The organism is Kocuria atrinae (genome assembly GCF_039531425.1).
In the GTDB taxonomy this organism is placed as follows: domain Bacteria; phylum Actinomycetota; class Actinomycetes; order Actinomycetales; family Micrococcaceae; genus Kocuria; species Kocuria atrinae.
In genome coordinates, this window is the sequence record NZ_BAAAQA010000033.1 from 1 (window position 1) to 56,840 (window position 56,840).

General features: G+C 62.2%; 52 protein-coding genes and 2 pseudogenes (1 of these 54 running past the window's edge). 21 read left to right on the top strand and 33 right to left on the bottom strand.

From position 1 onward, the window contains the following. Positions 1-397 precede the first annotated feature (397 nt). On the bottom strand, positions 398-526 hold the full coding sequence (locus ABD283_RS12575) for a hypothetical protein (protein ID WP_344225532.1): 129 nt from the start codon (positions 524-526) through the stop codon (positions 398-400). A 126-nt stretch (positions 527-652) separates the two neighbouring features. Between ABD283_RS12575 and ABD283_RS12580 the strand changes: the two genes are divergently transcribed. Next, the gene (locus ABD283_RS12580) at positions 653-2,875 is read left to right on the top strand and encodes a hypothetical protein (protein WP_344225335.1); all 2,223 of its coding nucleotides are present in this window, start codon (positions 653-655) and stop codon (positions 2,873-2,875) included. A gap of 79 nt (positions 2,876-2,954) precedes the next feature. Here ABD283_RS12580 and ABD283_RS12585 read toward each other — a convergent pair whose 3' ends face one another. From ABD283_RS12585 to ABD283_RS12600, 4 genes and pseudogenes are all read right to left on the bottom strand, one after another. Then, on the bottom strand, positions 2,955-3,311 hold the full coding sequence (locus ABD283_RS12585; protein WP_344225336.1) for a hypothetical protein: 357 nt from the start codon (positions 3,309-3,311) through the stop codon (positions 2,955-2,957). 25 nt (positions 3,312-3,336) lie between these two features. After that, positions 3,337-4,513 (bottom strand): annotated as a pseudogene (locus tag ABD283_RS12590) (ISL3 family transposase). Between the two features lie 154 nt (positions 4,514-4,667). Beyond that, on the bottom strand, positions 4,668-5,105 hold the full coding sequence (locus ABD283_RS12595) for a hypothetical protein (protein WP_344225337.1): 438 nt from the start codon (positions 5,103-5,105) through the stop codon (positions 4,668-4,670). 112 nt (positions 5,106-5,217) lie between these two features. Next, a pseudogene (locus tag ABD283_RS12600) lies at positions 5,218-5,577 on the bottom strand (ATPase, T2SS/T4P/T4SS family); the annotation flags it as partial. A 516-nt stretch (positions 5,578-6,093) separates the two neighbouring features. On the opposite strand from ABD283_RS12600, the gene ABD283_RS12605 reads away from it, so the two are divergent. The 4 genes from ABD283_RS12605 to ABD283_RS12620 are packed head-to-tail and all read left to right on the top strand — an operon-like array spanning position 6,094 to position 12,768. Beyond that, positions 6,094-6,738, top strand: coding sequence for an N-6 DNA methylase (locus tag ABD283_RS12605; protein WP_344225338.1), 645 nt, complete (start codon positions 6,094-6,096; stop codon positions 6,736-6,738). Further along, positions 6,735-8,396 (top strand): Eco57I restriction-modification methylase domain-containing protein, encoded by a 1,662-nt coding sequence (locus ABD283_RS12610; protein WP_344225339.1) that lies wholly within the window; start codon positions 6,735-6,737, stop codon positions 8,394-8,396. Before ABD283_RS12605 ends, ABD283_RS12610 begins: the two co-directional genes overlap by 4 nt. Further along, the gene (locus tag ABD283_RS12615; protein ID WP_344225340.1) at positions 8,389-10,959 is read left to right on the top strand and encodes a DEAD/DEAH box helicase family protein; all 2,571 of its coding nucleotides are present in this window, start codon (positions 8,389-8,391) and stop codon (positions 10,957-10,959) included. Before ABD283_RS12610 ends, ABD283_RS12615 begins: the two co-directional genes overlap by 8 nt. Positions 10,960-10,989: 30 nt before the next feature. Beyond that, complete coding sequence (locus ABD283_RS12620) at positions 10,990-12,768, top strand: DUF262 domain-containing protein (protein WP_344225341.1); 1,779 nt, start codon at positions 10,990-10,992, stop codon at positions 12,766-12,768. 224 nt (positions 12,769-12,992) lie between these two features. Here ABD283_RS12620 and ABD283_RS12625 read toward each other — a convergent pair whose 3' ends face one another. The 4 genes from ABD283_RS12625 to ABD283_RS12640 all read right to left on the bottom strand — a co-directional run bounded on the left by ABD283_RS12625 (position 12,993) and on the right by ABD283_RS12640 (position 16,663). Next, positions 12,993-13,748, bottom strand: a complete 756-nt coding sequence (locus ABD283_RS12625) for a hypothetical protein (protein ID WP_344225342.1) — start codon at positions 13,746-13,748, stop codon at positions 12,993-12,995. Between the two features lie 67 nt (positions 13,749-13,815). Beyond that, positions 13,816-15,216 carry an MFS transporter gene (locus ABD283_RS12630; RefSeq protein ID WP_344225343.1) on the bottom strand — a complete coding sequence of 467 codons (1,401 nt, stop codon included), beginning with the start codon at positions 15,214-15,216 and terminating at the stop codon, positions 13,816-13,818. A 102-nt stretch (positions 15,217-15,318) separates the two neighbouring features. Then, the gene (locus tag ABD283_RS12635; RefSeq protein WP_344225344.1) at positions 15,319-16,098 is read right to left on the bottom strand and encodes a spermidine synthase; all 780 of its coding nucleotides are present in this window, start codon (positions 16,096-16,098) and stop codon (positions 15,319-15,321) included. Positions 16,099-16,120: 22 nt separating this feature from the next. Next, positions 16,121-16,663: a hypervirulence associated TUDOR domain-containing protein gene (locus tag ABD283_RS12640; protein WP_344225345.1), complete on the bottom strand. Its 543-nt coding sequence runs from the start codon at positions 16,661-16,663 to the stop codon at positions 16,121-16,123. Positions 16,664-16,840: 177 nt separating this feature from the next. Between ABD283_RS12640 and ABD283_RS12645 the strand changes: the two genes are divergently transcribed. Beyond that, positions 16,841-18,037: an FAD-dependent monooxygenase gene (locus ABD283_RS12645; protein WP_344225346.1), complete on the top strand. Its 1,197-nt coding sequence runs from the start codon at positions 16,841-16,843 to the stop codon at positions 18,035-18,037. Between the two features lie 155 nt (positions 18,038-18,192). Here the strand turns inward: ABD283_RS12645 and ABD283_RS12650 are convergent, their stop codons facing one another. Both ABD283_RS12650 and ABD283_RS12655 read right to left on the bottom strand, forming a co-directional pair. Continuing rightward, positions 18,193-18,780 carry a hypothetical protein gene (locus ABD283_RS12650; RefSeq protein ID WP_344225347.1) on the bottom strand — a complete coding sequence of 196 codons (588 nt, stop codon included), beginning with the start codon at positions 18,778-18,780 and terminating at the stop codon, positions 18,193-18,195. Between the two features lie 145 nt (positions 18,781-18,925). Then, positions 18,926-20,182 carry an FAD-dependent oxidoreductase gene (locus ABD283_RS12655; RefSeq protein WP_344225348.1) on the bottom strand — a complete coding sequence of 419 codons (1,257 nt, stop codon included), beginning with the start codon at positions 20,180-20,182 and terminating at the stop codon, positions 18,926-18,928. 233 nt (positions 20,183-20,415) lie between these two features. On the opposite strand from ABD283_RS12655, the gene ABD283_RS12660 reads away from it, so the two are divergent. After that, a complete protein-coding gene (locus ABD283_RS12660; protein ID WP_344225349.1) occupies positions 20,416-20,775 on the top strand; it encodes a DMT family transporter in 360 nt (119 codons plus the stop codon). Further along, on the top strand, positions 20,775-21,095 hold the full coding sequence (locus ABD283_RS12665; protein WP_344225350.1) for a DMT family transporter: 321 nt from the start codon (positions 20,775-20,777) through the stop codon (positions 21,093-21,095). Before ABD283_RS12660 ends, ABD283_RS12665 begins: the two co-directional genes overlap by 1 nt. Here the strand turns inward: ABD283_RS12665 and ABD283_RS12670 are convergent. From ABD283_RS12670 to ABD283_RS12680, 3 genes are all read right to left on the bottom strand, one after another. Further along, positions 21,092-21,511, bottom strand: coding sequence for a hypothetical protein (locus ABD283_RS12670; protein ID WP_344225351.1), 420 nt, complete (start codon positions 21,509-21,511; stop codon positions 21,092-21,094). The two genes, ABD283_RS12665 and ABD283_RS12670, sit on opposite strands and share 4 nt — an antisense overlap. After that, positions 21,508-22,359 carry an NAD(P)H-binding protein gene (locus ABD283_RS12675; RefSeq protein ID WP_344225352.1) on the bottom strand — a complete coding sequence of 284 codons (852 nt, stop codon included), beginning with the start codon at positions 22,357-22,359 and terminating at the stop codon, positions 21,508-21,510. The genes ABD283_RS12670 and ABD283_RS12675 overlap by 4 nt, the downstream gene beginning before the upstream one ends. Positions 22,360-22,424: 65 nt before the next feature. After that, positions 22,425-22,871, bottom strand: coding sequence for a MarR family winged helix-turn-helix transcriptional regulator (locus ABD283_RS12680; RefSeq protein ID WP_344225353.1), 447 nt, complete (start codon positions 22,869-22,871; stop codon positions 22,425-22,427). Between the two features lie 82 nt (positions 22,872-22,953). Here ABD283_RS12680 and ABD283_RS12685 point away from each other — a divergent pair, with 82 nt between their 5' ends. Further along, on the top strand, positions 22,954-23,373 hold the full coding sequence (locus ABD283_RS12685; RefSeq protein ID WP_344225354.1) for an organic hydroperoxide resistance protein: 420 nt from the start codon (positions 22,954-22,956) through the stop codon (positions 23,371-23,373). Between the two features lie 125 nt (positions 23,374-23,498). Continuing rightward, the gene (locus ABD283_RS12690) at positions 23,499-23,942 is read left to right on the top strand and encodes a DoxX family protein (protein WP_344225355.1); all 444 of its coding nucleotides are present in this window, start codon (positions 23,499-23,501) and stop codon (positions 23,940-23,942) included. Between the two features lie 106 nt (positions 23,943-24,048). Here the strand turns inward: ABD283_RS12690 and ABD283_RS12695 are convergent, their stop codons facing one another. The 3 genes from ABD283_RS12695 to ABD283_RS12705 all read right to left on the bottom strand — a co-directional run bounded on the left by ABD283_RS12695 (position 24,049) and on the right by ABD283_RS12705 (position 26,184). Next, complete coding sequence (locus ABD283_RS12695; protein WP_344225356.1) at positions 24,049-24,618, bottom strand: hypothetical protein; 570 nt, start codon at positions 24,616-24,618, stop codon at positions 24,049-24,051. 129 nt (positions 24,619-24,747) lie between these two features. Beyond that, the gene (locus ABD283_RS12700; RefSeq protein WP_344225357.1) at positions 24,748-25,512 is read right to left on the bottom strand and encodes a hypothetical protein; all 765 of its coding nucleotides are present in this window, start codon (positions 25,510-25,512) and stop codon (positions 24,748-24,750) included. A 78-nt stretch (positions 25,513-25,590) separates the two neighbouring features. Continuing rightward, positions 25,591-26,184, bottom strand: a complete 594-nt coding sequence (locus tag ABD283_RS12705; RefSeq protein ID WP_344225358.1) for a DUF805 domain-containing protein — start codon at positions 26,182-26,184, stop codon at positions 25,591-25,593. A 262-nt stretch (positions 26,185-26,446) separates the two neighbouring features. Here ABD283_RS12705 and ABD283_RS12710 point away from each other — a divergent pair, with 262 nt between their 5' ends. Continuing rightward, positions 26,447-28,000, top strand: a complete 1,554-nt coding sequence (locus tag ABD283_RS12710) for an LTA synthase family protein (RefSeq protein ID WP_344225359.1) — start codon at positions 26,447-26,449, stop codon at positions 27,998-28,000. A 109-nt stretch (positions 28,001-28,109) separates the two neighbouring features. Here the strand turns inward: ABD283_RS12710 and recQ are convergent, their stop codons facing one another. Then, the gene (recQ, locus tag ABD283_RS12715; RefSeq protein WP_344225360.1) at positions 28,110-29,975 is read right to left on the bottom strand and encodes a DNA helicase RecQ; all 1,866 of its coding nucleotides are present in this window, start codon (positions 29,973-29,975) and stop codon (positions 28,110-28,112) included. A 129-nt stretch (positions 29,976-30,104) separates the two neighbouring features. Between recQ and ABD283_RS12720 the strand changes: the two genes are divergently transcribed. Further along, a complete protein-coding gene (locus ABD283_RS12720; RefSeq protein ID WP_016997366.1) occupies positions 30,105-30,368 on the top strand; it encodes a hypothetical protein in 264 nt (87 codons plus the stop codon). 7 nt (positions 30,369-30,375) lie between these two features. On the opposite strand, the gene ABD283_RS12725 is transcribed toward ABD283_RS12720, so the two are convergent. Beyond that, the gene (locus tag ABD283_RS12725; RefSeq protein WP_344225361.1) at positions 30,376-32,151 is read right to left on the bottom strand and encodes a purine-cytosine permease family protein; all 1,776 of its coding nucleotides are present in this window, start codon (positions 32,149-32,151) and stop codon (positions 30,376-30,378) included. 156 nt (positions 32,152-32,307) lie between these two features. On the opposite strand from ABD283_RS12725, the gene ABD283_RS12730 reads away from it, so the two are divergent. Next, entirely contained in the window at positions 32,308-32,811 is a 504-nt protein-coding gene (locus ABD283_RS12730) for an FBP domain-containing protein (RefSeq protein WP_344225362.1), read from the top strand. 24 nt (positions 32,812-32,835) lie between these two features. On the opposite strand, the gene ABD283_RS12735 is transcribed toward ABD283_RS12730, so the two are convergent. After that, on the bottom strand, positions 32,836-34,185 hold the full coding sequence (locus ABD283_RS12735; protein ID WP_344225363.1) for a threonine/serine exporter family protein: 1,350 nt from the start codon (positions 34,183-34,185) through the stop codon (positions 32,836-32,838). Positions 34,186-34,436: 251 nt separating this feature from the next. Beyond that, entirely contained in the window at positions 34,437-35,789 is a 1,353-nt protein-coding gene (gene dnaB / locus ABD283_RS12740; protein ID WP_425552841.1) for a replicative DNA helicase, read from the bottom strand. Between the two features lie 253 nt (positions 35,790-36,042). Between dnaB and ABD283_RS12745 the strand changes: the two genes are divergently transcribed. After that, positions 36,043-37,479, top strand: a complete 1,437-nt coding sequence (locus tag ABD283_RS12745) for a hemolysin family protein (protein ID WP_344225364.1) — start codon at positions 36,043-36,045, stop codon at positions 37,477-37,479. Further along, positions 37,476-38,522 (top strand): hemolysin family protein, encoded by a 1,047-nt coding sequence (locus ABD283_RS12750; RefSeq protein ID WP_344225365.1) that lies wholly within the window; start codon positions 37,476-37,478, stop codon positions 38,520-38,522. Before ABD283_RS12745 ends, ABD283_RS12750 begins: the two co-directional genes overlap by 4 nt. A gap of 97 nt (positions 38,523-38,619) precedes the next feature. On the opposite strand, the gene ABD283_RS12755 is transcribed toward ABD283_RS12750, so the two are convergent. From ABD283_RS12755 to ABD283_RS12795, 9 genes are all read right to left on the bottom strand, one after another. Further along, positions 38,620-38,931, bottom strand: a complete 312-nt coding sequence (locus ABD283_RS12755) for a hypothetical protein (protein ID WP_344225366.1) — start codon at positions 38,929-38,931, stop codon at positions 38,620-38,622. A gap of 173 nt (positions 38,932-39,104) precedes the next feature. Continuing rightward, positions 39,105-39,554 carry a 50S ribosomal protein L9 gene (gene rplI / locus ABD283_RS12760; RefSeq protein ID WP_344225367.1) on the bottom strand — a complete coding sequence of 150 codons (450 nt, stop codon included), beginning with the start codon at positions 39,552-39,554 and terminating at the stop codon, positions 39,105-39,107. Between the two features lie 20 nt (positions 39,555-39,574). Beyond that, the gene (gene rpsR, locus ABD283_RS12765) at positions 39,575-39,811 is read right to left on the bottom strand and encodes a 30S ribosomal protein S18 (RefSeq protein WP_016998183.1); all 237 of its coding nucleotides are present in this window, start codon (positions 39,809-39,811) and stop codon (positions 39,575-39,577) included. A gap of 65 nt (positions 39,812-39,876) precedes the next feature. Continuing rightward, positions 39,877-40,554: a single-stranded DNA-binding protein gene (locus ABD283_RS12770; RefSeq protein ID WP_344225368.1), complete on the bottom strand. Its 678-nt coding sequence runs from the start codon at positions 40,552-40,554 to the stop codon at positions 39,877-39,879. 124 nt (positions 40,555-40,678) lie between these two features. Then, on the bottom strand, positions 40,679-40,984 hold the full coding sequence (gene rpsF / locus ABD283_RS12775) for a 30S ribosomal protein S6 (protein ID WP_016998180.1): 306 nt from the start codon (positions 40,982-40,984) through the stop codon (positions 40,679-40,681). Positions 40,985-41,111: 127 nt separating this feature from the next. Beyond that, positions 41,112-41,540, bottom strand: coding sequence for a TM2 domain-containing protein (locus ABD283_RS12780; RefSeq protein WP_344225369.1), 429 nt, complete (start codon positions 41,538-41,540; stop codon positions 41,112-41,114). Positions 41,541-41,568: 28 nt separating this feature from the next. Further along, a complete protein-coding gene (locus ABD283_RS12785) occupies positions 41,569-42,705 on the bottom strand; it encodes a hypothetical protein (RefSeq protein ID WP_344225370.1) in 1,137 nt (378 codons plus the stop codon). A gap of 89 nt (positions 42,706-42,794) precedes the next feature. Then, positions 42,795-44,054, bottom strand: coding sequence for a glycosyltransferase 87 family protein (locus ABD283_RS12790; RefSeq protein WP_344225371.1), 1,260 nt, complete (start codon positions 44,052-44,054; stop codon positions 42,795-42,797). A gap of 90 nt (positions 44,055-44,144) precedes the next feature. Continuing rightward, entirely contained in the window at positions 44,145-45,572 is a 1,428-nt protein-coding gene (locus ABD283_RS12795; RefSeq protein WP_344225372.1) for a CCA tRNA nucleotidyltransferase, read from the bottom strand. Between the two features lie 93 nt (positions 45,573-45,665). Between ABD283_RS12795 and ABD283_RS12800 the strand changes: the two genes are divergently transcribed. The 6 genes from ABD283_RS12800 to ABD283_RS12825 all read left to right on the top strand — a co-directional run bounded on the left by ABD283_RS12800 (position 45,666) and on the right by ABD283_RS12825 (position 52,488). Beyond that, complete coding sequence (locus ABD283_RS12800) at positions 45,666-46,166, top strand: NUDIX hydrolase (protein WP_344225373.1); 501 nt, start codon at positions 45,666-45,668, stop codon at positions 46,164-46,166. A 65-nt stretch (positions 46,167-46,231) separates the two neighbouring features. Beyond that, a complete protein-coding gene (murJ, locus tag ABD283_RS12805; protein WP_344225374.1) occupies positions 46,232-47,884 on the top strand; it encodes a murein biosynthesis integral membrane protein MurJ in 1,653 nt (550 codons plus the stop codon). A 66-nt stretch (positions 47,885-47,950) separates the two neighbouring features. Then, positions 47,951-49,678, top strand: a complete 1,728-nt coding sequence (locus ABD283_RS12810) for a hypothetical protein (RefSeq protein WP_344225375.1) — start codon at positions 47,951-47,953, stop codon at positions 49,676-49,678. A gap of 87 nt (positions 49,679-49,765) precedes the next feature. After that, entirely contained in the window at positions 49,766-50,800 is a 1,035-nt protein-coding gene (gene trxB, locus ABD283_RS12815; protein ID WP_425552839.1) for a thioredoxin-disulfide reductase, read from the top strand. 90 nt (positions 50,801-50,890) lie between these two features. After that, complete coding sequence (gene trxA / locus ABD283_RS12820) at positions 50,891-51,226, top strand: thioredoxin (RefSeq protein ID WP_344225376.1); 336 nt, start codon at positions 50,891-50,893, stop codon at positions 51,224-51,226. A gap of 59 nt (positions 51,227-51,285) precedes the next feature. Continuing rightward, positions 51,286-52,488 (top strand): peptidoglycan-binding protein, encoded by a 1,203-nt coding sequence (locus ABD283_RS12825; RefSeq protein WP_344225377.1) that lies wholly within the window; start codon positions 51,286-51,288, stop codon positions 52,486-52,488. A gap of 102 nt (positions 52,489-52,590) precedes the next feature. Here the strand turns inward: ABD283_RS12825 and ABD283_RS12830 are convergent, their stop codons facing one another. The 3 genes from ABD283_RS12830 to rsmG form a co-directional block, all read right to left on the bottom strand. Next, the gene (locus ABD283_RS12830; protein WP_425552842.1) at positions 52,591-53,949 is read right to left on the bottom strand and encodes a ParB/RepB/Spo0J family partition protein; all 1,359 of its coding nucleotides are present in this window, start codon (positions 53,947-53,949) and stop codon (positions 52,591-52,593) included. Between the two features lie 1,234 nt (positions 53,950-55,183). Beyond that, positions 55,184-56,038, bottom strand: a complete 855-nt coding sequence (locus ABD283_RS12835) for a ParA family protein (RefSeq protein WP_344225378.1) — start codon at positions 56,036-56,038, stop codon at positions 55,184-55,186. A gap of 269 nt (positions 56,039-56,307) precedes the next feature. After that, positions 56,308-56,840, bottom strand: the 3' portion of a protein-coding gene (gene rsmG / locus ABD283_RS12840) for a 16S rRNA (guanine(527)-N(7))-methyltransferase RsmG (protein WP_344225523.1). Its footprint extends 76 nt past the window's final position; the window shows 533 of its 609 coding nt (coding positions 77-609); its start codon lies off the right edge, out of view; the stop codon is at positions 56,308-56,310.

The following is a 56,840-nucleotide window of genomic DNA, read 5'->3' on the forward strand; positions in this document are numbered from 1 at the left end:
CTGTGACGAGGAGCCCGTTCCTCATCTCATCGACGCACCCGCGCCAAGAACCTCATGACCCACAACAGCTAGCTCCACAGCATGCGACCGGGGTCAAATGTTCCGCCTGCGTAGGGGAGGATGAGCGGCGATCCTTCAATGCTGCGACAGCGGTACCTCGGTCGGACGGGAGTACCAGTAGATGTGGGAGCTCCTGTCGGTGGATGCCCGAGAAACCGGCCTTATGTAAAGTTATGAGGACGAACTGTCTATTACCCAGTGTCCATGGCCAACCAGAGACTCTACAGCGGCACCTTCGGACAGCACCTGTAACCACCCATAAGCGAGTCAGATCAGCTATCACCTGATCAGGGCCTGGCCGAGAAGGCCGGGCTGCACGATCTTCTCGCCGACCGCCTCACGGTGCCGAGTCCGGCCGGGCGAACGCGGCCGTAAAGGTCTCGGCACTGGTGGCGGGAATGGTGGTCGGGGCCAACAGCATCGCCGGCATAAGATTGCTGCGCCACGGGGGCATGGGTCGGCTCATCACCGCAGGCTAATCACGGTAGTAGTGATGAAGCAGCATAGGGCACGGCCGCCAACGTGATGGCGCCAGAGGTTCACCAGCGGCCCGGCCTGCTAATCTAAGCCAATCGTTCATGAAAGAAGGCGCGTGGTGGATGAATCGAGTCGACCGACAGCAGATGTTCTCAAACGCCTGAGCCAGGTCGCAGCGATCACATCGAGTAACCGGTTGGAAGACACTCTCGACTGGATTATTCCCATGCTGACCTACTTTTCAGAGGGTCCATGGAGAAGTGCCGATGACTGGCAGGATGAAATCGAAGCTTCATATGGTATCGATATACCCCTTCACGACATCGGTGAATCACTTAGTCGACTACAGCAGAACAAGGTGCTTGTTTGGGAGGGCAGCAAGCAGCAATTTACTCTAAAAAGGGATGCCGCTCCTGCCATAGAGGACAAGATCGAGAAAGCGTCTGATCTGGAAGATCGGGTCCTGGCGCGCTGGATAGACCTTGCAGGCGCCAAGCTTCCGCCAGGCCGAAGTGCCAAAGAATGGTGGCAGCTTCTTATGGATTATTGCGCGCCAGTATTTCGTGAACACGGGATCGACGCGATCGGAATTCTCACTGAAGATGCACCTACGTCTTCCAATGAAACGCACGATAAAATTCTGGGCCGCGTGATGGCCGAGCATGAAGTCTCCGAGCATGATGTGGCAGATCTGAAGCTCGCGATATACCAATTTTTTCACTCGGACGATCCTGAAATTGACAAGTACATATCCCAACTAGCGGACAGCACATACAACCTCCTTGCGCTCTGCATCGACGAGAAGAGTCGGGCATCCTTGCAAAAAAGTGTGCCAGAACTCAAAATATTTGTCGATACCAATATAATACTCTCCCTGCTCGGAACCCATGACACCCCTCTGGCGATGGCCAGCATCGATTTATTCAGAGTTATATCCAAGGCTAAACTTCCATTTACACTCTACTATCACGCTAAAACACTTTCCGAGCTGACCCACACACTGGAAGATGCTTGCCACAGGTTACAAAAACGGACGTGGCCGCAGCACGCAAGTCGTGCTGTTGTTAATCTGCCCTGGCAAGCCACTCGCATGAGCGGTATCGAAATGCGATTCCACGAACTAAATGCGAAAACTCCAACCGACCCCAGAGCTTTCTGTGCAAGGTTTCGGTCACCAGCGGCGCTCCTCTCTAACCACGGCCTCCGGATTTACCGTGAGTCCGATATAGCTAATGGAGGAGAATATCTCGAACTTAAAGCGACCATTCTGGCTGACTACGGGAAGTACCTCGCCAAGTACCCCCGGCGCAAAAATACGCCGTATGTAAAGTTGGACCACGACTGCTCTGTGTGGATGACAACCAGTGACCACCAAGTTCCGAATCATAAGGGACTGATCTTCTCCGGAGCATTTTTCCTTTCTAGCGACTTCCTGCTTTGGCGTTTCGATAGGGACGTCATGAAAAAAAATTACAAATCTCGTCCAGTGGTCGTTCTTCCTGATGCGCTTCTTCAGGCATTGCGTCCTTTTGTAGGCGGCGCACAATTCAATGATCGCGCCTTTGTTCAAGCTTTTAGTGCATCAGAGTTCAGAGCTGGTGGAAATGAAGCCGAACTTTCGGAAACAGTGCGTAGCGTCTTAAGTTATCTTGCAGCTTTTGAAGACCTACCGGAAGAAACAGCCATACGCATATTGTCCGACAACATTCTAATAGAAGGCCTACAGCGGTACGAAGATTCCGCTCCTGAGTTTGCAGAAGCCATTGAAAAAGCAATATTTGCCCACAATGAGGTTCTGGTCCGTGAACGAGACGAGCTTTTGGTGGAGCGCGAAACGCAACTGGGACTAGCTCAACAAGCATTAAAAGAGGCCTCGCCGCAAAATGAGGAACTTTTGTCCACTCTCAAATCGCTCGTTGAATCCTTCGGTAACGCCCCAAGCACGCCTCCGGTAATACAATTTTATGAGGGAGAATTTAAAATGGAGCACAATAATATTTTCCACAATAACCAAAGCCAAGTTAGCGCGCAGGGCTCGAATCCTTTATCAACCGAAAACACATTCACACAACAAGCTGCGCAAGCCACGACAGATCCGATTCTCCTGCATGAACTAATCAAAGTAAAAGAACAGCTGCTTAGCGTCGCAACGAGTGCCGGTGACTTTGAGGTGATTTCAGGAGTCCAGGGCGCTATCGAAGCAGTAGAGGAGCAAGATGAATCCAAGGCGGCCAGTTTCCTGCAACGCACTGGTCAGAAGGCCTTGGATGTCGCTATGGCGATCGGAGCCAATGTAGCCGCAGCTTTTATAGCGTCCCAGTTGGGAACAGATTCATAACGCCCGCTGGTAAACACATCGGCTGATGTTTAGCCGGCCGGCGAGAGACGGCTGTCAATGCCTGAGTTAGCGCAAATGCTTAGTGTCCCGCTTCCCCCGTGATTCGGGCGATGATCTGGGCTGCTTGCTCGGGGATATTGGCCGGGATCTTCTGGGTCTGCCCGTTGGCGCGGATCAGTGTTGCTTGGACCGGACGCATCCTGGTGATGATCTTCTCCAAGGACACCCCGGTATGCTGCTGCAGGTACCGGGCTGCGGCCAAGGCCGCGAACACCATTGCGAGGTGGGTCTCGATCGCCTCGCGCCGGTGGTGGAAGATCGGCCGCGCCCTCAGGCCCGTCTTGGACCTCCGGAAGGATTGCTCCACCCGCCACAGATCGTGGTAGGAGCCGATCACCTCATCGGCGGCCATGACGATGGCGGGAAAATTGCTCACGAAACCCTTAGGCGGCTCATTGCATTCAAGGGTGTAGTTGGGGTTTGAATCCTCCGGCTTCCAGCGGGCTCCTGGTTATGTAGCTGGTGAGGTTGCGGAAGCCCAGGGCGGTACAGCGCAGGTGTTTAAGTCGGCCATTGATCGCCTCGGTGGGGCCGTTGCTGGTTCCGGGGCGGTCGAAGAAGGCCAGGACATCGGCTGCGCGCTGCTTCAGGGTCCACCCCAGCCGCCGGATCTCGGTGAGTGCTTCGGGGACCCAGTTGGTGATGGCCTCGATGACCGCGCGCATCATTGTCTTGCCCTGGGTCTTGTCGGGGTGAGGGTAAGGGGCGATGATCCGCTGGAAGATACCCAGGTCACCTCGACCTCCACGTGCTCCTCGAGGGCGAACACGGCTTCCACTCGGGCCCGCTGATTGTCGGTGAGCAGATTGGTTCCGGTATGCAGGGTGCGTCGGGCCTTGTAGAGCGGATCGCCGGCACGGCCGCGGTGGCCGGTGGTGGCCTGTTGAACGCGTTGTCGGCACCGGTCCAGCCCGCCACCGGCCAGGGCCACGACGTGGAAGGGATCGATCGCCGGTACCGCGTCCGGGAGCTCTTCGGCCGCGGCGGTATTGAAGCCGGTGAAACCGTCCATGGCCACAACCTGGATTTCGTCCCGCCACGATTTCGCCCGATCGGCCAGCCACCTGCTTGAAGCGTCCTTGAACCATATCCAGCAACCGAGCTGGCCCGGTGCGGTCCCGGACCGGGGTGAGGTCGATGTTCGACGGTGACGTACTTGTCACCGCAGCGGGTAAGGCACCACACGTGCTCATCGACGCCGATGGCGGTGACCCCCTCGCACCGGGCCGGGTCATCAAACAGTACCCGTCTGCCTTCGGCCAGCACCGCGCTGTTGGTGGTGTGCCAGGACACTTCCAGCCCGGCGGCGATGCGGGAGACCGGCAGGTGATCGATGACGATGCCTTCCAGTCCCCACCGCAACCCGCCACGGGAGATCTTCGCCCGGTCCACCGCAGCCTTGCTGGTACCTTGGCGCGACACCTTCCCGCACCCGCGGCACCAGTCATCCGGCTCCAGGACACGACACTCCAACACCGCCCGATCCGGTTTCAGTTTCTGCCCAATTGCTTCCAGACCAGGCTCATCGAGGCGACAGAACGTGGTCAGGCCCGGGATGGTGAAGGTAGCATGGTGCACGTCGAGGTTTTCCGGATGGGTTGTATGAGAACTTCCATCATCGGAAGGCCTCGACACTCATCCGGGCATCGACGCGCCCACCCCGGCTACACCCCCAACCGCGGGGAGCCAGTTAAAAAGTTCCTAGAGAGGTTCCATCTCCTCTCACTCAACCTTAGCTAGCAGGCAGGTACACGGAGGCCACGCTAGCGGAACAGCTAATCAGAATCCCCAGAACAAGCAGCGCACCCTGCGTCCAGTAGCCGTCGAGTTGAGCGGTAGTCATGCGGACATCCCCAGCTGTGGGAGTGGCTTCGTGCCATGAGACTAGCGCGTCGGCGTTCTTAAGCTCTTCAGAATAAGCATCCTCAACTTCCTGGCGTTCCCCAGAAGCCCACCACTCATACATCTTTGGGGTGCCTTTGTATGTCACCTCGTAGTCCTTTTTCGCCTGTCCAAGCCGGGCCTCATAGGTGCGTTCCGCCTGGCATCGCGCTGCATCGCGTTCTTCGTTCCTTTGAAGCGTACGACGTAGTTGAAAGTAGACCCAGACCAAGGCAAGCGCCTGAAGGATGGCCCCGGCGATGTACCCAATGCTGATCAGTGTTCGCATGAGCACCAGTCTCCCCCGCCGGTACAGACATAACCTTCGCATGGATAGGTTGATCATCGCGCGCACTATCAACTTTGAGACCAGCCGTCACACAGCGTCTTTCAACATAATCAGGGCGACCGGCGTTTAGCTCAATCAACATGTCGAGACTCTCGGCCTCAGGACCTCCCCCAACGATCAAACGGTCCGGGCGCATTCGCAGCGCCTCTTTCACGAGTCGCCGCAGGGGGATCTCGCCGGCACCTTCCAGATTGGCTTGCCTGCATTGCATGCCGACGACGTCGCGCAACGCCACTTTAAGTTCGAAGATCTCTTCCACCGTGACCACCCGCTCCCGTGGACCGATCGAGGCGCACAGACAATTGAGCAGGGTGGTCTTGCCCGCCTGAGTCGCCCCGGACACCAAAATGTTGAGCCCACTGGCGACCGATGCCTCCAGGAACTTGGCGGCGGGCGTGCTCAGAGAACCCAGCGCCGCGTCAGATCCACCATTAATCTGACAGACCTGATACCTTCCGAATCGGCTCCAAAATTAGGTGCGCTGCATCCCTTGGGCCACAAGCGGGGACGTGGCCGGGTGCATCGGTTGCTTGGACGGTGGGTAGCCGTTGAAGGCTTGCTTGTTGGTGAACGCACTCAACTCCCACCTTCATATTGGCTCGGTGGGCCAGGTCCGTGCGGCCGGAAATAACGCAGCAATGTAGTCTTTTATTCGCGCTGCTGCAGAAAAACATCTTGAACCGGCGGCGGTGGCGCACCCGCGAATAACTGCGGATCGCGGTCATCACCTGGATCGAACGGATCTACCACCGATGACGACACCGGGCCAACCTGGGTCGGTTAGCCCCATCGAGTGCGAGACAATTATTCACACTGCCGTGGACCTCGCGGCCTGGCACCACGACTGTCAACTATCTGTGCAGCATTCCACTACTGCAGGAAACTACTTCTATGCTGCTGATAACTACATCCACAAGAAGGGGCGAAGTTGACGCTAAGCGAGGCCCAGCGTTTGGTGAAATCAAAACAGCGAGTTGCGGATCACGGCGAGGTATTTACACCAGCCTGGATGGTCGATGACATGCTCGATCTCGTCAAGCACGAATCTGAGCGGATCGACTCCCGCGTGCTCGAACCAGCTTGTGGCTCCGGAAACTTCCTTGTCCCCGTTCTAGCTCGTAAGCTCGCCACGGTTCATCTTCGCCACGGCAAGAGCGAGTTCGAAAAGCGCCACTACGCCCTGTTCGCGCTCATGTGCACGTACGGCATCGAGCTGCTCGCAGACAATGCCGAAGAGTGCCGTGACAATCTCGCCGAGGTATTCAATACGTTTCTCGGCATCGACAACGATGACGAATGGGCACGAGCGGCCGGGGTAGTCTTGGCAGTCAACATCGTCCAAGGCGACGCGTTGACCATGACCGTGCCGAGCGGGAAGCCGATCACCTTTCCCGAATGGGGTTACCTCGGGAAAGGAAAGTTCCAGCGGCGGGACTTTCGCTACGACGACCTCACTCAACGCGCGTCGTACGCAGGAACGCTATTCGGTGAGCTCGACGACGACGATCTCTTCGTTCCTGCGCGGACTTACCCGGTAACGACTGTTCGCCAGATCGCCGAGGCAGCCCTGTGACGCTTGCACCCTTCACCTTGCGCGGGCACAACCCAGATGTCCTGACCTGCATCGCGAACCTGTCGAACGATGAGGTCTTCACCCCGCCAGAGTTCGCGAACCAGATGCTCGACACGTTGGCCGCCGCATGGGCGGACGCGAACTACGGCGAGGATATCTGGACCAACCCGGACGTGACGTTTCTTGACCCCTTCACCAAGTCCGGAGTCTTCCTTCGGGAGATCGTCCGGCGGCTTACCAATGGCCTGATCCTGGCCATCCCGGATTTGACGGAGCGCGTCGATCACATCCTCACTCGCCAAGTGTTCGGCATCGGGATCACCCAGCTCACCGCACTGTTGGCGCGCCGAAGCGTGTACTGCTCAAAGTTCGCCGACGGACCGCACTCGATCGCAAGGTCCTTCGACACCGAAGACGGCAATATCTGGTTCGAGCGCACCGAACATACCTGGGGCGGCGGGAAGCGTGAGTTCCGAACCGACCCGCTGACCAGCGAAGAGATCGCGGTTTACTCGAACCGTAAATGCATCTACTGCGGCGCAGGCGAAGATGACTACGCACGTGGCGACGACCTAGAAACACACGCATACGCCTTCATCCACACCGACGACATCAACGCTCGCATCGCCGAGCTGTTCGGAGACAACATGCAGTTCGACGTCATCATCGGCAACCCGCCCTATCAACTCAGCGACGGCGGCTACGGCACCTCCGCTGCACCCATCTACCAGATGTTTGTCGAGAAGGCGCTCGGACTCGACCCGCGCTTCGCGGTCTTCGTTACCCCGTCTCGCTGGTTCGCCGGAGGAAAGGGCCTTGACGACTACCGCAAGAAGATGCTTGCCGACCACCGCATGTACGAGATCGTCGACTACCCGAAGCTCTACGAAGCCTTTCCTGGCGTGAAGATCAGAGGCGGCGTCTCGTACTTTCTTTGGGACCGCGACTACAACGGGCCCTGCACGATCCAGACCATCTGGGACGGACAGCCCGTAGGAGATAAAGCCACCCGTTACCTCGATGCGTACGACGTACTCGTCCGGCGCAACGAAGCCGTCCCGATCCTCGAAAAGGTGCGAGCAAAGCAGGAGCCAACCCTTGATATGCGGGTATCCAGCCAGAAACCCTTCGGCCTTCGGACTTTCGTACATGGCAGAGAAACCACCCGGGGTCTTACTGATCCAGTGAAACTGTACGGCTCGCGGAGGGTTACGTGGATCGACCGGTCAGAGATACCGGTAAATGATGCATGGATCGACGACTGGAAAGTGCTCACCACCCGCGTTCAGGGCACGAGCGCCGCGATTGAGACTAAGTTCCTCTCGAAACCAATCATTGCTGGTCCGGGGACTGCCTGCACAGAGAGTTACCTCGTCACGGGTCGGTTTGACTCGGAGGAAGAGGCGAACCGCTACGCGCTCTTTCTCCGAACCCGATTCGCGCGATTCTTGATCTCACTAAGGAAGTCGACGCAAGATGCCCCCAGACATGTCTTCGCCTTCGTTCCAGACGTTCCTCTCGATCAAGACTGGACGGACGCCCTCCTCTACGAACGCTACGACCTAACGGCGGATGAGATCGCCTTCATCGAATCCCAGGTCGCACCTCACGACGACACTCTGTTCGACGACGGAGGGGTCAACGAGGCCGATGAGTAAGGACATCGACTCGCTCCTGCCCGAGAAGCCAGAGGCGCGGCTGCGGATCTATTCGTGGTCGCCGAACGATCCGCCGGCGGGGTACGCGGGGCTGCTCAAGGTGGGGCAGACGACTAAGATGGACGTTAATGCACGCATCCGCGAGTCCCAGGGTCAGATGCAGCAGGCATACACGCTGCATGTCGATGAGCTTGCCGAACGCGACGACGGGTCATTGTTTCGTGACTCCGATGTGCGCCAGCGGCTGATCGACAAAGGCTTCGAAAACCCGACCTTCGGCTCCGCGCGGGAGTGGATGCGTTGTGCGCCAGACGATGTGCGCACCGCGATCACCGAGCTGCGTACAGGCGTAAAGCTTAGTGGAACCCACCACGAGACCTTTGCAATGCGTCCGGAGCAGGCCAGCGCCGTCGAGAAGACGCAGGGCTACTTCGAGTCGATCTGGGCCGAGGACTCCCAAGCGGTGCCCCGGATCCTGTGGAACGCCAAGATGCGGTTCGGTAAGACCTTCGCTTCCTACCAGCTCGCCAAGCGGCTTGGTACGAAACGGGTTCTCGTGGTGACCTTCAAACCCGCGGTCGAAGACGCCTGGCAGACCGACCTGGAGTCTCACACCGACTTCGATGGGTGGCAATACCTCTCCTCAGCGACGGGCGGCAGCCCGGACGATGTTGACAAGACGCGACCGCTGGTGTACTTCGGATCGTTTCAGGACCTCCTTGGACGCGACCGAAAGACCGGGCTCATCAAGGCGAAGAACAAGTGGGTGCACACCACCAATTGGGACCTCGTGATCTTCGACGAGTACCACTTCGGCGCCTGGCGTGAGTCCGCCAAGGAACTGTTCGAAGGCGAGGACGAAAAGGTCAAGCAGAAGGAACTCGCCGCCGAGTACCACGACGGTCTTGCCGTCTTTGATGAGGAACTAGACGAGCTTGGCAATGACGAGGACGACTTCCTCCCGATTACCACCCACGCCTACCTGTACCTGTCGGGAACACCGTTCAAGGCGCTCGCGACCGGTGAGTTCATCGAAGAGCAAATCTTCAATTGGACCTACACCGATGAGCAGCGTGCCAAGGCCGCCTACTCGGCAGCCCCCCCGGATGCCTGGAACCCGTACGGGGCGTTGCCGGAGATGCGCCTGTTCACCTACCAAATGCCCGACGAGCTGATCGCCGTCGCGAACCAGGGTGAGTTCGACGAGTTCGACCTCAACGCCTTCTTCGAGGCCACCGGCACCGGCAAGGACGCGGAGTTCGTCCACAAGACCGATGTGCAGAAGTGGCTTGACATCATCCGCGGCGCTCATATGCCCACCCAGGTTGACGCGATGCGGATGGGCACACGCCCGCCATTCCCATACTCCGACGTGCGGCTCCTCCCATACCTGCAACACTCGTTCTGGTTCCTACCCAATGTCACCGCCTGTAATGCGATGGCGAATCTTCTGGCAGAGAAGCAGAACGCCTTCTGGCACGACTATCAGGTTCTCGTCGTCGCCGGCCCCAGCGCCGGCATCGGCCTCGACGCGCTCCCGCCGGTGAGACACGCGATCGCAGAGGGCCACGACACCAAGACGATCACCCTATCCTGCGGCAAACTCACAACGGGCGTCACGGTCAAGCAGTGGTCCTCAATCCTGATGCTGCGCAACCTGAACTCACCGGAGACGTACTTTCAAGCCGCGTTCCGCGTGCAGTCGCCATGGTCTATCAAGAACCCTGACGGCAACGATCCGAACGCCGAGGCAGTCCTCAAGCCCGTGTGCTTCGTGTTCGACTTCGCCCCGACCCGTGCCCTGCGCCAGATCGCTGACTATGGTGCTGGGCTCTCCCCAGAGACACCTAACCCTGAGCAAGCGGTCGAAGAGCTTGTGAAGTTCCTGCCCGTCCTAGCGTATGACGGGTCCAACATGACCCAGGTGGATGCTGGCGGCATCCTCGACATCGCCATGTCGGGCACCTCCGCGACATTGCTGGCACGCAAGTGGGAGTCCGCGATGCTCGTCAACGTCGACAACGGCACCCTCCGCCGCATCATGAACAACCCCGATGCCCTCAGCGCCGTCATGAACATTGAGGGCTTCCGTGCGCTCGGCAACGATATCTTCGAAACCGTCGTCAACAAGAGCGACGCGGTGAAGAAGGCCAAAAAGGAGAGGGGCGAAGACGCTACCCCGGCGGAGAAGAAAGAACTCACGGCCGAGGAGAAAGAGTACAAGTCCAAGCGAAAACAAATTCAAGACAAGCTGGTCAAGTTTGCCACCCGCATCCCGGCATTCATGTATCTGACGGACTTCCGAGAGAACACGCTCCAGGACGTCATCACCAAGCTCGAACCTGGGCTCTTCCGGACCGTCACTGGACTGACCGTCGAGGACTTCCACCTCCTCGTCAACCTCGGCGTCTTTAATGCAACCCACATGAACCAGGCCGTCTTCGCGTTCCGCCGTTACGAAGACTCATCTCTGTCCTACACCGGCATCGAGTCCCACAAGGGTCTGCGCCTCTACGGCCTCTACGACACCGTGGTCGCAATCGATGACGAGACCACAGCCTGACCCTCCGCCAGTCCGAACGAGAGAACCCGCATGTCCTTCCAAACCCCTCGCAGCATCGAGGAGATGCTCACTGCCATCCACAAGCGTGAGTACCTTATGCCCGCGATCCAGCGTGAGTTCGTCTGGGGTGCCGACCAGATCACCAAGCTCGTCGACAGCCTCATGCGTGGATACCCGGTTGGCTCGTTCCTGCTCTGGGATGTCAAGCCCGAGACCGCGCAGTCCTACACGTTCTACGAGTTCCTGACGAACTACCACGAGCGCGACAACCCCTACGCAGACAAGGCAACAGTCCCGTCCGGGAACGGAACCACCGCCGTCCTCGATGGGCAGCAGCGACTCACCTCGTTGAACATCGCCCTGTACGGCAGCTACGCGGAGAAGAAGAAGTACGCGTGGTGGAACAGCGCTGATGCGTTCCCCGTCAAGCGGCTCTACCTCAACCTCATCGACGAGCCCGACGACGAAGAGCTGGGGACGAAGTACGATCTGCGGTTTCTCACGGACCGGGAGGCGGCCCCTGCCGACGGCGAGGCCGACAAGTGGTTCCGCGTCGGAGCGGTGCTCGAACTCGCCAACGCTGGCCCAGCGATCATGCGAGAACTGGAGCAGCATGGGATCGCCGGGTCTGCCGACGCCTTCCAACGGCTCTACGACCTGTACGAGGCAGTACGTGTCTTGAAACCGATGAACTACTTCCTGGTCACGGACCAGGATGCCGACAAGGTGTTGGAAATCTTCGTCCGGGTCAACAGCGGGGGCACCACCTTGTCGTACTCCGACCTGCTGCTATCGATGGCTACGAACCAGTGGCAAGAGCTGGATGCCCGCGAAGAGGTCCGTTCGTTGGTATCCGAGATCAACAGCAATGCGGGCCGTCAGTTCTCGTTCTCCAAGGATGTGGTGCTGAAGACGGCGCTGACGATCGCTGATGTTGATGTGCGGTTCAAGGTCACCAACTTCACCCAAGGGAACATGGCGAAGGTGGAGGCTGCCTGGCCGCAGATCAAAGGTGCCTTGCTGCGGGCCGCCACCCTGTTGCAGCAGTTCGGCTATAACGAGCACAACCTCACTGCCAACAGTGTGATTGTGCCGGTCGCGCACTACTTGCACCTGCGAGGTGCGGGCGACTCCTACCTCGACTCCACCGCGGACGCGGCCGACAGGCTCGCCCTCCAACGATGGGTGACCCGCTCGCTCGTCAAGCGTGGAATCTGGGGGTCGGGGCTTGACACCCTCCTGACCCGCATCCGCGATGTCCTCCGCACGGACTCGGAGGACGGCTTCCCGGTAGTCGCGGTCGAGGAGGCCATGGCAGCCGTCGGCAAGAGCCTGGCGTTCGACAACGCTGAGATCGACGAACTGCTGAACCTTAAGTACGCCGGCCAGCGAACGTTCTCCGTTCTCTCGGTGCTCTACCCGGGCCTGGACCTGAGTAAGAAATTCCACGAAGACCACATTTTCCCCAAGTCCCGATTTACTAGGAAGAAGCTCCACGTCGCCGGTGTCCCGCTCGACAAGATCGACGACTATCTGGCTGCCGTCAACCTCCTGCCGAACCTTCAGCTGCTCGCTGGGACCGTCAACATCGAGAAGCAAGACAGCCTACCGGCCGAGTGGATCGAGGTCGCATTCCCCAGCGACGAAAAGCGAGCCACTTACATGGCCGAGAACGACCTCGACGGGCTCCAGCTAGACCTCGATAACTTCACCGCGTTCTTTGAGCAGCGCAAGCAGCGAATCCGGGCTCGCCTCCTCGCTGCTCTGGAAACGCCACTGGGCGCATCGGAGGATGCGGCTTTCTCCTAACCCACGTTCAGACGGTGAGCAGTGAGAGTGCACATGCAGCCTGGGGAGAAAAACCCCTCGCCGAGGGCGGTGATCTTATGGTTCTACGTCAGCGCGTCGGCATCGGTGGCCCGCCGAGGATCTGCTCTCCCAAGAAGCGGCCGGCGGCGCCGGAATCGGATGGCCCGCCCAGTGCTTGACGGTATGTAGTAACCCGTCAGTGGTGAAGGCGTCACTACATACCGTCAAGGCCCTACCTCCAACCGCTTATCAACCGCATGGATCTCGTTGGTCAGACTGGTGCCACCCGATCCGTCCAGCGGGGTGATGTCCACGACGATGCCCGTCGGCACGTCCAGATGGACGCGGTAGGTCGTGGGGAGTTCCCTGTCGCTCAAGGTCGGGTCCTCGGGACCGTACTCCACAAACCGGCTGACCGCGCTGTCCAACAGCGGACAGCAACTGCACCGCGGGTTGTAGCCGCCCTCCCACTCCTCGCCCTTTCCCGTCAGCGGTCGGCAGGTGGCGGCCCAGGTAGGACGACCACGGACCGTGGTGGCCTCCACATCGTCGATTTCCACTCCGTAACTGAGTTCGAGGGGATCGAGCATTGCCGTCCACAAGTAGTCCTGCCACATGGGGTCACCGTGCTCGACGTGCCATCCCTCAGGACGCCGAGCGACCAGACCGTCCGGACGCAGCACCAGCTCCGCTGGCGGCTCAGGCGTATAAGGAGGCGCGGTCCCGCTCTCGCCCATGAGGACCGAACTGGTGCTGTAGGGCACGCCGTCGTTCACCTCGAGGCCCCGGGAAGTCCGCACGCTCACCCGTCCGACGCTGCGGTCGAGCCAGGCCTCGACCGGCTTCCCGTCCGGGGCGCTGCCGCCGACCCGCTGGCGCCTGTGGGTGAAGTGCAGCGTGGTGAAACGCCACGGCGAGCTGCGGGCCAGCGCCCGGAAGTCCTCGGCGCCGGGGGCGATGGGCAGGGGATCGACGTTCATGAGACCGAGTAGAACACACTGCTTCCCGTCCGAACAGCCCTCACCGCCCGACATCAACGCGGCAAGTTCAGGGGCTCGTCCCCGGCACCTCACCCCGCTCCCCCGTGGCCCGATCCTCGGCGGCCGCGCGGGCATACTCGGCGGAAACACGGCGGTACACAGGAGTAAGAAAGGCAAGGGCCGCAGCCAGGATCATCAACGCGCCGGCGCACAGGAAGATGAGCGCGATTCCCCGTGCGGTGCCTTCTCCCAGCAGCGGTTCCAGTGCCGCGGCCCCGGCGTCGCTGCGGGCGTAGGGGATGATCCAGAACTCGGCCAGCGGCGCCACCACAAAGGCGGTGACGGGCGCGGCCGAGGACTCGAAAGCCATGGCGAACCCGAATACCCGGCCCTGCCGAGCCAGGGGCACCACGCGCTGGATGACGGTCTGCTCGGCCGCCTCCACGGCGGGGAACAGCGCCATGTACAGCCAGATTCCGGCAATGTACAGCCAGCCCCATTCCCGGATCGTGAACAGGGCACCCAGCAGACCCATGACCATCACCACCAGCAGCATGGTGCGCAGGGGGTTGCTGCCCAGCCCCACCTTGCCGATCACCGCGCCGCCCACGATGAACCCGGTGGACGCCAGGGCGAAGAGGCCACCCCACATCTCCACGGAGAACAACTCCAGCCCGTAGGGATCCATCAGGGCAATGTAGGCGCCTCCAATGAAGTTGTTGAAGGTGCTGAAGATGATCAGGGCGAACAGCCCGGCCACCGCCATGACCGCGCGCCAGGAGCCAGCCAGATCGAACCCGCCGTGGGCGTCCGACGGCGCGGGCTCGGCTTCCTCCGGCATCCTCACCGTGAGCAGGTGCCCAAAGGCCAGAGCGGTGAGTGCCACGGCAATGACCACCGTGACGCCCATGCCCAGCAATCCGATGGACAGCCCCGAGAGCACCGAGGTGACCATGAAGGCGATCCCCTGGACCATCCCCACCAGTCCGTTGGCGTTGGCGCGCCGGTCCGGATCCACGAGGATGGTCACCGTGGTGGACAGGGCAATGTTGCGCATGTTCTCCACCACGGCCCCGATGAGGGTCACGGCGGCAAACCCCCAGAACCACGGGCCGTCCAGCCGAGCCACTTGGCCGTCCGGGGCGAGGACGAAGATCGCGCCGGCGAGCAGGAACATCACCAGGGTGAACAGCCCGGCAAACCGCATCACCGCCAGCTTGCGGTACCGGTCCACCAGCGTGCCGAAGCTGATGGAACTCAGCGCGAGCAGCAGCATGTAGATCCCACCGACCACCCCGGTGGCGATCACGTTGCGGGTCTCCAGGTAGATCCAGAACGTCAGGGCGAACCACAGGTAACTCGTGGTCAGGTTGGCCACGGCCGTGTTCACCAGGATGTTCACAAATGTGCGACGCCGCGACGGCTCGGATCGTGCCTCAGAAACCGGTGACGTTCGGTTCTCGGTCACACCTTGAGCGTAGTGGAACTCGGAACCGCCGGACAGAGCCTCGCGCCGCAACAACACACGTGGACACGTTGCGCAGGCCCGGCGGGGCCGTGCGGCGACTCGTCACCGCGTCGCGATCAACTCCCCCAAGCCCTCCCCATCCAGCACACCCGCCGGATGCGGGCCTGCGGCCTCGAACGACGCCGCCCACTCCCGCGGCAACGGGCGCCGTCCTCCGAGCAGGACAAGGTTCCCCGCGTGTAGGCCGGTGAGCAGCTGCCGGTCCGCCAAACACCACACGTCCGCGAAGACCGAGCGCATCACACGGGCTTGGTCCGCGAAGAAGGTGAGGCCTGCGTCGTCGCCCACGTTGACCACCATGACCCCGCCCGGGGACAGCAGCTGCGCGGCTTCCCCGTAGAACGAGGCCTCCGTGAGGTGGGCGGGCGCAGCAACGCCGGTGAAGACGTCGAGCACCACCACGTCCACGGTGCCCGGTGCGGCCACGTGCGGAAGGGCCGCGCGAGCGTCGTCGGCGACGATCCGCACGTCCGAGCCTGCCGGCAACGGCAGCGCCTCGAGCACGAAACCAGGCAGCTCCGGCGCCACCTCCACAGCTACCTGCGCGGACCCGGGCCGCGTGGCCGCAATGTAGCGAGCCAGGGTCAGGGCGCCCGCGCCCAGGTGCACCGCGGTGATCGGGGAGCCCGCCGGGGCCACCACCTCCACCACATTGCCGATTCGCCGCAGGTACTCGTAGAAGATCTCCTCCGGGTGCGCGAAGTTCACGTGCGACTGCTCCGCGCCGTCCAGGGACAGCACCCACCCGCCGGCCGTGAACTTGTCCGGAGCGATCTCCGCGTGCACTCCGGCCGCCTTGAGGTACCTACGCATACCGTTCATGGAGCCGGAGAAGCCGCCCCGCTCACTCCCCGTCGGTCTTCTGGGACTCGGCCCAGTCCCGGCCGGGATCCCCGCCCCACGCATCCCACGCCACACGCCCCGGGGAGGGGTAACCGTCCTCCCCGCCGTGAAAGCCCTCTGCCGAGCGGTCCACGTCATGACGCTTGAAGTATGCGCGCATCTTCTTGATGACCTCGTCATCCACGGCCTCACCCTCGGCCAATTGGTGCGCGCGGTGCTCCCCGGTTTCCGTGAAACCCTTGCCGGCCTTGCCCTCGTCGATCCATTTCACGGCGCGCTGGGCCGCGGCTTGCACCTTCTGGGGCGGGCGGTGACCTGAATCGTCGTCCTTGTCGCCATCTGTGGCGTCCGACAGCGCGGATTCGTGATGGGCGGCCTGGGAACCGGTCTTCTCGGATTCGACCACGTACACGGGATCGTCCTTGTCGGCCCGGAACGTCTGATTCTTGAATTCCAAATCATCCGTGTGAACGGACTGCACGGTCCCGTACGTGGTGCCCTGCGCGGTGTTCCACCCGACCCGGTCACCCTTGCTGAAAGCCATGTGGACGCCTTTCTCGTCATTGACCGCAGAAACCGTCGAGCCGGGGTTGCGTTCCGGCCGGCCCCGTCCGCGGGCCTTCAGTAGACCACACCGGACAACACCGCGTCACCGGTACCTACCTGTCCGATCCCCTCCTACCGATAGGTTCGTGGGTAGACACCTCTGAAGGAGCCCCACATGTCCAAGAGCATTGCCATCATCGGCGCGGGAATCGGCGGCCTGACCCTTGCCATTGATTTACAGCGCAAGGGGATGGACGTCCAGATCTACGAGCAGACCACCGTTCTCAAGGAGGTCGGTGCCGCCGTCGCCCTCTCCGCCAACGCGACCCGCTTCTACGAGCAACGCTTCGGCCTGGCCGAACAGCTCGGCGAGAAATGGGCCGAGGTCGATGGCCTCATCTTCCGCGACGGCGTCACCGGCGAACAGATCGCCCGCCTCTCCTCGCGCAAGGAATACCGCGAACGGTACGGCGCCCCGTACACCGGCATCCACCGCGCCGACCTGCAGGCCATCCTATTCAGCGCGCTCGATCCGGACAGCCTGCACCTGAGCAAGCGTGTGATCGACATCGACGACACCGGTCACAAAGCCCAGCTGACCTTCGCGGACGGCGGTCATGCAGAGGCCGATCTGGTCATTGGCGCCGACGGCGCTCGCTCCCTCACCCGCCGCCTCCTGCTCGGTTACGACGACGCTCGCTACTCCGGCTGCAGCGCCGCCCGCGGCATCGTGGCACCGGAGCTGCTCCCGTCACTCCCCGATTCCCAGGCGATCCAGTTCTGGATGGGCCCCGGCGGACACCTGCTGCACTACCCGATTGGCAACGGCGACCAGAACTTCTTCCTGGTCAAACGCGAGTCCCTGCCCTGGTCCGAGAAGGGCTGGGTCGTAGCCGCCGAGGACAAGTCCCACATCGAACCCTTCGCCCATTGGGACCCCGCCGTGATCGAGATGATCTCGGCCGTGCCCGTCCACGAGAAGTGGGCCCTGTTCTACCGACCGCCGCTCACCCACTGGACGCAGGGCCGGGTCACGCTCATTGGCGACGCCGCCCACGCCACGGTTCCGCACCACGGCCAAGGTGCGAACCAGTCCATCGAGGACGCGATAGTACTGTCCGACATGCTTTCCCAGTCCGACGACTGGGATTACGCGCGGGCCGAGTACGAGCGGCGTCGTCGTTTCCGCACCCGCAAGGTCGTTGACGCCTCCGTCACCGTGGGCGAAATGTTCCACCTTCCCAACGGCGCCCGCGCCCAGGAACGCAACGCCCGCCTGGCAGCACCGAACGCCTTCGACCGCCACCTGGACTGGATCCACTCGTTCAGGGCTGATGAGGAGATTCCGGAGGCTCCGGTGGTGGGTTCATAACCTCACCGAATCCGAATGCGTTGAGAATATTGGCGCCACCTGATCATCGACATCGGGGTAGATACTGACTAACATCAAAGAAGCTCCCCTCCTGAGGGTGGGTGAGAAGTAAAGGCCAGGATCCCCGCGCTGACGGGACCTGGCCTTCGCGTTTTCTAGAGTCCAATATCAATGCGGTCCACAGCACCGTCGTACTCAGCGATCCACTGGCCGTCATCGCTCGCCGCATCCCCCATAGCTCCGAGTACTTGGTCAGGGACCCACAACATTGGCTCTGTGGACGGCTTCGCGATCTCCACGCGCAGGGAAGATGGAATCGACCTCTTACCACGTAAGCGCAAAACCAGGTCCATGTCCCGGTCGTTGAGTGAAGGAGTGCGTTGCTCAAGAAACACTCGAGAAACTCCTAGCTGCCCAAGTTCCCACAGCAGCCGTTCCATGCACGCAGCACGAGCCCGCTCCTGTTTGCGATGATCCAGCGGGCCCCCCACCACAACTAGGTGCGCTGCGTCGAGAGAGGTCACTACGTCAGTGGCACGGGTCTTCTCGCGAGGCTTCATTGCATGCCAATGCAGCTTCGGCGCTCCCTTAGGCAGAATCTTCCGAAGCTTTTCCCGGGCAGGGTCGCACCGTCGCGGGTCTGCAACCACTGCACCCAATAGGTACATGGGGGCTGCAACACCTTTGCTTCGCATGCTCTCGTCCACCCACGCATGCAGCTGGAATTCTTCGGGAATTGGCATGCCTACAGTCTTCCAGCTGCCTATGACACCCATGCCCCTTAGCCGACAGGTATGCAGTATTGAACCAGACTTTCAAGACGCTCATAGAGATTCCTGTACGCCCGAAATCAGCCTATTGATAACAACTGGCATCCCTCGTAAACACTCACATTCGTCGTGCCCAACTCGGCGCCCGCTCCGGCCGAGGCCCCACACCCACCGCGAGCGCCGGAATTACGCTCAGCCCGGGTACTCGTCGGACGAGCTTCACCAACCACATGGGCGGCCGCAGTTCCCGTCCGTTGATCGCCGGCATGATGAGTCGCGCGTGCAGGATCCGCTGCAGGCCCTGAACAAAGACGGTCGGCACCATGCGTCGTCGTTGGATCCGCGCCAGCACCCGTCGCTCCGCCTGCCCGGTCCGGTCGTCACCCAACAAGAACGGTGCCAACAACCGCGCCGCCGCCACCGCATCCTGCACCGCCAAGTTGATGCCCACGCCACCCACCGGTGACATTGCGTGCGCCGCATCGCCAATGCACAGCACACCCGGGGCGTACCAGCGTCGCAGTCGGTCCACGCGCACGTCCAGGTGCTTCACGTCGGCCATGGACTCGATCCCGGACACCCCGTCCGCCGCCTCGGGGAATAACGCCGCGGCGTCGGCCCGGAAGGCGTCGAGACCGCGGGCGCGCACGGCGTCGTCGGCGTCCTTGGGCCCGAGCTGCGCGACCTGAATGTAGCCGTCGCGAGGAATGCCGATGGCTACCCGCCCGCGATCACTGCGCGGCAGCAGCGACTCGCCCATGTGAGTGTCGGTGGGCAGGCGGTACCACCAGACGTCGAAGTGGACGGGCGTATCCCGCGCGGGCAGCCCCACGGCTTGGCGGACCACGGACCAGCGGCCGTCGCACGCGATCGTGAGGTCGGCCAGCACGCGGCCGGGACCTTCCGGGGATTCGACGACGACGCCGCTCACCCGCCCATTCTCCCGCACCACCCCGGTGACCTCGTGCTCGGTGAGCAGGGTGAAGGTGGGTTCGGTGGCGGCGGCCTCGGCGAGGAGGTTGAGCAGATCCCACTGCGGGACCATCGCGATGTAGGGATGGCGCACGGGCAGGCTTGCGAAGTCGATCATGCGCACGGATTCACCGCAGGGGATGGGCAGGTCCACGTGGGTGACCTTGGAGTGCGGGGTGGCGTCGAAGCGCTCGAAGAGACCGAGGTCCTCGAGCAGGGCCAGGGTGGTGGGGTGCACGGTGTCGCCGCGGAAGTCGCGAAGGAAGTCCTTGTGTTTCTCCAAGACCGTGACCTGCACGCCTGCGCGGGCGAGCAGGAGGCCGAGCACCAGGCCGGCCGGGCCGCCGCCGACGATGGCGCAGGTGGTGCGGTGCGAACGCGGGCCCTCGGTGGTGTCACTCATGAGTGGACTCCTTTCGGGAGCAAGCGCGGCGACAGTTTCAGTGTGACCTGCCCCGGCCGAGAGAGGGAACTTTCTATGGCAACTACGTTGTTGATGTCACACGCTCAAGCCTCACATCCCCACCGCCCCGTGGGATAAGCTCACCCGGCTATGCGAATTTCCACTGTCATGACGCTGCGGCACGCGGCCGCCTTGAAGACCGCACGCGAGGCCTTTATCGAAGGCCCGAGTTCATGAAGAAACCCGCCACTTCCCCGTGGATTTACCTGCTGGCGGCGATCCTGCTCGAGGTCACCGCAACGCTTTGCATTAAGGCCGCCATGGAACAGCCCGCGCTCTATGCCGTGGTGCTGCTCGGCTACATCGGATCCTTCGCGTGCCTGACGCTTGTGCTGCGCAATGGAATGGGTTTGGGCGTGGCCTACGGAATCTGGGGAGCGTCCGGCGTGGCCCTGACGGCGATCCTGTCCATGCTCATTTTCGGGGAGCCCATCACGGTTCTCATGAGCATGGGCATCCTGTTGATCATCGGCGGGGTGTTGTGCGTAGAACTCGGCGCGCAAGCCGTCCATAAGAAGCGGGAGGCCGCCTGATGGCTTGGCTGTTTCTAACCGGTGCAATCATCTCCGAAGTCTGTGCCACGCTCTGCCTCAAAGTGGCAGCGACGGGCACTAAACGGTGGTTCATCGGTGTGGCCGTGGGGTACGTCATCGCGTTCTCGATGCTGGTCAATGCACTGGCCCACGGCATGGCTTTGGGAGTTGCCTACGGCATCTGGGCCGCAGCCGGCGTTGCTCTCACGGCGATCCTGAGCCGCATCCTGTTCAAGGAACCCCTCACGTGGGTCATGGGCCTGGGCATTATCTTGATCGCCGGCGGCGTGCTGCTGATTGAGCTGGGAGCGGCGCACTAGGGCCGGGTAGAGCTGTCCCGGTCATACGCTCGCGACAGCACTTCCGCCGTCCTCTCATTCGCCCGGCACGTGGACATCGGCACCTGCCCGAACTCGGCACGCGGGACCGGATCACTGCACAGCCGCGCCGTCCGATTCATATCCCAACCCACGTATACATACCAGCCATCGGCCTCTTCAGCCACGGCACGAACCAGGCCGACGGCGCATACCTCCTGCCGCTTGGACAGGTACGCCCAGATCAAATCGCCAGCCTGCATGCTCCGGTAACCACTCCGCAGGCACCATCGAGCGATCTGCTGCGAGCGCCCAATGGCTTCCCACACGGCAGTGGCATCGGAACGGGTCAACCAGTCCGACGGCTGGAACTCCAGGTGCGCCGCCGGATTGATCGGCAGCAGCCAGTGAACAGTCACGCAGAGTCCTCAGAGGACAGCAACGCGTCGTAGCCCTCGCGATACGTCGGATACTGCAACTCCCCCACAAACCCGTGCATCAGCGAAGCATCCAGCACCTTGCCTCGAGGCCCGCCCTCGGAGGATGCAGAGCTGTCCGGAGGAACCGGCACTCCCAACAACCCGGCAATGTGAGTCGCGACATCCCCCAGCACCGCGGGCTCAGTATCCACGGCATGCAACAGCGCGGGAGGCTCAGGTAACTCCAACACGGTTTGCAGGACTGTGACCAGGTCGTCCCGATGGATCCGATTAGTCATCCGGTCATGAGCCAAAGCATCTCCGCGGCGCACACGGTCGATCAACGACGTCCGGCCCGGCCCATAGATCCCTGCGGGTCGCACGATCACCAACCCGGGGAACAGCTCCGCCGCCAACTCTTCCGCGGCCAACAACACACGAGCAGTGTCCCGCTCAGGAGAAGATGGCGTCTCTTCCGTAACGACCTCGCCGTCACCGCCGCCCAGCACCCCGGTCGAGGACACCAGCACTACGCGCTTCGGAAGACTCTCACCAGAATTCGACCCAGCACGCAGCGCCCGATGCAGTCCCCGCAAGGCGCCCAAGTAGGTGCGCTCATAGGCTTCAGCGTCACGACCGTCGGCGGTCAGGGTGATCACCACGGCATCAACCGATGGCAGCGCAACAGTTCCCGGATCCGTCAGATCCAGTGCGAAAGGTGAGATCTCCGCCGGAAGGTGATCGGGGCGGCGTCGTACCCCCGTCGCGTGCCAACCGCGCTCCACAAGACGCTGACCCAGTGCCGTGCCGAGATCGCCGCAACCTGCCAGAAGTACGTGTTGAGTCATGCCCCGAGCCTTTCATTTGCGGCTAGTAAGAGTCCGTCAACCATCACGGGCTTCACCTCGACCAGTCAGCGCTCGGCGTCGAAGGCCTGAGCGATCTCCCCGAGCTGCGCCATCAACAAGTGGTAGTCCTTCCCCTGCATGGGGAACCGAGCGGCGATCCTCTCGGGGACCTTTTCCGCGAGCGCCCGGAGGTCGTGACCGGCGTCGGTGAGGCCGATCAGGCGACGTCGTTCGTCGTGTTCGTCGCGGCGCCGCACCACGAGCCCGCGCTGCTCGAGTCGGCGCAGCACCGGGGTGAGGGTGCCGCTGTCCAGGCCGAGGAGGTCGCCGAGCTGTCCCACGCCCTGGGGCTCGTCGGTCTGCCACAGCGCGAGCATGACCAAGTATTGCGGGTAGGTCAGGCCCAGCTGATCGAGCTCGGTCTTGTAGGCGCGCACCACGGAATGGCTCGCGCGATACAGGGCGAAACACAGCTGGTTGTCGAGATCCAGCGGGGAGGTTGATGCGGTCACACCAGGATTTTAGCAAGAACCCTGGACACATTTATATTGTGCACAATATAGTTGTGTCATCGTCACTATCGAAGGAGACACCATGGAAACCATTTACACCGCAGAAGCCCTGAGCACCGGGGACGGCCGTTCCGGCCACGTCCGCACCAGCGACGACACCGTTTCGATCGACCTGGCCCCTCCCAAGGAAATGGGCGGCAGCGGCAACGGCAGCAATCCCGAGCAGCTGTTCGCCGCCGGGTACGCCGCGTGCTTCCACTCGGCCCTGCAGATGGTTGCGAAGTCCGCCAAGAAGGACCTGGGCGATTCCGCCGTGGGCGCCCGCGTCTCCATCGGCAAGGAGGGCGAGGGCTTCGGCCTGTCCGTGGTCCTCGAGGCCGTGATCCCCAACCTGCCCGAAGACGAAGCTCGCGAGCTAGTTGAGCAGGCCCACCAGGTCTGCCCGTACTCCAACGCCACCCGCGGCAACATCGAGGTGGAGCTGCTCGTCACCGACGAGTAGGCCTCATTTTCTATTCGTCGGGCGCGCTCTCACACGGGAGCGCGCCCGCCGACGCCACCCCGCCAGGTCGATTCAGCAACGCCACCGTGCGCCCACTCCCCCATCATTCGAAGTAGGTTCGTCGTATGACATCCCTCCGCCGCCGCTCCGCCCGCGAGCGCTCCCAGACGATCACCCGCGTGGTTCTCGGCTCCTTCATGACGTTCGCCGGGATCTCCCACCTGACGTTTGCGCGGGACGAGTTCCAGGCGCAGGTTCCGGACTGGATGCCGGTGGACCACGACCTGGTGGTGCTCGGTTCCGGCGTGGTGGAGATTTCGTTCGGTGCGGCGCTATTGGCTCTACCTAAGCACCGTCGAGTGGTGGGTATCGCCCTGGCGGCGTTCTACGTGCTGATCTTCCCGGGCAATATCGCCCAGTACGTGGAAGGCACGGACGCCTTCGGGCTGGACACGGACGGCAAGCGCCTGGCGCGACTGTTCGGGCAGCCCCTGTTGATCGCGGCGGCGCTGTGGGCCGGTGGCATTCCCCGGAGGTCGACAAAGAAGGATGAGCACATAACAAGGTGACCCGCGCGGCGAAGTCACCCAGAGCGACGTCGTCCCCAACCACCCCGTTAAACAGAACTGGCCCCGAGCGATTGAATCGCTCGGGGCCAGAACTCAAGTGGAGGAACTATGCGCGTTCCGTCAGCTCGATCGAGGTCACGTTGAAATTGGAGTTCGCCGTTCCCTCCACGGTGTAGTCGCAGGAACCGAAGTTGCCCGAGACCGTCACGGGGTAGGAAATGGACGTCACGTGATCGCGGTTGGTCGCGCCGTTGGCGGAGTCGCGGTTCGAGTCGTCCAGGCGGAAGCTCGGTGCGAAGGCCGCGCCGCCAGCCGGGAAGACGCCCGAGACGGTGCCGCCGGCAACCACCGGTGCGTTGTAGGTCTCGCCGTTGAGCAAGGTGACCTCGGCCGGGCCGGACGCCGTCAGCGTGGCCTGGGTGCCGGACTGCACGTTACCGCCGGTCCAGTACGAGCCGAAGGTGATCTGCTTGTCCAGCAGGTTACCGGCCGCCTCGGTGTGGGACGGCGCGGTCAACGAAAAGTCGCTGGCCGAGGGGCAGGACTCCGCTGCGGTTGCTGCGGGGGCCTGGGGTGCCTCCGGAGTGGGCGCTGCAGAAGCGGCCGGTGCCACAGTGAACGAGAGGGCTGCCACGGTTGCGGCGGTCGTCAAAATGCGGTTGGTCTTCTTCATCATGCTGATTCCTCCTTTGGATCAGCAAGCAAACTTACTAGCACGTAACCTCAGCTCGTCAAGGCCGACGACGTCGCTCGCCTCTTTTTACCCCCTTCTCACCTGGGGTTTCGTGACGCTTTTTCATACTCGTTAGTCACTTTGAGACTGAAGGACAGCGATCTTCTGCCAGACCTTACGAGCCATATCGGAAGTGAGGGTTTCAATGCCTTCCACGGCATCCAGGATGTCACCGTCTGTGGTGTCCTCCGCGAAGAGTGCCGCCGTCTTGCCCACGAGCGAGAGCATCTCCGTGCAGTAGTCGAAGTAGTGGGTGAGCTGTTCGCGTGTGAGGTCCAGCCCGCCCTCCTCACGAGATCCCCGCTGGAGCCGCTCGGGAACTTTGGTGAGCTGGTGCATGTCGATCACGTGGGCCAGTGAACGCAAGCGGTGAACGAGGCGCAGCACGCGAGCGCGCTCCAACCGCTCAGGAATCGCGACCAAGAAAAAGATAGCGATGCCCGCGAAGACCAGGTTGTTGACCACGGTTTCGAGCAGCGGGAGCCAATCGACCGGGCCCAGCGAATCGGGGGTCTCCCAAATACTGACGGCGGCAAGCACGATCGCCCCACCGAAGATCGCCAGCACCGCGATGATCCCCAGGCGTGAGAGAAGGCGCGCCAACCTGATGCGCTGGCGACTGATACCGCCCTCATGAGTCACCTCATCCACAAGGGCCAGCAGCTCCCCACAGACCTCCCATAGTCCGCGATCCGGGAAGCGGGAGTAGATGCGCTTTTGCAGCGCGGCCGTGGATTCACGGACCGCGGTGCTTTCCAGGTGTTGGTAGCGGGAACCGGCGGGCGGGGCGTCGTCGTGATCGTCGGGCCGGGCGGGGAGTTCAGCGGGATAAGGCACCCATAGAGGGTACGGGACGAGCGAGAGTAAGGGCCGCCGATCCCGGGGGATCAACGGCCCCTCTCTCCTCACTGCGAGTCACACTCGCCGGTCGAACCGCGCTCCCGCAGGATTGGGCGGCAATACGAAGAAGACCAGCAGAATGAGTGATCCGAGGAACGGAATCAGGATCAGCAGGTACAAGAACCCGGACATGTTCACGTCGTGCAGTCGTCGCACGGCGAGCGCGATGCTCGGAACCACGTGGGCCAACATGAATACCAGGAGCAGTAAGGACAAGACGGCCCCCAACCCGTTGGGCTCGCTGCTCACCGAGTACGAAAAGGTTGTCGCGGTCGACACCGAGTTGCTGCTCACTACTTCGCTGCCCACCGTGTTGATGAGCACCATGAACAGGCCGTACACCAGGAACATGAAGAGTGCGACCCACCAGTACTCGGATCGGCTGGCCCGCCCGGAGAACTGGGCGTATTTCTTGTAGAACCGCTTGATCGCCTGGCCGGGGCCAACGGGGACGCCCGGCTGGGAGCCTTGTTGCTGGTACCCGCCCCGGTCGTAACCAGGGGCGCCGCCGGGCTGATACTGGCCGGCGCCCGGAGCGGCGTCGTAACGAGGGGTGTTGCCGGGCTGCTGGTCTCCCGGCTGGGAGCCATAAGAATGGGGGGTGCTCATGTCATGCCCTTCACAATTGCGAACGTTATGAGTAGAGACACTATCCCCTGAGGAACAGGGGTAGCACCACCTCGTGTCAGAACGTTATGAATTCGATGCCCGGCGCTGCGGCCGCGTCTCGCCGGTAACTCCAAGCTGCAGACCCCTCCCTTAACTCCAGGGAACGGGTAGGTTAACGGTATTCGTTTTCTATGAGCCCCTTCAGCGGGCAGATCCCACAGATGTTCGACAACCGCGCGGGCATCGCACGCGAGGAGTTGTCATGGCCAGCCGGATTCTCCCTGTGATCCGACAGGTTGGTGTGGTCCTGGGGTACCTCCTGGTCTACGTCCTGATCTGGGCGGGCCTTGCCATGCTCATTGCGGCCATCGGCATTCGGTACTACTTCGGCAAGATCTCGTTCGGCCAGATGCGCCTCAACATCGTCACGGTCGAGACGGACGGCGGCGGTGGCCCCCTGGTATGGATGGGGATCCTGGGCATCGGAGTATTGCCCCTGGTCATCACTATTGGCATTGCCGTGTGGCATTTCTTCCGGCGCCGCAAGCGCCGTCGTCTGGGCTGTGACACTCGACCCCAGGGCAAGAAGTGGGCCATGCGGGGCATTTCGACCGCTTTGGTTACCGCGGTCGCGGCCGGCGGGACCACGGCGTTCGCCTCCACCGTGGGCATCGGCGACTACATCAGGTCGGCCAATTCGCCGTACAACATCGGCGATTACTACGAGGAGCCGACCGTCACGAGCGCTGAGAACAAGCGCAACCTGGTCACGATCTATCTAGAATCCGGCGAGCAGACGCTGGCAAACGATGAACACTTCGAGAAGGACGCCTTCGCTCCCCTGAAGGACGTCACGCGCGCCGAAGACGGCTGGCAGAGCATCGAGGATTTCAATCAGTACGAGGGCGGCGGCTGGACCATGTCCGGCCTGGTTTCCACGCAGTGCGGTGTGCCGCTCAAGGGTGTGGGTGCCTCCGGAGACAGCGGTTCGCCCGATCAGCTGGTCGGCAACACCAAGAGCTACTTGGGCGGCCTCACTTGCCTGGGCGACATCCTGGCGGACGAGGGTTACACCAACGTATTCCTGGGCGGCGCCAACCCATCCTTCGCTGCGAAGGGCACGTTCCTGGCCAACCACGGCTACACCAAGGACTTGGGTCTCGATGACTGGCGCGCAGCCGGCGAGCCGGAATCGAGCTTCCGCAGCGACTGGGGCCTGAGCGACGAGCGGCTGATGGCCAACGCCAAGAACGAGATCGACCAGCTCCACGCCACCTCGCAGCAAACCGGGCAGCCGTTCAATCTGTCCATGCTCACCCTGGACACCCACGAGCCGGTCCACATCTACGATTACTGCACCGTGGACACCGAGAGCGAAGTAACCTCAGCGTTCTTCTGCTCCATGACTCAGGTCGCGGACTTCGTGGAGTATATGAATCAAATGGGATATCTCGAGGACACATCCGTGGTGATCATGGGTGACCACCTCAAACACATGAGCGCCGGCGACGCTTTCCACGAGCAGCTGGGCGGGCACACCAACCGCACGATCTTCAATCGGATCCGGGTTCCGGGCGAGACCGGCACCACGGAGCTGCGCTCCGGCGCCGACCAGCTCAATATGTTTCCCACGCTTCTGGAAGCCGCTGGGTTCACGCTCGAAAAGCGCGAGGCCGGGCTGGGCGTCTCCGCCTTCACGTCGAAGATTCCCGGTGACTCTGCACAGAGCTTCGAGCCGGGCGCGTACAAGGATCTGCTGGAATCCCGCTCGGAAGATCTCTACTCAGATGCGTGGTCCAGTCCCACCGGTCAATAGCGCGGTTCGTTCCGGACCCGCCGACGGCACCGCTCGCGTCCGGCGCCGTCAAGGTGCCGCTGACGCCGGACACCGTCCCACCCGTCGGTCATGCCGCCCACACCCTTGGTCACGCGTCCGCGCCGAGCGCCTCCAAGACGGACTCCCCGTACTCCGCGAGCTTCTTCGCGCCGACGCCGCTCACGGACCCCAGCGCACGCACGCTCTCCGGCTTCGCTTCCACGATCCCCACGAGGGTCGCATCCGAGAACACCATGTAGGGCGGGATCTGCTTCTCCTTGGCCACCGAAGTGCGCCAGGTTCGCAAGGACTCGAAGACTTCGCGGTCCGCGGGTTCCAGGCCCTCCGCGGCCGATGCGCGACCGCTCCCGGCGGCACGAGCGCGCCCGCGAGTGGACGACGTCGGCGTCCTGTCGACCGCCAAGTCCAAGGTGATTTCGCCGCGCAGGACGGGACCGGCATTTGGACCGGGCACCAGCACGCCGTAGTCGCCCACGGCCTCCACGATCCCGCGGGCAAGGAGCTGCCGCAGAACGGAACGCCACTCGCGTTCGGTGAGCTCCGTGCCGATCCCCCACACGCTCAGTTCATGGTGGCGTGATTCAACGGAGCGTTCGTTCTCGCGGCCGAGCAGCACGTCGAAGATCTTCCCCGAACCGAACTGCTGACTGCGTTCGCGATGCAGCCGAATGAGCGTGGACAGCAGCTTCTGCGCCGGCACGGTGGCGTCCCACATCTTGGGCGGCTTGAGGCATGTATCGCAGTTGCCGCACGGCTCGGACTCCTGGCCGAAATATCGCAGCAACTGCACGCGGCGGCACGAGACGGTCTCGCACAGGGCGAGCATCGCGTCCAGGTGCGAGCGCGCGTTGCGCATGTGCAGTTCGGTGCCCTCGCCGCGGTCGATGAGGCGGCGCTGATTGACGACGTCGCCCAGGCCGTACGCCATCCACGCGGTCGACGGAAGTCCGTCGCGTCCCGCGCGGCCCGTCTCCTGGTAGTAGCCCTCGATGCTCTTGGGGAGGTCCAGGTGGGCAACGAAGCGCACGTCCGGTTTGTCGATGCCCATGCCGAATGCGATGGTCGCGACGATCACGATGCCCTCTTCGCGCAGGAAGCGCTCCTGGTGGTCGTGCCGGACGGCGGCGTCGAGCCCCGCGTGGTACGGCAGGGCTGTGACCCCGTGCTTCTCGAGGAATTCCGCGGTGGTTTCCACGCTCTTGCGGGAGAGGCAGTAGACGATGCCGGCGTCGCCGTCGTGCTCGGTGGTGATGAATTTCAGGAGCTGGTCGCGGCCGCGATCCTTGGGCTCGATCCGGTATTGGATGTTGGGGCGGTCGAAGTTGGAGACGAAGTGCGCGGCGTTCTCCATGCGCAGGCGCTCGGTGATTTCGCGGTGCGTGCTGCGGGTAGCGGTGGCGGTCAGCGCGATCCGCGGAACGTTGGGGAATGCATCCGCGAGCACGGACAGCCCCAGGTAGTCGGGGCGGAAGTCGTGGCCCCACTGGGCAACGCAGTGGGCCTCGTCGATCGCGAAGAGGGCGATCTGTGCCCGGCGCAGCAGGTCCAGGGTGCGCGGCAGGATCAGGCGTTCGGGGGCCATGTAGAGGAGGTCGATCTCGCCGGCGAGCAACTGTTGTTCGACCGCTTGCGCTTCCTGGAAATCCAGCGAGGAGTTGAGGAACGCCGCGCGGATTCCGACTGCTTCAAGCGCTGCCACCTGATCGGACATCAGCGCAATCAGGGGCGAGACCACAATCCCGGTACCTTCTCGGAGGATCGAGGGGATCTGATAACACAGCGACTTTCCGCCGCCGGTGGGCATGAGAACCACCGCTTCTCCCCCGCTCATCACCTGGTCGATGATGGCGGCCTGCTCACCGCGGAACTCGTCGTAGCCGAAGACGTCGGAGAGGACGCTCAGGGGTGTGGGTGCGGCGTCGACGGTCTGCGTAGCGGTGTGGTGGTCCTGCATGGTGTCCACACTATGTCTGGATCTGAGGTGCCGGTGGCCGAGGGTGGTTCAGAACACTGGCCATTCGGCCACTGTGCTCGGTGTGCAGTGTCGACACCGTGGGGAAAGAAGGGAATGAGGTGGTATCACATGAAGAAGATCATCGACTTTTTCGGTCTGAGAAGTGACTCCCCCGAGGACGGGCCCTGGTACGGCATTGACCGCAAACTCAAGACCAAGCTCATTGCCATGTCAGTGGTCTTGGCCCTGGCCGTATTGGCGGTGGCTCACTTCTTGTTCCGCGGGATCGATGTGCTTCCCCAGAGCTTGCCGTGGTGGCTGGCGCTACTTGCGTACATCTGGTCGCTGAATGTGGCGAAGAAGCGGCACGCAAGTCCCAACGGCGCGAGCTGACAATCCGTCAGGCCGCGTGGGAGCCGTGGGTGGTTGCCGCGGTTTCAACAGCTACCCGCCCTGCGAAGGCCTTACGTCGCCGGAGCTCCCAGTAAGCAAGCACGAAGTACAGGACAGTACCCACCGCCGCGAACACGAAGAACCGATCGCGTTGAGACGTGTACGTTGCCATGTCCGGGCTTGCGATCAGGACGAACAGGCCGTTCACGAAGACCACGGCGAGGACGATGATCCACGCCACTCTCAACGTCCTGGTCAATCCCCTGCGGTCCTTCAATTCGGTCTCAGCGGACATGATCGCAGCCTCTTGGGCATGGAAGTTATCCACCCGCTCCTGGAAGAAAGCGTCCGCCGCTACCTGTTCAGGGTATTTCTCGGCCGCCCCCGATACCCGGGCGAGCAAGACGTAAACCACAAGCGCGATGACCCAGCCGAAAACGAACAAGAAGTACACGGGGATGAGATCAAACACGATCATCACAGCAGAGAAAACGAGTGCAGCGCCCCAGGCGACTAGGGCGGGAACGTTCTGGACCCCCTTGTAGCGGGCCCAAGATGTAGTGAGCCCGAGTCGCGGCAGGATGTAATGCTCAGCGAAAAGGATTCCGCCGATCGGTACGAGGAGAACGCCCACGTAGGTCACCAGGGACAGGTAACTGCGGTAGACGAATGGGAAAACGCTGGCCACCAGGACAACGATTCCCACGATCAGGGTGACGCGCTGGCGTGAGAGCCGCGGGAAGACACCTTGCCCGGCCAGACCTGCCCGATAAAGGTTGGCGTTGGCAGTCGTCCAGCCACCAACAATTACGGTGACGAATCCGGCATACCCCAGTGCTTGGAACGCCACGTCCCCGGGCTCGAGAACGGTGATGCTGGTTGTCGTGATTGCCGCAGTGGCCGCGCCCATGAAACCGGCCGCCAACCAGGCCACGTAGTGCCCAAGGAACATGCCGGTACCCGAGAGGTATCCGTACCAGCTCTTTTTGGCGTACCTGAACAGAGACATGTCGATCAGGCCAGCGTGAGCGAAGCTGTTCGCCGCCCATGAGTAACCGATGATGCCCAGAAGACCGATACCTTCTGCGCCCTCGGGGGTCCGGCCCGTAAACACGCCTTCCCCTCCGACATGAATGAATTCTTGCCAGCTGCTCACGACCGGGGAGCCAGTCACGGACTCGGCGACCACTGGGATCATGGTCATCCCGCCGGTGAAGAACATGACCATCAACCACGGGCCACAGATACTGGCGAACTCTGCGAGCGCGTTGAACCCGAAAGCTGCCACGAGAACCGCTACGGAACCGAAAGCCATCGCAATAACAATGAAGCCCCAATTGGTGGGGTAAGCCTCCGTCTGCGCCGGGAACCCGAAGACCAGTCGCAGGGCGGTGGCCGAGACGGTGATCATGGCCGCCGCGATGATGGCGAAGACGATCGCGTTCGCAGCGTTGTACAACCACGTCATCAGGCGCCCCGTGGTGCGGTTGAGGTAGGTGTAGACACTCATCCGGGTTCTGATAGCCATTGGGGCAGTCACAAACCGGTACGTCAGCACCGCGAGCGCGTTACCGATGGCCAGTCCAATAATGACATCGACGATTTCGGCACCGAGGATGACGAAGGTTGCCCCGAAGACAAACTCTGTTCCGGCAACGTTTTCGGAGGCGTAGAGACCGGCGAAGTGCCGTGCTCCATGCAACCTGCGTGTGTTGGCGGGTAGTTGCTCAGCGTCCATACCGGCGATTTTCCGGTCGATCTCGGCCGCACGTTTCTTAGTCATCATCACCCTGCCCATCGTTCTGCGACTTTGAGGGTAACTCGATCATTTACGGCTTGCACGATCTGACTTCGGGGCGAGCTCAGCCCGTGGATCTTCTCGTGAGTTAGCCCCCCTCTTGCGCAATTGACACCGGGTATAAACCGATAGTTTTCAACTATGCACTCATGCACCGAATCCGAGATCCGCAAGAGCTTCATCAACTGTTCCAAGGGCGCTTCACAGCGCATCAACATTCCGCAGGAACTGTTTAGCGTCGACTGGGAATCACAGGTTTTCCTCGGTTGGATCGACCCTAAGTCCCCACGCACCGGCTACGTAGTGGCCGAGACCGAGAATGGTCTGCGCGGGCTCGTCCTGGAGAAGAACCCCCACAAGGGCAAAAGCGGCGCCCGCATGTGTCAGATCTGTCTGACCTTGCACCCGGGCAGCGGGGTGTCCTTGGTGTCGATTCAGCGATCGAAGTCCACCAAGGACCGTTACAACACGGTGGGAACGTACCTCTGTTCCGATCTCGCGTGCAGCGACTACACCCGGGGCAAGAGGAAGCCGGAGGGTATCCGACAAATGGAGGAGACCATGACGCTCGAGGATCGAGTGGACCGGACTCTTACCAATATCCAGGGGCTGATCCAGCGCGTGGCCAGCGGCATGGAGAAGTAGTCCCCGCCGCCGGGCCTACCGGTGCTACTGGGTGAACGGTTTGGAGAAGATCGGGACCATGATGTCGCTGAAGTTCTCCTCGTCGGCCATCTCCTTGCGGAAGGCGCGATCCGGGTGATTGTGGGTGAACTGCTTGCGGCGGCTGGCCCACAGGGCCTCAGAAGCAAGGTACTGACCCAGGATGCCGCCCATGGACAGGCAGAACGCGGTGATGGTGGCTTCCAATAATGAATCATTAGCGCCGTCCATACCGAAGATCGTGCCCAGTACGCCCTGGTAGACCAACATTCCGGGGAACAGCGGCAAGAGGACGACCATCAGTGATGCGTTGGACGCCATATTGAGCGAGCGGGTGAGCACAACACACACGGCACCGGCAGCGGTTGATGCGACCAAGATCGCTGCGTAGGAACTGATACCCGCAGTAGCCAGGGAAAGCATCAGGAGCATCACCACTCCCCCGAACAAGCCCAGTGCCGCGAGTTTCCACCCGCGGCCGCCGGATGCGAGGGCGAAGCCAGCCGACACCATCACGGCGCCGAGCACGGACAGGCCCCAGCGGGTTTCATCCATCTCGAGGGTCTCGATGAAGTTCATGTCCTCACCAAAGATCGGCTGCATCAGGTGGATCCCCAGTGTCACGCCAGCCACCAATCCGGCCGTACTCGTGACCACGTCCAAGATGCGGCCCGAGGCCGAGAGATACCAACCGGTGATGACATCGTGCACGGCACCATAAGCGGCGATACCCGCCAACCAGGCAGCAAGGGAGGCAACGATGCAGATCGCGGGCTGCGACGTCGAAAAGAAAAGACCGGAAATGCACGCACCGATGACTGCGGTGAAACCGCCCGCGGCGAGACTGAAGATCGTTGGGGCCTGGGTGCGGGCGACCAGCGCGTAGATCGTATATACGGCAGCGGCAATGAAGGCAGCGCTGATGGTCGAGACGAGCCCGCCTCCCAGAATCAGGGAGAAGCCCACACCGAACATCGCGAAGCCCGTGGCAGTCAATCGATGGCCGATGACACGAGACTTGGCCGTGACTTCTTCCATCTCACGGATGGCTTCTTCGATGGTGAGCCGGCCCAAGATGAATGACTCGAGAACCTCACCGGTCTCGGTGCGCAGACCGATGTCCAGCGTGCCCGGTTCGGATTCGAGTATCCGGGTACTGGGAGCATCGTCGGGCTCTTCCTGGTGACTGATGGTGACCTGGCCCAAGCTGACACTGACCGTCACGTTGGGCATCTCGGTCTTCTGGAAGATCGACAAGAGGGACTTGGTGGTACTGGCAGATCCCGAGCCGCTTCGGATCAAAGCGTCCGCGATCAAAAAGGCGAGTTTATAAGCCGCCTGTTCAGTTGAAAGCATTCGGCCACCCTAGCCTTGCTACTCGAGCGTACGCCAGCGGTGCTAGTCACGACAGATGAGTGTAATCCGCGTCATGGCGGGGATTTTGGGGGCTTGGGTGAGGTTGTTCACGGGAACGGCCGACCCGATACTTCCAGGTGGAGTATGAAGGGAGGCAACTGCAAAATCCTGGCTCGGATTTCGCGTTTGCCTCCCATGAAACTTCAGCTGGTATTTACCTCACGTGTGACTGCGCAAGATACCCATCAGATCTAGAACCCCTCCAACGCCATATTCGCAAACCGCGAGTAGTGGCCCTGGAACGCGACCACGATCGTCTTGGTGGGACCGTTACGGTGCTTCGCCACGATTACGTCCGCCTCACCGGCACGCGGGGACTCCTTGTCGTAGACATCCTCACGGTGCAGCAGGATCACCATGTCCGCGTCCTGCTCAATCGATCCACTTTCGCGCAGGTCACTCACCTGCGGCTTCTTGTCCGTGCGCTGTTCGGAGCCACGGTTCAGCTGGGACAGCGCGATGACTGGCACTTCGAGCTCCTTGGCGAGGAGCTTGAGCGCACGGGAGAACTCGGAGACCTCCTGCTGACGGGATTCGACCTTCTTGCCGGAACTCATGAGCTGCAGGTAGTCGAGGACCACGAGCTTCAAATCGTGCTTTTGCTTCAGGCGCCGGCACTTGGCGCGAATCTCCATGAGCGACATGTTGGGCGAATCGTCGATGAACAGCGGCGCAGAGTCCATCTTGCCCATGATTTGCGCGATCTTGGCCCACTGTTCGTCCTGCAGTGTGCCGGCGCGCAGGTCCTGCATCTGCAGGGTGCCCTCAGCCGCGAGCAGACGCATGGCGATCTCGTTGCGGCTCATTTCCAGCGAGAAGATCACGGACGTCATGTTGTGCTTGATCGACGCCGAGCGCGCAATATCCAGCGCGAACGTCGACTTACCCATGGCAGGACGCGCCGCGATCACGATCATCTGACCGCCCTGGAAACCGTGCGTCAGCTCGTCCAGTTCGATGAATCCGGTGGGCACGCCCTGCATGCCCTCGCGGTTACCGGCCGCCTCGATCTCATCCACGGCGGATTCCATGACCTCGCTGAGCACCACGTAGTCCTCGGACGTACGCCGCTCGGCCACCTGGTAGATCTCACCCTGAGCCTCGTTGACGATGTCATCGACCTCGCCGTCCTGCGAGTACCCCAGCTGCGCGATCTTGGTACCGGCCTCCACCAACCGCCGCAGCACCGCACGCTCGCGCACGATCTCAGCGTAGAAACCCGCATTGGCCGCGGTCGGTACGGACGCGATCAGCGAGTGCAGGTACGCCACGCCACCGATGCGTTCGATCTCACCGCGCTTGGTGAGCTCGTCGCCCACGGTGATTGCATCGGCGGGTTCGCCGCGCCCGTACAGGGAGATCACGGCGTCGTAAACGGATTCGTGCGCCGGCTTGTAGAAATCCACTCCGCGCAGCACTTCCACCACGTCCGCAATGGCGTCCTTGGAGAGCAGCATGCCGCCCAGCACCGACTGCTCCGCCACGTTGTCATGCGGCAGCGAGCGCCCGTACTCCTCGCGCGATCCGGACGTGTATTCCGACACCCTCACTCACTTCCATTCCTCAAAGACTGCGCTCCATTGTCGCACTGTGCCACGACACGGATAACACGCGTTCGCCAAGGGGGACCACGACGCCGCTCACCCCCTGGAAACTCCCGGGTTCCGCCTGTAGATTTGTTCCGTTTTATACCTCGCGGCGCATCGAACGCCGCCCGCACCAAGATACGGAGATCATGAGCGCCCCTAGCGACGCCCCCTGTAAAAGACCCGGTTTTCTGAGTTGTAGCCAGGGGTGGTGGAGCTAGTGGAAGTCGTCTCCATCATCGTCGGACTCGTGCTGATCGCAGCGTGCGGCGCCTTTGTTGCCGCCGAGTTCTCCCTCATCACCGTCAATCGCAATGACGTAGAAGCCGCCGCCAAGACCGGCGACCGCCGTTCCCAGGGTGTGCTGAAGGGCATGAAAACCCTGTCCACCCAGCTCTCCGGAGCCCAGCTGGGCATCACCGTCACCAACCTGGGCATCGGCTTCCTCGCGGAACCCGCCATTGCCGCCCTCATCGTGGGGCCGCTCACCGACGTCGGCCTGTCACCCGTCGCTGCCCGCTCCACCTCCATCACGCTTGCGCTGGTGCTGGCCACCGGCCTGACCATGATCTTCGGCGAACTGGTACCCAAGAACCTTGCCATTGCCAAGCCCCTGGCCACCGCGAAGGCAGTGGTCGGATTTCAGCGCGGCTTCACCAAGGTGCTGGGCTGGCCCATCCGCCTGTTCAACAACAACGCCAACAAGATCGTGCGCGCGTTGGGCGTGGAACCACAAGAGGAACTGGCCTCAACGCGCTCCCCCGAGGAACTCGCCGGGCTGGTCCGCCATTCCGCCAATCAGGGCGCACTGGCCTCCCAGACCGCGGAGCTGGTTGAGCGCTCGTTCGCGTTCGGTGACCGCCGCGCGCACGACGTGATGACCCCGCGCGGTCAAATGGTCACCCTCTCCCCGAACAACACCGTGCGGGATCTGCTGCGAGAGTCCAAGGCCACCGGTTTCTCCCGCTTCCCGGTGCTGCACGACGACAAGGAACACGTTCTGGGCCAGGTGCACGTACGCCAGGCCCTGGCCGTGCCCTACGCCCAGCGTGAGTCCGTGACGGTGGACCAGATCATGGGCGAGGCCCGCTTTGTCCCGGACACCGTGGAACTCGATGACCTCATGGACGTCCTGCGCACCGGTGCCCTGCAGATGACGCTGCTCGTGGACGAGTTCGGTGACATCGCCGGACTGGTCACGCTGGAGGACCTCGTGGAGGAACTCGTGGGTGAGGTGCGAGACGAGCACGATCCCCAGGACGAGCCCCACGCCGAACAGCACGACGACGTCTGGACCTTCTCCGCCGCCCTGCGCCCGGACGAAGCCAGCCAACACCTGGGTGTCACGGTCCCCGAACACGAGGACTACGAAACCCTGGCCGGCCTCATCAACCTGGACCTGGGCCGCCTGGCCGAGGTCGGTGACACCGTAACGGTCGAATCCGATCCGGAACCCGGCGAGGATCCCGCGCTCATCACGTTCGAGGTCATCGATCTGGACGAGCACCGCATCACCGAACTGACCGCCCGCGTGAGCGAGCTGCCATCGGAGGATGAGACCAAGCCCGAGGACCAGGAGCACACCGCGAAGGCCACCGACCACCGCGAGGCCCTCAGCGGCGTCGTCGACCAGGAGGAGAACCGATGAGCGACCTCGCCGGACTGCTGCTCACCGTGGTGCTGCTGGCAGGCAACGCATTTTTCGTGGGCGCGGAATTCGCCCTGATCTCCGCGCGCCGCACCGTGATCGAACCCAAGGCACTCGAGGGGAAGTGGGCCGCCAAGGTCACCCTCAAGGCCATGGAGAACGTCTCCCTCATGATGGCCGGCGCGCAGCTGGGCATCACCATTTGCACCCTGGCGCTCGGCGCGATCAGTGAACCGGCCATCGCGCACCTGCTCGAGGTGCCTTTCGCCGCGATCGGCGTGCCCGAGTCGCTACAGCACCCGATTGCCTTCGCGATCGCGCTGTCCATGGTCACCTACTTGCACGTGGTGATCGGCGAGATGGTTCCCAAGAACATCGCGCTGGCCACCCCCGAACGCAGCGCGCTGGTCCTCGGACCCATCCTGGTGGGCGTGGTCACCGTGCTGCGCCCGCTGCTGTGGGCCATGAACGGAATCGGCAACCTCATCCTGCGCCTGATGCGCATCCAGCCCAAGAACGAGGTCACCTCGGTCTTCACCCGTGACGAGGTGGCCGCCCTGGTCGCCGAATCACGCCACGGCGGGCTGCTGGAAGCCAACGACGAGCGCCTGCTCCTGGGCGCCCTGACCTTCGAGGAACGCAGCGTCAACGGCATCCTGATCCCCATGAGCAAGGTGACGTGCCTGCCCTCCGGCGTGACCACGGCGCAGGCCGAGATCATCGCCGCGGACAGTTACTCGCGCTTCCCGATGCTCGCCCGCGACGGCTCGCTCGCCGGGTACGTGCACATCAAGGACCTCATCGAGGAGGACGACGCCGCTCGCGACCTTCCCATCGAGGCCTCCCAGGTGCGCGCGCTGCCCCGCATCGACGCGGACATGCCGCTGCGTCAGGCGCTGACCATCATGCAGAACTCGGGCGCCCACCTGGGCGCCGTGATCTCACCGGACGGTCATGTGGACGGCATCGTGACGCTCGAGGACATGCTCGAGGAGCTGGTGGGTCAGATTCGCGACGACAGCCGCATGATTCGCGAGGCTTAACGAAACACGCTGTCCACGGGTTGTGGAAAACCTGTGGACAGCGTGTGGAACACGCCGTGCAAACTTGTGCACGGATTGTGGATGGATCTGTGGATAACTAGAGCACGGTGGCCATCAGCCCAAGCCAAAGTAGGGGCGAGAACACCAGCGAAAGTACCAACAGGATAATGAATCTCCCTCTGAGCAGGGGAAAAGCAACCAGCCCGGCAATGCTTAGTACCGCTGCGACGATTGACGCGATCACGCTGATGATCAGCCCGACCACCAACACGAACACGGCCCCTTGGGGGTCCAGGGAATTGCCCATGGCAAAACTCCCGGCAAAGGCCGCCACAGCCAGGCCAAGGCAGCCCAGTCCAACCCAGTAGAGCTGGGACCCGGTGAGTCCCCTGTGTGCCTTGATCTCCATACTGAGCATCATCACATGTAACCCCCTGGATCGTTCGGTCGTGACACTTGGGAAAGTCATAAGTGCTGGTCAGAGCGTGCAAACGCACAAAAAGTGCCCCGCAGGCCAATGGCCTACGGGGCACTTCTCAATGACATTCCAGAGACACCCGCGAGGGTGCCCACGGGATGAAATCAGGCGGGGACAACCTCGAACTCAACGTTCGCGTTGACCTCTTCGTGCAGACGAACCACGGCCTGGTACACGCCGGTGGTCTTGATGCGCTGGGTGAGCTCGACACGACGCTTGTCGATGAAGCCCAGACCCGAAGCCTCAACGGCCTTCGCAACGTCTTCAGCGCGCACGGTGCCGAACAAGCGGCCCTCTGCACCGGACTTGACCGGAACGGTCAAGGTGGTGGAGGTCAGCTTGGCAGCCAGAGCCTGTGCGTCTTCGAGGGAAGCCAGGTCACGAGCGGCACGTGCCTTCTTGATGGATTCGATCTGCTTTTCAGCGCCACGGCTCCAGGGGGTTGCGAAGCCGCGCGGGAAGAGGAAGTTACGGGCGTAGCCGTTCTTCACGTCAACCACGTCACCGGCGGAACCCAGCCCGGAAACCTCGTGGGTCAGAATGATCTTTGCCATAGATTCTCAGTCCTCTCTGATCAGCGGCCGGCGCCGGAGTAGGGCAGCAAAGCAACTTCACGAGCGTTCTTGATCGCCAAAGCGATCTTGCGCTGCTCCTGAACGGACACGCCGGTCACGCGGCGTGCACGGATCTTGCCGCGGTCGGAGATGAACTTGCGAAGCAGAGCGACGTCCTTGTAATCGATCTCAGTGACGCCAGCCGCCTTGAGCGGGTTCTGCTTTGGTTTCGGCTTACGAATTTCAGCCTTGGCCATCGTGGTGCTCCTTTTCGGATGCGGAGCCCGCAGGCGTACCTGCGGGATGGGTTGGATAAGTGTGTCTAGAAGGGGGGCTCGTCTTCGGAATCGGTACCCCAGTCGTAATTACCACCGGAGGACTGACCCCAAGGATCATTGCCCTGTTGCGGACGCTGCTGCTGACCACCGCCGCGGTTTGCACCGGGGTTACCCCCGCCAAAACCGCCTTGCTGGTTGCCGCCACCGGCGCCACCGAAGTTGCCGCCCTGGTTCCCACCAAAGCCGCCACCCTGTTGGCCGCCGCCGAATCCGGAGTCGCCCCCGAATCCGCCACCGCCGCCGGTGTTACCGAAGCTCTGGTTGCCGCCGTAGGAGTTGCCTCCCTGGCCGCCACCGCGTGAGTTCCGGTTGACCTTGGCGGTTGCGTACCGCATGGAAGGGCCGATTTCGTCGACTTCCAGCTCGTGGCTGGTGCGACGCTCCCCTTCCTTGGTCTCGTAAGAGCGTGCCTTGAGCCGGCCCTGAACAATCACGCGAGTGCCCTTGGTCAGGGACTCGGCCACGTTCTCTGCGGCTTCACGCCAGACCGAGCAGCGCAAGAACAGGGTTTCCTGGTCTTTCCACTCGTTGGACTGCCGATCGAAGGCACGCGGGGTAGACGCAATCGTGAAATTGGCCACGGCGGCTCCGGACGGAGTGAAACGCAGTTCGGGGTCGGCGGTCAGATTGCCGATCAGTGTAATGACGGTATCGCCAGCCATGTGAACCTCCGGTATCTGTGGACGCTGGATGCGAGACGTTGTGGGTTTTGAAGCATCTCACGGGGAACCCGTAAGGGCCTTGGGTAAGACGCCCTGTGCAGCCCTGACGGACCGCACAGTCAACTCACTTGGCTTCGATCTTCTGTTCTTCAGGACGGATGATCTTGGTGCGCATCACAGCTTCGTTCAGGCCCAGGACACGGTCCAGTTCCTGAGCGGTGTGCGGTTCAGCGGTGAAGTTCACAACGGCGTAGATGCCCTCGGACTTCTTCTGGATCTCGTAGGCCAAGCGACGACGGCCCCAGATGTCGACGTTGTCGACGGTGCCGTTCTCCTTGGTGACTACCTCGAGGAACTTCTTGAGGGTCGGCTCAACGGCGCGCTCCTCGACCTCGGGGTTGAGGATCACCATCAATTCGTATTCACGCATGTAAAGAACCCACCTCCTTCGGGCTAAGCGGCTGCGGTCCTTCCGCAGCAGGAGGTTCTGTGCGTTTGTCGGTACCGATCGCGTATCGAACGGCACACAGACTTGCCGAGTTTACTACAACTGCGGCTCAGTAGCCATTGACCCGGCGGGTCAGCCGCGCATTGAGCTGCGCAACCCGCAACGGGATGATGAACAGGTCGATGATCATGAGCAGTCCCCACAAAGCCAGGATGAACCAGCCGATGATGATCGGGGTGGTCAACGAACCGATTGCGGCCAGCAGCAGGTAGAAGATTCCCTGGAACGGCTGCTGGAGGTAGAACTTGTGCACACCCAACCAGCCCAGGAGGAACCACAGCACGTAGGACAGCAGTGCGGACTTGCCACCCACCACGTTGACCACGGGTGGCCCTTGACGGGGCTGGCCCCACTGGGACGCTCCGGGGTTCTGTTGGAAACCGCGCTGCTGGTACCCGTTCTGCTGGTATCCACCGCCGCGAGCGCCGTCGCGCGGGGGAAGCGGTTGAGGTTTGTAATATTCCGGCTCTTGGGCCACGGTGGCTCCCTCCTCGACTACCTCAAGTTTACGAGGGGTCGAAGGCTTGTTCGGTATCGGTCAGCGCTCGGCGCAATTGCACATCCGTGGTGATGTCGTTGCCGCTCGAGTGCGCGGTGACATCCAACCCGAACTCCACACGTTCGGTCTTGGTGCGGCCATCTTCTCGGAAGGTCACCTTGGCCACCGCGGGGCGGTAGCGCTGGGCGTGAAACGTCAGGGGGTCGTTGTCCTCCGGCTGCAGCACCAGGGCCGGCCGCTTCTCCAGTTCCCACTTCACGTCCGTCACGCCATCCGGCAAGTCATCGGGTTGGGCGGTTTCTGATGTCGACGCCGCTCCCTCGACCCACGAGCTGGGCGCGGGGCATGCGTCGAGGTCCAGGCGGCGGCCTCCCTCGCAGTTCTTTATGACCACGCCGATCTCCCGGTCAACGGTCTCCCACATGCGCGGAGAGGGCCCGAAGTCGAGTTCGAGCGATAGTGCCTGTGGGTCGCTGATATTTATGCCCCCTACAGCATGTTTACTGGCCAACAGGTAGGAATCCTCCGGCATCGCCACGTCATAGCTGCCCGGCAGGGCTTCGAACTGCCACGTACGGGCGGGGGTGTCATCCGAAGCGCGCAACGCGGCGGCGTCGGGACGTACCGTCTGACCGTTCACAGACAGGGCATCCACCGCGGCTGGCAGCTTGACACCCACCATCACGTCGTCCACGTCATTGAGCTGCCAGGTGTCATTGAGGAATCCCGTGGAGACCAACTTGTCCACCGTGTAGGTCACGCGATGGGTCTGGCCGTCACCCATGCGCACGTCCACTTCCACGTCCGCCTGTGTGCCGCGTTCTGAGACCGAGATGATCTCGTGCCCTACCGGGCGTTCATGCGAATTGCGGTATACGGAGTTGGGAAGGACCTGCACGGTGGGGTCGCTGTTAATAATGCTCAGGGGGGCCAGCACCTGGCGGGCGCTGCCACGCTCCAACTGACTGAGGTACGCGTCCACGGGAGACTGCGGGTCGCGGGAGACCAAGAAGTAATTGATCACGGTGCTCCACAGCAAGACAACCACCACCACGCCCGCGAGGATCAATAACAGCGGCTTGCGCAAAGAGCGCCACGAGGGCGGCTGCCAGTTGATGACCGGGCGGGACTTCTGGTTCTCCATGACTCTTTCCGAGGGGCAGTAATAAGTAGGGTGACTTTATGATCTCACGGAACACACGCGTTACTTAACAGCCGATCACGTCGGCCGGTTCACTTGAGCGCTGAGACCCCGAGAGCCAATGCCTTGCGTCCGCGGAACATGTCGATCACCACGGCCACCACGAAGTAGATGAGGAACAGGTAGCGGATGACCGCCAGGATGTCCTGGGGTGCCCAACCGAACTGTTCGATCCAGGGCAGAGTGGGCCAGGCAGCGGCCGGCAGCACCACGGTGGCCCAGTAGAGGACCTCGACCGCTTGCCACAGTCCGAATTCGATCCAGTTGCGGCGGCACAGGATCACCAGCGGCACCAGCCACAGCACGTAGTTGAGCGAGTAGTCCTTGGCGAGCAGCACGTACAGGGCCAGGAGCAAGAACATCACCTGCACCACGGAGGGTTCCCGGCGGCTCAGTAGCGAGATCAGCAGCACGAACACGAGCCCCAGGACCATGGTCAGCAGCACGAACTGACCCACGCTTCCACCGTCCAAGGCCACGCCGGTGCGCGGTTCGATGGTGTCGTTCCATACGTTCCAGAACGAGGACTGCTCGGTATTGGAATCCACCAGGTTGTTGAACTGCGCCCGCCACTGGTCCCACGCGGTGAGCATGTAGGTGCCGTTGATCAGGATCCAGGCGATCGCGGCGCAAATGAGCGCGCTGATGAAGTCCTTGATGAAGCGGTGGCGGGCGGCCATGATCAGGATGGCCAGCAGTACCACCACGGGGAAGAACGCCACAGAGGCACCGAAGCCCACCATGAAACCGGCGAGCGCCGGGTTTCCGCGCACGTAGCCGAGCAGCGCGAGCATCATGAAGAGCACGGCCCACAGGTCCCAGGTCTGGAAGCCCACGAGCACCACCACCGGCGCGAGGGCCATGACCAGGGCATCGGATTTGCGTGAGCCGCTCAGCGAGGACACCACGGCCACGATGGCCAGCCACACGAGCGCCAAAAGAATGAGGGAGAGGTCCAGGTAGATGCCCTGGTCCACGTCGATGCCCAGCAGGGAGGAGAGGTTGGAGGCGAACCACCCGATGATGGTGGTGATCATTCCCACCAGGACCGGCTGGTCCCCGGTGGGCCCGCCGGTGAAGAAGCCGTTGACCACGTCCGTGGAGCGCACGCCCATGTCCCCTGTGCCGATCACGGTCGCGCACAGCTCGGGAACGTCCTCGGCGAGGTTCCAGTTGGGCACTCGGCACGGCACGCGCAGCAGGTACGCCATCATGACCGTGTAGAGGCCCAGGCCGAGCAGCAGCAGGCCGGAATTACCGCCGCCGCGCTTCTTGGCGCCTTCCATGCTCATGCGCGAACTCCTCCGGTGGACACAGGGACGGCATCAGTCTTCCACGGCCCCGGCCCGTTCGCCGCTCGTGGCGCGATCCAGCCCCACAATTTACGACGCCGCGCCGATCCCCTTGGACTTGGCCCACTCGATGAGCCGCTCGCGAGCGACGTCCTCACCCACGGCACCCTCGTCCAGGCGCATTTCGAGCAGGAACTTGTAGGCCCTACCCACCTCGGGCCCCGGTCCGATGCCCAGGATCTCCATGATCTGCTGACCGTCCAGTTCGGGACGCACGGCCTCGAGCTGTTCCTGTTCACGCAACTCGGCGATGCGTCGTTCGAGGTCGTCGTAGGCGTTGGCCAGTCGCGTGGCCTTGCGCTTATTACGAGTGGTGACGTCCGAGCGGGTGAGTCGGTGCAGTCGCTCCAACTGGTCACCGGCATCGCGCACGTACCGGCGCACGGCGGAGTCCGTCCATCCCGCATCGCCATATCCGTAGAAACGCATATGTAGTTCGACCAGGCGCGTGACCTTCTTGATGGTGTCGTTGTCGAAGCGCAGCGCCTTCATTCGCTTACGGGTGAGCTTGGCACCCACCAGTTCGTGGTGACGGAAGCTGACCGCGCCGCTGGGTTCGAAGCGACGGGTGGCCGGCTTACCCACGTCATGCATGAGTGCCGCAAAGCGCAGGGCGAAGTCAGGGGCGGGCACGGGGCCGTCAGCATCCGTTTCCTTCTCCGCGGCCTGTTCCATAACCGTGAGGGAATGTTGGTAGACGTCCTTGTGGTGATGCGCTTCATCCGTCTCGAGCTTGAGCGCGGGAACCTCGGGGAGCACGATGTCTGCCAGGCCGGTGTCCGTCATGAGTTCAATGCCGCGGCGGGGGTAGGCCCCGCACACGAGCTTGACCAGTTCTTCGCGCACTCGCTCCGCGGAGACGATCTCGAGGCGCTGCGCCATGGCCGTCATGGCCTCGCGCACGGGCTCGGCCACGTCCAGACCCAACTGGGCGCTGAAACGAGCGGCGCGCATCATGCGCAGGGGGTCGTCCGTGAAGGAGTCCTCGGGGGTGCCCGGGGTGCGCAGCACACCGGCGCGCAGGTCATTAATACCGCCGAACGGATCCACGAGCTCCAGATCCGGCAACCGCAGGGCCATGGCGTTGACGGTGAAGTCGCGGCGTCGTAAATCCTCGGTGAGGTCGTCCCCGAAGGCGACCATCGGCTTACGTGAATCGGGGTCGTAGGCCTCGGCCCGGTAGGTGGTGACCTCCAACTGCAGGCCGGCCTTGCGCATGCCGATGGTCCCGAAGTCCTTACCGATCTCCCAGTGCGCGTCCGCCCACTTCTTGATGACCGCGAGTGTCTGGTCCGGGGTGGCATCCGTGGTGAAGTCCAGGTCCAGAGCATCCCTATTCAGGAAGAGGTCCCGCACGGGCCCACCCACCAGGGACAACTCATGTCCGGCGTTGGCAAAAAGCCGCCCCAACTCAAGGGAAACGGGGTGCAGGGAAGAAGTATCGAGGAGCTGCGTCATGATGGCCGTAATTGTCTCATTTCTTCCGTGGTCGCCCGGCCCACCGATTCCCGGGTCAGGGAGTGCCCGGGGAATATGACTAAGGTAGTAGGCATGGCTTTTCCCGTCCCTAGCGCGCCCAAGAGGCGACCGAACCAACCGGTCTCCGCGCTGCCCACGGTGGAAGAAGTCTCGGCCGGCGGCATTGTGGTGAACCTCAAAGACCCCACTCATCCGGTGGCCATCATCGCTCGAATTAATCGCGGTGGTCGCCTTGAATGGTGCCTCCCCAAGGGCCACCCGGAAGGCAATGAGACCAACCAAGAAGCAGCTGTCCGCGAGATCGAGGAAGAAACCGGCATCATGGGCCGCGTACTCTCTCCACTGGGCAGTATCGACTACTGGTTCACCGTCTCCGGGCACCGCGTGCACAAGACCGTTCACCACTTCCTTCTGGAGGCCACCGGCGGCTTCCTGACCACGGAGAACGACCCCGATCACGAGGCCGTTGACGTCGCCTGGTCCGGGATCGACGATCTTGGCCGTAAGCTGTCCTTCCCCAACGAGCGGCGCATTGCCGATATCGCTCGGGAGTACATCATTCACCAGCTGTAAACGCGTCCGCGGACAGACTCCGCGGTGTCCGCGGTTTCATTCCCCGTGCAGGAAGGCCTGTTTTCATGCAGAGATCCGGTGCGCGTTCCAGCGCCATCATGGCGTCCGGAACCCTGATCTCCCGAGTTCTGGGCTTCGCCAAGGCGCTGCTGATCACGGTGGCCATTGGTTCGCTGACCACCATGGCGGACGTCTTCGAGCTGGCGAACAACCTGCCCAACCTGATCTACGTGCTGATCGCCGGCGGCGTGTTCAACGCAGTGCTGGTCCCGCAGATCATCAAGGCCTCCAAGAATCCGGATGCCGGCGCGGACTACATTTCGCGGCTGATCACCCTGGCCGTGCTCGCATTGCTGGGTGTGACCGCGGTAGTGGTTGCGTGTGCGATCCCCATCATCCGCATCATGGGCCCGGGCTGGTCCGAGGGCCAGCTGACCATGGCCATCACCTTCGCCCTGATCACGTTCCCCCAAATCTTCTTCTACGGCCTCTACACCGTGGTGGGCCAGGTGCTCAACGCCAAGGGTGCCTTCGGCGCGTACATGTGGGCGCCGGTGCTCAACAACATCATTGCGATCGCCGGCTTGCTGGTGTTCATCTACCAGTTCGGCCCGTTCGCCCGCACGCCCCACACCCTGGAGAACTGGACCTCGGCGCAGACCTTCTGGCTCGTGGGGATGTCCACGGTGGGCGTTATCGCTCAGGCACTCATTCTTTTCTGGCCGCTCAAGCGCCTGGGCCTGGGGCTGCGACCCAAGTTCGGCTGGCGCGGCATCGGCCTCTCCACCGCCGCTAAGTTGGGCGGCTGGACCCTGGCCACCGGAGTGATCGCCAACCTCGCCTTCCTGGCGCTCACCCGTACCGCAGCCATCCCCACCGGTGCTCGTAACGTCGACCCGTCCGGCGGGGTATCCGAGCAGATCGCCGGTGTCACCGCACTCAACCAGGCCTCGCTCCTCTATTCATTGCCCCACGGCGTGATCGGCCTGTCGATCGCCACGGTCCTGTTCAACCGCATGGCCGCCGCCGCGGACGCCAAGGACCGCGACAGCCTGGTCTCGTCGCTTTCCTCGAGCATGCGCATCACCAGCGTGGCCACGGTCTTCTGCATGGTCGCGCTCATCGTGTACGCGGGCCCGCTGGGCATGATGTTCTCCGGTGGGATCGCCCCGGCCGGCGCCGTGATCGGCCAGGTCATCACGGTCATCGCGATCGGCGCGCCGTTCATGTCCACGGCTTTCATGCTCGGCCGTGCCTTCTACGCGCAGGAGGACGCCCGCACTCCGTTCGTGGTGCAGGTGATCGTCTCCATCTTCACCGTGATTGCCGCAGTAGCTATCGCCCGCGCCCTGCCACCCGAATACATGGTCTTCGCCGTGGCCGGTTGCTACGCGGCCCAGAACATCCTGGCCACGCTCCTCTACCACTTCGCGCTCAAGCGGCGCATCGGGGATTACGACGTCGCTCGCATCCTGGGTGCCCACGCGCGGATCCTGGCGGCCTCGCTGGTAGCCGGCCTGGGCGGCGTCGTCGCCCTGTGGCTGCTGGGCGGCTACGAGACCGGCGGATTCCCGTGGCAGAACCAGATCACCGCCTTCACGACCGTGATGGTGGGCGGCGTGGCCATGGGGTTGGTGTATCTGGTGGCCATGAAGGTATTCCGGGTTGAGGAGTTCGGCTCGCTGATCGGCCCGTTGAAGGCGCGCCTGGGCCGGTAGACTGCCCAACAGTTTGTCGTCGCGCCCGCGAACCGTGCCGGGCGCCGTAACTCGAGGGAGTTCGCCGTGTCCCAGCCCATTGCGCTCGGAACTGTACTGGGAGGCCGCTACCAGGTCACCGCGTCGCTGTTGACCAGCGCCGATGATGACCACGTGCTGCAAGGTGAGGACCAGATTCTGCGGCGCCGGGTGTCCATCCTGGTCCCTGGTGACGACCACGAGCAGCTCATGGTGGCCAACGCGCGCTCCCTGGCCTCGGGCTCGGGCAGTGACCGCTTCCAGATTCTGGACCTCGGACAAACCCAGGACTCCACGTACGTGGTGACCTCTTATGCTCCCGCCGCGGACCTGCTGGACACTCTGCTCGTTGCCGAGAACGAACTCGAGGACGAGTCCCTCTCGGACGATATCTTCGGTGACTCCCGTTCCAATCCGGTGTCCCCGTATGTCTACGAGGAACCGGACCCCACCCAGCCGCACCAGGCTGTGGCCGCCACGGGTTCCGAGTCCGCCTCCGATTCCGGCTCATCCACCGACACCGCCGGGCCGGGTGACGATGCCCAGGCTGCCGCTCAACCCGCCGTCACCAAGTGGAGTGATGACGAATACGACGCGTACGAGAACGCCCCCGCCGCGCCCTCGGTGCGCAATAAGTTGGGCCGCGCCCGCAAAGTGAACCCCGAGTCGACCCGCTCCACCCTTTTCGACCGTGCAGCCGCCGGGGGTAGCGGTGCAGCAGTGGGGGCCTCCGCCGCGGCCGCGAGCAAGATCGACCCCACCTACGACGGGGACAATCGCTACGAGAGTTTCGAAGCCAACGAGGGTAAGCCCGAGCGCCTGACCGGTTACCCGGTCATCGAGGACGAAACCCCCGGCCAGGACCGCTCAGGTGCGGCGACACCCGCGGGAGCTGCTGCGATGGATCAGGCCATCGACCGCGGTGAAGAGCCCGTCCACGAGGACTCGGACGATAACAATGCCGACCGCCGCCATGACCGCGGGGAAGACGGCTCCGCTCATGCCGCTGGTGGGTCCGCCGCACTCGGTGCGGGTGCCGCGGGCGCAGCCGGTTCCGCCGGTGGTTCCGGCGCCGGTCATGACCCCGGTGCTACCGCCGATCCCGAGAAGCCCGGCAAGAAGCGCAACGGCCCACTGCGTGCCCTGCTCTTGCTCCTGTTGATTCTCGCCCTCCTGGCCGCAGTGGTCTTCGGCTTCCGTGCACTGGGGTCGTTGACCTCCCAGTTCGGCAGCGACGACTCCGACCCGGCACCGCAGGGCGAGCAAACGACGTCGGCGCCCCAGGAAACCCAAGCGGCCGATGCCGAGGGCGACCAGGCCGAACCCCAGCCGCAAGCGGTGACCCGAGTGACGTCTGATCCGAATTTCATGACCGACACGGACGCGACTCTGGACCAGGCCATCGACGGCAATCCCGCCACCTACTGGCTCAGCTACGGATTCTCCAACGCTGCCTTCGGCAATCTGACCGATTACGTGGGTCTGGCCGTGGAGCTCGAGGAGCCCGCGCCGGTATCCGAAATCACGATCGATCAGTCCAGCGGCAGCGGCGGCAACTTCAACGTCTACGTTTCCGATTCCCCCTCCATGGACGACGCGCAGCAGGTTGGAACGGGATCGTTCACCGGGCCCCAGATCACCGTGCCGCTCAACCAGACGGCCCAGGACGGCGAGCACCAGTACGTGCTGGTCGTTTGGGATCAGCTGCCGCAGCTCACGAACCCCATTGGCGGTTACCAGCACGGGCTGCGCATCGGCGAAGTCTCGGTGGAGTAGCCACCCGGAATATTCACGCCGTACCGGCACGTTCTTCCAGTAGTTTCCCGCCGCACACGCGGCAATCCTCAGAAAGGCCTACTACACGTGAGCAATGATTTCGGTCCCTCCTTCGCGAACGCCGTGAAGTTGAACCTGACCCCCGCTGCGGCGCAGGAGACCGCCCCCGGCACGTCTGACGCCTCTGACGACGCCGTTCACGACGTGGTCATCGTTGGTTCCGGTCCCGCCGGCTACACCGCCGCTATTTACGCAGCTCGCGCGGATCTCAAGCCCATTGTGATCGCTGGTTCGGTGACCGCTGGCGGCGAGCTCATGAACACCACCGATGTGGAGAACTACCCCGGGTTCATCGAGGGCATCATGGGCCCGGATCTGATGACCAACATGCAGCAGCAGGCCGAGCGCTTCGGTGCGGATATCCGCTTTGAGGACGTCACTGCCGTGGAGCTGGACGGTGAGATCAAGACCGTGACCGTCGAGGACGGCACCGTGTTGCGCACCCGCACCGTGATCATGTCCACCGGCTCCGCGTACCGCAAGCTGGGGCTGGCCAACGAAGAGCGCCTGTCCGGCCATGGCGTCTCGTGGTGCGCCACGTGCGATGGCTTCTTCTTCAAGGAACAGAACATTGCCGTGGTCGGTGGCGGTGACTCTGCCATCGAGGAGGCCACCTTCCTGACCAAGTTCGCGTCCAAGGTGACCCTGATCCACCGCCGCGACTCGTTCCGCGCTTCGGAGATCATGCAGCAGCGCGCGTTCGACGATCCCAAGATCGAGATTCTGTGGAACAAGCAGGTCAAGGACATTCACGGCGATGCCAAGGTGGAGTCACTGACCCTGGAGGACACCGTGACCGGTGAGACCTCCGAGCTGGACATCACCGGTTTGTTCGTGGCCATCGGCTCCGACCCGCGAGTGGACCTGGTCAAGGATCAGTTGGACCTGACCGTAGACGGCACCATTGCCGTGGACGGCCGTTCCTCCACCACGTCCATCCCCGGCGTTTTCGCAGCCGGTGACGTTGTGGACGCCACCTACCGTCAGGCGATCACCGCCGCGGGCTCAGGATGTGTTGCCGCGATCGACGTGGAGCACTACCTGGCAGCTCTCGACAGCTGATCACAGCCGACTTTGTCATAATCAATCTCAACCATTGGTGAACCGCCCGTTATGGCCGGTCAATCACCCGTTTGAAAGGAACTACTCGACATGAGTGCAGCCAAGGACGTCACCGACGCCAACTTCGAGGCCGAGGTGCTGGAGAACTCCAAGCCCACCATCGTGGACTTCTGGGCCGAATGGTGCGGCCCCTGCCGCCAGCTGGGACCCGTACTGGACGCCATTGCCGCCGAGTACGCGGACAACGTGGACGTCGTGAAGGTCAACGTGGACGACAACCCCGCCATCGCTTCCAAGTACGGCATCACCTCCATTCCCGCCGTCTACTTGTTTGCCAACGGTGAAGTGGCCAAGACGTCGATCGGCGCCAAGCCCAAGTCCGCCCTTGAAAAGGACTTCGCGGACTACCTGACGCCGTCCGCCTGAGCGCCCAGCACACCACCGCCACCGCGCTCCACGTTTCACAACCGTCAGGGGGAAGACCAGTGACATCCGAGCAAAATGCGACCAATCTGCGCTTGGGAATGACCGACCGGCGCGTGGTTGGGCTGCGCGAACGACTCGTCCGTGCGTGTGAGGATTCCACTGGTTTTTCTCCGAATTCCGTCAATGACCCCTCGCACTTCGATGAGGCCCTGGACGGCGCTCTGCGTACCTTTCAGCAGAACAAGGGCCTCATCGTGGACGGCGTGGTGGGTCCGGAAACCGAGACGGCGCTGACACAGGCCCAGTACACGCTGGGCGATCGTCCGCTGTACTTCGACCCGGAGCACCCGCTCCGCGGTGAAGACGTGGAGCGCATTCAAACAAACCTTTCCCGGTTGGGTTTCTATTACGGTCATTTGAACGGCGTGTTTTCCCAGAAAACGCACTACGCGGTGGTGGAGCTACAGGAAAACCTCGGCTTGGAGCCCAATGGTGTGGTGGACCTGGAGACCATTGCGGCCCTGGCGCGGATCAACAAGAACATCACCTCGTCCAAGGCCTATTCTCTGCGCGACTATCATCGCTTGGAACAGGCGACTAATGCTCTCAAGCAGCGGGTCATCATCCTTCTCCCATGGGCATCTTCGGGACAGGCCGTCTCACCTACAGCACCTGAGCAGTTCACCAAGGATCAGGAACGCATCACCACCGATGTAGCTCTGCGCACCTATGAGCTCCTGAACAATGTGGGGGCCCTGCCCGTTGTCGTGGGTTCGGAGAACTACACGACCAATTCGGGGGAACGGGTGCGCACGGCTGGCTCCAAGGCAGACGCGACCAACGGGCATTCAGATGCCCTGGTGGTCACACTGCACTGCGACTGGAACCAATCCCAGTCCGCCCATGGTGTCGCTACGTATCACTGGGGCAACCAGGACGGAACCGAGACCTTCTCGCCCATTGGCGAAATGGCCGCGCGGTACGTCCTCAAGGAACTTGTGTCCCGCACGGGTGCTCAGGATCTTGGTTGCCACGCCAGGCAGTGGGAACTTCTGCGCTACTCGGATGCACCCACGGTGTGGATTGATCTGGGTTATCTCTCAAGTGCCAACGAGCGGGCTCATCTTGAAGATAGCGAGCACCGGGAGCGCTTGGCGGAATCGATTCTGTGCGGGCTTCAGCGCATGTACGTGCAGTCCAACGACACCGTATCCACGGGAACCATGAGTCTCTCCGATATCGAGGCCTACTACAACAAGTAGGTCGCGCGTCGATGTCATGAACTAGCCCCGATGTTTCACGTGAAACATCGGGGCTAGTTCGTTCCCTGACGGCGCCGAGAGGGTGCCGATGAATTTGGGAATCTACTTCCGATCTTCCATCTTGGGGTCGAGAACGTCGATGATTCGGTTCAAGTCCTCCACCGAAGCGAACTCGATAGTCATCTTGCCCTTACGTGCCCCCAGTTGAATCTTCACGCTGGTATCCAGGCGATCGGAAAAGGCGTCTGCGATGTAGTTGAGACGATCATCGTGGCGATGAGTAGGGGTCTTGCGCTTGGTGGCATGACGCTTCAGACCATCTGACAGGGCAACAGTCTCTTCCGTGGCACGCACGGACATCCCCTCAGCCACAATTCGCTGAGCCAGCCGCTCCATCTCTGCCGGGTCGGTCAGCCCCAGCAGGGCGCGGGCATGGCCGGAACTCAAGACACCAGCCGCAACGCGGCGCTGCACCAAGGGTGGCAGACGAAGCAAACGAAGCGTGTTGGAGATCTGCGGCCTGGAACGGCCGATGCGCTGAGACAGTTCGTCCTGGGTGGCACCGAATTCCTCAAGGAGCTGCTGATAGGCCGCCGCTTCTTCCAATGGATTGAGCTGCGATCGGTGCAGGTTCTCCAGGAGAGCATCCCGGAGGAGGTCATCGTCCGAGGTCTCTCGAATGATTGCGGGAATCGAATCCAGGCCGGCCTTTTGAACCGCACGCCAGCGCCGCTCACCCATGACCAGTTCGTACTTAGCGCCTTCATCCTCGCGGCTCGGTCGTACGACAACGGGCTGTAGGACCCCGAGTTCTTTCACCGAGAACGCGAGCTCGGCCAGTTCGTCCTCGTCGAAGACCTGGCGAGGCTGCTTCCTGTTCGGGTGAATGTCCTTGACCAGTACCTCGGCGAACTGTGCACCCGGCACCATTGCGAGATCCTCGTCATCACGGTCATTGGCGGCGTTAGGCGATGTTTCACGTGAAACATCGTCAGAGCCGGGTGCAGACGGAGTGGACGACGTCTCAACACCCGAATCGGCAGCTGTTTCTGCCCCATCCACTCCCGAGGTAGCCGTATCGTCCGCGCCCCCTGCGGAAGGAACCCGAATCGGCTCCTTCTTTGATTCGACCGTCGCGCCATCCGCGGAAGGAGTGTCCGTTTGGGCATGCGCCGCACCCCGCCCTCCCTGTTTGGCAGGAGATTCCGCTTCTGCCTGGTCGGTGCTAGGGGCAGCAGGTGACAGGTTCGACGTTTCACGTGAAACATCGTCATTACGTCCCGCCTGGCTTTCGTTCGTCGACGTTTCACCCGACGAAGAACTCGTTTTCGCGGGCTTGTTCAGCTCTGTAGAGGCACCCGGAGCGTCTTCGACTTCCACTTTTTCTGCGGCATCCGAAGGCAGGAAGAACATGTCGACCGGGCGTCGAACCGAAGTGGTACTACGGAGAGCCTGAGCCATGTCCCGGCGACCGCGCGCATTACTCTTGGTCCCCTTGGCCTGTCCATTGCTGTCAGAAGATGGCTTCTCCTGGGTCGGAGACTTCTCCGGGCTTGCTCCGCCCTTTGTTTCACGTGAAACAGTGGCCGGTCCACGAGATGCGGGGCTCTTCGTAGTACTGGAAGCGGATTCACTCGCCTGAGCCGGTGACTTAGTGGAATTTGATCGCCCACCATCCGAAGCCTGTGAAGAAGCCGCCGATTTCTTACCGGACTGGCCCTTAGTTTCGGCCTGAGCCTTCTCGGCAACCGGTGTTTTAGTGGCAGTCTTAGTCGGCTTCGTCTTCCGTGTCGCCGCGCTCGGCTTCTTCGACGCGGTCTCCTTGCTAGACGTAGAGGCCTCAGCTCTGGCTGAGCTCTTAGCCGGGGTGGACTGTGCCTTGTTTGCCTCACCCTGGTTTTTGTCTGTCTCCACAGATGGGGTCGCTGGTCCGCTAGGGATGAGTGCCCCTAGACCACGTCCCAAGCCGCGCCGTTTCTCGCTCACGGGGATCCTTTCGTCGAGTATTCGACGTTCATCTTATCCGTGAACAGCATCCACTCGCTGCTACCTCGCGTCCCGGCTGGTGTGTTGTGATGGGAAGGACACAGCCTTCTATGTTTCACGTGAAACATGCGGTGGCCTCCCTGAACTATTTACTACATCCCCGTGAGGCCTTCATACTGGCTGTCTTCTAGCGCCGTGCTGGTCCGCCTCAGAGCGTGGCACGTGCCGCGTTTCACATGAAACATGCCGCGTCTTTGTTAAGCGATGCACTAGATCCCTGAGTTATTCATACTTTGCTGCCTTCTAGCATCATGCTGGTCAACCCCATGGCTCGGCTCGTGCCGGTGTTCCACGTAAAACACCGGTAATACAAGAACACACATTCTTCATCGGCGACTACGTGACAGTGCTGCCTAAGCGACCTTGATGACGCATGAAAGTCGGAGGTACGGATCCGGCCATTCTGTCTACTGGTCTCCTGCGAGGACTCGATATGTTTCACGTGAAACATGCGCCGAGAATGTATCCGTCCAGAAGACCTGCTGGACAGCGGAAGATCAGACTAAAGGAGATCTCACTCAGACGGAGGCACTTCATCGCACCGGAAGGCGAAGCGGGCCACGAACCCTCAGGTTCGCGGCCCGCTTGGCGCCGTACTGATGTTTCACGTGAAACACGTGCATTTCTAGGCCACGTAAAGCAGGGAGGACTACCCCTTGGGAGAACGTGCCCCCAGTTCAACAGCGGCCTCGAGATAAGAGAGGGCGCCGGTGGAACTTGGATCGTACGTGATCACACTTTGCTGATAGCTCGGGGCTTCAGAGATTCTCACCGAGCGGGGGATCATGGTGTTCATGACCTGCTCCGGGAAATGCTCGCGCACCTCATCCGCCACTTGCGAGGCCAAGTTGGTGCGGCCGTCGTACATGGTGAGCAGGATGGAAGAGACCGATAAATCAGGGTTCAGGTGCTTCTGAATCATGTTGATGTTGTTCAGCAACTGGCTCAGACCCTCAAGTGCGTAGTACTCGCACTGAATGGGGATGAGCACTTCAGTGGCGGCCACGAACGCATTGATCGTGAGAAGCCCCAGACTCGGCGGGCAATCAATGAACACATAGTCCAGGCGGGGTTCGCCCCGTTCCTCACGGGCTTTGGCGTACTCCTTGAGTGCACGCTGTAGCCGCTGTTCGCGAGCAACGACAGAGACAAGTTCGATCTCCGCGCCCGCCAGGTCGATAGTTGCCGGCAATACCCACAGGTTCTCCATTTCCGGAGATTCCTGAACCACATCCACGATGGGCGTTTCGTCGATCAGAACGTCGTACACGCTGTCCACATCGGTCCCGTGAGGAATGCCCAATGCGGTGGAGGCGTTGCCCTGCGGATCGTTATCGACCACCAGGACATTCTGCCCCTGCTGCGCCAGGGCAACGGCAAGGTTCACCGAGGTGCTGGTCTTACCCACGCCACCCTTCTGGTTACTGATGGTGATGTAACGGGTCTCAGCAGGGGGATCAATCTTGGTCTGCTTGAGCTTGGCCCGACGTTTGTTCTCTTCCACGAGCTTCCTCCCGAGAGCGGTATCCGCTACTGCCTCTTGCGCTGCCGTACCGTGCTGAGTGTCCGTTTCACGTGAAACATGACGACCTCGGTCAGGAACAACCTTTTCTGTTTGTGCAACGGGATCCGGTGGAAGACCGAAGTCGTGATCGCGCGCTCGGTTATCCCGAGCTTCGGCGTTCTGCTCCACTCGTACCACTCGTCCTCTCCGACGTTTACAGACTGTACTGGGGTTAGCTTACCCAGCCAGATCGTTCACGCTGATCCGCATCACAATTCCAAGCGAACCACCGTGGTGGGTTCGCTCAGCAGATCCTCACCCACTGTGAGCACCTCGGCCGAACGCACACCGAAACGATTGAACTTCTTCTTGGCCTTATCGACCTCGTCCTGCGCCGAGCGTCCCTTGAGAGCCAAAAGTTGTCCCTTGCCCTTGAGCAGGGGGAGAGTGATGTCGACCAGGCCGATCAAGGCGGACACCGCGCGAGCCGTCACCACGTCGATGTTCTTCAGTTCGGCCTTGGCCTGCTCCGCGCGTGCACGGAGCACCGTCACGTTGGTCAGCTCGAGATCCTCGATCACCTCGTCGAGCCACTGAACACGTCGTTCCAGTGGTTCCACCAACGTGATCGAAATATCTGGGCGAGCCAATGCAAGACACAAACCGGGCAGACCCGCACCGGAACCGACGTCCACCACGCGGGCGTTCTTCGGAATCAATTCCTGCACTACGGCGCAGTTCAGTACGTGACGTTCCCACAATCGGGGGGCCTCGCGCGGGCCGATCAGACCACGGACGATCC

What these genes read in the sequence shown, in the direction of transcription:
- ABD283_RS12575 (WP_344225532.1), bottom strand. Translation starts at nt 526, where the DNA reads ATGAGCCGACCCATGCCCCCGTGGCGCAGCAATCTTATGCCGGCGATG.
- ABD283_RS12595 (WP_344225337.1), bottom strand. Translation starts at nt 5,105, where the DNA reads ATGCGAACACTGATCAGCATTGGGTACATCGCCGGGGCCATCCTTCAG.
- ABD283_RS12615 (WP_344225340.1), top strand. Translation starts at nt 8,389, where the DNA reads ATGAGTAAGGACATCGACTCGCTCCTGCCCGAGAAGCCAGAGGCGCGG.
- ABD283_RS12620 (WP_344225341.1), top strand. Translation starts at nt 10,990, where the DNA reads ATGTCCTTCCAAACCCCTCGCAGCATCGAGGAGATGCTCACTGCCATC.
- ABD283_RS12625 (WP_344225342.1), bottom strand. Translation starts at nt 13,748, where the DNA reads ATGAACGTCGATCCCCTGCCCATCGCCCCCGGCGCCGAGGACTTCCGG.
- ABD283_RS12635 (WP_344225344.1), bottom strand. Translation starts at nt 16,098, where the DNA reads ATGAACGGTATGCGTAGGTACCTCAAGGCGGCCGGAGTGCACGCGGAG.
- ABD283_RS12640 (WP_344225345.1), bottom strand. Translation starts at nt 16,663, where the DNA reads ATGGCTTTCAGCAAGGGTGACCGGGTCGGGTGGAACACCGCGCAGGGC.
- ABD283_RS12645 (WP_344225346.1), top strand. Translation starts at nt 16,841, where the DNA reads ATGTCCAAGAGCATTGCCATCATCGGCGCGGGAATCGGCGGCCTGACC.
- ABD283_RS12650 (WP_344225347.1), bottom strand. Translation starts at nt 18,780, where the DNA reads ATGCCAATTCCCGAAGAATTCCAGCTGCATGCGTGGGTGGACGAGAGC.
- ABD283_RS12655 (WP_344225348.1), bottom strand. Translation starts at nt 20,182, where the DNA reads ATGAGTGACACCACCGAGGGCCCGCGTTCGCACCGCACCACCTGCGCC.
- ABD283_RS12660 (WP_344225349.1), top strand. Translation starts at nt 20,416, where the DNA reads ATGAAGAAACCCGCCACTTCCCCGTGGATTTACCTGCTGGCGGCGATC.
- ABD283_RS12665 (WP_344225350.1), top strand. Translation starts at nt 20,775, where the DNA reads ATGGCTTGGCTGTTTCTAACCGGTGCAATCATCTCCGAAGTCTGTGCC.
- ABD283_RS12675 (WP_344225352.1), bottom strand. Translation starts at nt 22,359, where the DNA reads ATGACTCAACACGTACTTCTGGCAGGTTGCGGCGATCTCGGCACGGCA.
- ABD283_RS12685 (WP_344225354.1), top strand. Translation starts at nt 22,954, where the DNA reads ATGGAAACCATTTACACCGCAGAAGCCCTGAGCACCGGGGACGGCCGT.
- ABD283_RS12690 (WP_344225355.1), top strand. Translation starts at nt 23,499, where the DNA reads ATGACATCCCTCCGCCGCCGCTCCGCCCGCGAGCGCTCCCAGACGATC.
- ABD283_RS12695 (WP_344225356.1), bottom strand. Translation starts at nt 24,618, where the DNA reads ATGATGAAGAAGACCAACCGCATTTTGACGACCGCCGCAACCGTGGCA.
- ABD283_RS12705 (WP_344225358.1), bottom strand. Translation starts at nt 26,184, where the DNA reads ATGAGCACCCCCCATTCTTATGGCTCCCAGCCGGGAGACCAGCAGCCC.
- ABD283_RS12710 (WP_344225359.1), top strand. Translation starts at nt 26,447, where the DNA reads ATGGCCAGCCGGATTCTCCCTGTGATCCGACAGGTTGGTGTGGTCCTG.
- recQ (WP_344225360.1), bottom strand. Translation starts at nt 29,975, where the DNA reads ATGCAGGACCACCACACCGCTACGCAGACCGTCGACGCCGCACCCACA.
- ABD283_RS12720 (WP_016997366.1), top strand. Translation starts at nt 30,105, where the DNA reads ATGAAGAAGATCATCGACTTTTTCGGTCTGAGAAGTGACTCCCCCGAG.
- ABD283_RS12725 (WP_344225361.1), bottom strand. Translation starts at nt 32,151, where the DNA reads ATGACTAAGAAACGTGCGGCCGAGATCGACCGGAAAATCGCCGGTATG.
- ABD283_RS12730 (WP_344225362.1), top strand. Translation starts at nt 32,308, where the DNA reads ATGCACTCATGCACCGAATCCGAGATCCGCAAGAGCTTCATCAACTGT.
- ABD283_RS12735 (WP_344225363.1), bottom strand. Translation starts at nt 34,185, where the DNA reads ATGCTTTCAACTGAACAGGCGGCTTATAAACTCGCCTTTTTGATCGCG.
- ABD283_RS12750 (WP_344225365.1), top strand. Translation starts at nt 37,476, where the DNA reads ATGAGCGACCTCGCCGGACTGCTGCTCACCGTGGTGCTGCTGGCAGGC.
- ABD283_RS12755 (WP_344225366.1), bottom strand. Translation starts at nt 38,931, where the DNA reads ATGGAGATCAAGGCACACAGGGGACTCACCGGGTCCCAGCTCTACTGG.
- rplI (WP_344225367.1), bottom strand. Translation starts at nt 39,554, where the DNA reads ATGGCAAAGATCATTCTGACCCACGAGGTTTCCGGGCTGGGTTCCGCC.
- rpsR (WP_016998183.1), bottom strand. Translation starts at nt 39,811, where the DNA reads ATGGCCAAGGCTGAAATTCGTAAGCCGAAACCAAAGCAGAACCCGCTC.
- ABD283_RS12770 (WP_344225368.1), bottom strand. Translation starts at nt 40,554, where the DNA reads ATGGCTGGCGATACCGTCATTACACTGATCGGCAATCTGACCGCCGAC.
- rpsF (WP_016998180.1), bottom strand. Translation starts at nt 40,984, where the DNA reads ATGCGTGAATACGAATTGATGGTGATCCTCAACCCCGAGGTCGAGGAG.
- ABD283_RS12785 (WP_344225370.1), bottom strand. Translation starts at nt 42,705, where the DNA reads ATGGAGAACCAGAAGTCCCGCCCGGTCATCAACTGGCAGCCGCCCTCG.
- ABD283_RS12790 (WP_344225371.1), bottom strand. Translation starts at nt 44,054, where the DNA reads ATGAGCATGGAAGGCGCCAAGAAGCGCGGCGGCGGTAATTCCGGCCTG.
- ABD283_RS12795 (WP_344225372.1), bottom strand. Translation starts at nt 45,572, where the DNA reads ATGACGCAGCTCCTCGATACTTCTTCCCTGCACCCCGTTTCCCTTGAG.
- ABD283_RS12800 (WP_344225373.1), top strand. Translation starts at nt 45,666, where the DNA reads ATGGCTTTTCCCGTCCCTAGCGCGCCCAAGAGGCGACCGAACCAACCG.
- murJ (WP_344225374.1), top strand. Translation starts at nt 46,232, where the DNA reads ATGCAGAGATCCGGTGCGCGTTCCAGCGCCATCATGGCGTCCGGAACC.
- trxA (WP_344225376.1), top strand. Translation starts at nt 50,891, where the DNA reads ATGAGTGCAGCCAAGGACGTCACCGACGCCAACTTCGAGGCCGAGGTG.
- ABD283_RS12830 (WP_425552842.1), bottom strand. Translation starts at nt 53,949, where the DNA reads ATGGCTCAGGCTCTCCGTAGTACCACTTCGGTTCGACGCCCGGTCGAC.